The sequence below is a fragment of the Streptomyces sp. a15 genome, assembly GCF_059026085.1.
Genome location: NZ_JBWLKM010000026.1, coordinates 1 through 57,015, shown reverse-complemented (window position 1 = coordinate 57,015; position 57,015 = coordinate 1). Strand labels below are relative to the sequence as shown.

Sequence of the window (57,015 nt, the reverse complement as noted above, 5' to 3'; positions counted from 1 at the left end):
CAGCCGGGGGCGCCCCAGGCCAGGGCGAAGAGCTTGATGTTGGGGTTACGGGCCTTGGCCTGCTCCATCAACCACCACTCGTAGCCGGCGTTGCAGTCCATGTCGTCCTTCGAGTGCTCGAAGCTGGCCTCGGAGCCGTCGGTTGAGTTGGTGTCGCCGCCGATCTCGACCTTGAGGATCTGCAGGGACGCGCCGTAGCCGGGCTTGAACAGGTAGTCCAGGATCTGGTTGCGCTGGCTGGACGGTAGTCGACCAGGAGGCGGGTGTTGCCGCCGCCGCCGCTGATCGCGCCCACGCCGTCGAAGGTGCGTCCACCGCTGGTGCCGTCCACGGTGATGGCCGTGTCGGTGGCGGCATACGCGGGCGACACTGCTCGGCCGGTCAGCAGGGCCAGTCCCATGAGCAGGGCGGCCAGGGCCGCCAACCGTCTGATGTGCCTGTCAGGCAGCCCTATGACGTCGTGCACGGGAGATCCTCCTCGGAGGGGGGTGTGGGGGTTGTGAGGCTTGCACCGGGGACTCGGTCCGGGTGCCTCGCGCGGGATTGCAGAGGTGGGGCGCCCCCGGTGATAGGTGCCCCGCTTCGGCGGGAAATCGTATTCCGCATTGGCGCGCAGTGTGCCCGTCTGTGATCGAAGGCGTCAAGACGTCGGTAACATGCAAGAAATGCATCTTTGGCGTGCGACGTTCCGGTGGCCCGAGGGCCCTGGGTGTGTTGGCCGGAGTGACCCGGCGGCGCGGTCGGGCTCGAGGGCGCTTCAGGCGACGCGGATCGCCGTGCTGTCGCGCACCACGACCTGCCCGCGCATCATCAAATGCTCTGCTCCCGCACGATCCGCGAGCGCGAGGCGGACCGCCTCGGCACCTGCCTGCGCCAGCGGCAACGACACTGTCGTCAGCCGCGGTGTCACGTCGATCGCGAGCTCGATGTCGTCGAAACCGGTCACCGAGACCTCGTCCGGCACCGCCACCCCGGCAGCCCGGAAGGCGGACATCGCACCGATGGCGATGGTGTCGTTGGCGGCGAGGACCGCGTGGGGCGGCTCCAGCCCCTCGGCGACCAGCCGCCGCGCCGCGTCGAACCCTCCTTGGCGGCTCACCGTGCAGTGCGAGATCCGGATGTGCCGCTCCTCGACGCCGCCGTCACGGAGACCGGTTATGAAGCCCGCGGTACGGGCCGAGACGTTCCCCTGCCCGCGCGCGCCGGCGAGGATCGTCACGTGCCGGTGCCCCGCCCCGGCGACGTAGCTGGCCAATTCCTTCGCAGGGCCGTGATTGTCGAAGCTGATGGAGTCGAACGGCATGTCGGTGTCACCGACGATCACTACCCGGCCGCCCTCGCGTTCGTAGCCGAGCAACTCGTCGAGCAGGCGCCCGCCGAGGGCGTTCGTGTCGAGGCGGCTCGAGGTCAGAATGAGCGCACGCGGCCGCAGAGCACGTTGCAGCCGGACGGTTTCGAGCTGCCTCTCGGCGGTGCCGTGGGTCGACGAGACGGTCACGAACGCCCCGGCGTCGCGTGCTCGCCGTTCCATCGCCGCGGCGACCAGTCCCATCGAGGGGGTTGTGAGGTCGTCGCCGACGACCGCGATCGAGTCGTTCGCGCGCCGCATCGCCCGGGCCGAGGCGTCCGCGGTGTAGCGCAACGCGGCCGCGGCGGAGACGACCCGCTGCCGGTATTCCTCCGCGACCGTCCGGTCACTGCCGCCCAGCACTCGCGACGCGGTCGAAACCGACACACCGGCGGCCGCCGCCACGTCACGCAGGGTGACGGTCGGCCTGGCTGAATGGGGCATCGCGCCGTCCCTCCCGCACCACGAAAACGAGCCGCCGTCGACGCTACCCGAGGATATCCCGGCCAGGCCGGGGAGGTGTGGACGAAAGTGCCGGTGACCGACTCGGGATACGCTCGCCCGGCTCGAAGGTGGTCGCGTCGGCCCGGTTGGATTCCGCAAGGCATGTGCGGCGCAGTAAGCGCACCGGCCTACGGAGTGACCCTCGGTAGTGATTCCGCGACTTCCAGGCGCTGGGCGGCTCGGTGCACAATGTGCGGCATGGAAGATGGAGCGGCAGCGCCTGTACGGCGTCGCGGGGAGGCCGTATCCGAGGGGCGCCAGGTGACCCTGCATGATGTGGCGCGGACAGCGGGCGTCTCACAGGCGACGGCGTCGCGGGTGCTCAACGGCAGCGTCCGCAACGTCCGGCAGGAGAACGTCGACCGTGTGCTCACCGCGGCCGCGGACCTGGACTACGCCCCGCACCTGTCCGCCCAGGCGATCGCGCGGGGTTCGACGAACATCGCCGCGCTGGTCGTCAGCGGTGTCGACGACCCGTACTTCTCCTCCATCGCGGCAGGTGTGACGCAGGCAGCCGAGGCCGCCGGACTCATCGTGACCATGGCGGTCGCGGATCGCTCCCCGGAGCGGGAACTCCAGATCGTCGGGACGCTGCGCGGCATGCGCCCCCGCGTCATCATCATGACCGGCAGCCGTATCGACGGCACCGATACCCGCGACGCTCTCGTCGAGGAGCTCCAGGCCTACCGGGAAGCGGGCGGCAGCGTGGTCCTGATCAGCCAGCACGACCTGCCGTTCCACACCGTCAGCATCGACAACTACGGTGGAGCGCGGCAGCTTGCCCGCGCGCTGGTAGGGCTCGGCTACCGGCGGCTCGCGGTGGTCCGGGCGGGGACCGGCCTCAGGACGTCCCGTGACCGGTGCAGCGGTTTCGTGGAGGGCCTGCGCGAGTTCGGCATCGACGTCGACGAGCGGCTGGTGGTCGAAGCCGAGTTCAGCCGCCGAGGGGGATGTGCGGCGGCGCGGGAACTCGTCCAGCGGGGACTGGACGGCACGGAACTCGTCTTCGCGGTCAGCGACGTCATGGCGATCGGTGTGATGACCGCATTCCGCGACGCCGGGCTTGTCCCTGGCCGGGACATCGCCGTCGCCGGCTTCGACGACATCGGCCCGGCGGTGGACGTCGTCCCGGAGCTGACGTCCGTGAACGTTCCTCTGCAGCAGGTCGGGCTCCGTGCGATGGAGCTCGCGCTCTCCGACGATGACGCCCCGCGGATCGTACCGGTCGCCACGAACGTCGTTCTGCGGGCAAGCACACCCCCTCGATGACCGTCCCGGCTGATCGCGTGGTGAGCGTCGACTGTCCGCCCTGAGCTGCTCCGCGGCCCGGCCGACGCCCTCGTGGCGGGCGACGCTCTTCCGGCCTGCCGAGCGCGCCGTAGCCGATGAGTGCGGTGCCGTCCTCGGGAGAAGCTCCGCTCAGATCAGGGCAAGACGCCGAGCCGAGCCGGGCGGCGGACCATGACCAGGCCCGGAGCGGGCTCACGGCGATAGCCGGGAGCGAGCCGCCAACGGGGCCAGTGGTGCGGACGCAGTGGGCGCCGTAGGACTCCATCAGCTTGGCCTGGCGGGCCAGTTCGGCGGTTCGGCCAGTGGGACATCATCAGGAAGCCCGCCACATCCATGCCCAGCCCGCGGGCCGCGGCGATGTGCTGGGCGGAGATGCCGGCCTCGGGCCAGTGGGTGGCCACGCGCACGGAGCGGATGCCCGGCGAGTGAGCGCGTTGCAGGTCGTGCAGGGTGCCGACGCAGGGCAGCAGCGGGTGGTCGAGAGCCGGATCGCTACTTCGGTCGCCTCCGCCTGAGCCATCGCTCGCATGTGCCACGCAGGCTCGATGGCTGGGCCGGGAGCTGTGTCGAAGCGTAGTTACTCATGCTCAAGAATCTACAGAGGAACTACTTGATACTGAGTATCAATAAGGTCTAGAGTCTCGTATTGCAAGTTCGTTTCGAACGGGAGTGTCCTTATGAGCAAGATCTGGTTCGTCACCGGTTCCTCGCGTGGCTTCGGTCGTCAGTTCGTCCAGGCGGCCCTGGAGCGTGGTGACAAGGTCGCGGCCACCGCCCGCAACACCGACTCCCTGGCGGATCTGGTGGCCGCCCACGGTGAGGCGGTCCTGCCGCTGAAGCTGGACGTCACCGACAAGGCCGCCGCATTCGAGGCCGTCAAGCAGGCGCACGAGCACTTCGGCCGCCTGGACGTGATCGTCAACAACGCCGGACACGGCCTGTTCGGCGCGGTCGAGGAGCTGACGGAACAGCACGTCCGCGGTCAGATGGAGACCAACTTCTACGGCGCCCTGTGGGTCACCCAGGCCGCCCTGCCCCTCCTGCGGGCCCAGGGCAGCGGCCACATCGTGCAGATCTCCACGGTCGGCGGCGTCGTCTCCTTCCCCAACCTGGGCGGTTACAACGCCTCCAAGTGGGCCCTGGAGGGCCTGACCGAGGCCCTCGCCCAGGAGGTCGCGGGATTCGGCATCAACGTCACCCTCGTCGAGCCCGGCGGCTTCGAAACCGACTGGGCCGGCTCCTCCGCCACGTTTGCCGAACAGTTGCCCGCCTACGACGACCTGCGCGCCGCCGTCGCCGCCGCCTGGGGCGACGTCAAGTCCGGCGACCCCGCCGCAACCGGCCCGGCCCTGCTGGAGATCGTCGACGCGGACAATCCTCCGCTGCGTGTCTTTTTCGGTACGGCCCCCCTCCACCTCGTCCCCCAGGTCTACGCCGAGCGGCTGAAGACCTGGGAGGAGTGGGCGGCGGTCTCCGCCGAGGCCGAGGGCGCCGCGGCCTGAAGCCGCCGCGCGGCAGCGAGACGCCGCGGGCCGATCCGTGACGAGGTGGATGGTTCGGGCGGCAGCCCGCATACATGAAGGCGGGCTCGGTGGTCAGGAGCCACTCGCGGCTCCCGAAGTGTCCCGGGCGGCCCGCGGCGCACTGTAGGCCCTTCCCGGCGAGGTGACGGGAAGGGCCGGGCGGGTGCGGGGCGGTCATCCTCCCCTTCTGTCACCGGTGGCCGTCCAGTCGCCTGACCACCGACCGGAACCCCAGTCGGGCCCGACCCCATCCGCGTCCAGAGTCATCCGTTCGACAGGGGACAGAGAGTCATGCCGGGCCCGGAGGGCAGCGGCGCCCTTGTGGGACCGCAGAAAGCATGACGGGGGTGCGTGCGTACGAGGAGGGTCAACTTTTCGGGGCAGGTGCCGGAGTCGCAGCCGACCTCGGCGCGGCCGGTCCGCCCGGGAGCGCCCAGCGGGCCTGCGGTCACCGTCACGTTCCCTGCGCGCGGCCCAGCGTTTCGTCGTATGCGCTGCCGTCCCTGAGGACGGACTGGGTGCGGCCGGGCAGGTCCTCCGGGTCAAGTGGACCCTCACCTCGCATCCGCTGACGAGCTCCGTGGGAGTGACTTGAGCGGCCGGCGTGGACAGTGTGGCCGCCGGGAGCCCATGTTTCTGATGCTCAGTATCAGATTGAGCCGCTGTTGTATTCTTTACTCATGACCGACTCCGCCCGCACCTCCGCCCAGTCCGCAACCAAACCGCCCGGCCTGCGGGAGCGTATGCGCGCGACGGTCCGGAAGGAAGTCGTCGAGGTCGCGCTCCGGCTCTTCATCGAGCAGGGATTCGACGGGACGACCGTCGACCAGATCGCCGGTGAGGTCGGGCTGTCGCGTGCCAGCCTGTTCCGGTACTTCGGCACCAAAGAAGACATGGTCCTGCAGGGCTTGGAGGAGACCGGCGGTCAGATCGCGGAGGCGCTCGCCGCCCGCCCTGACACCGAGGGTCCCTGGGAGGCGCTGCGCAGGGCGTTCGACGTCCTCACGCAGGCGAACGAGCAGGCGCCCGAGCAGACGCTCAGCTATCTGCGCATGCTCCAGGAGACTCCGTCATTGCGCGCCCGGCACTTCGAGAAGCAGCTGAGCTGGCAGGCGATGCTGGAGCCGGAGATCGCCCGGCGGCTGGGTGTCAGCGCCGACCAGCCGGAGGAGGTCGGGCCGAACGCGCTTTCCGGGGCCGCGCTCGCCTGTCTGGATGCGGCCGCGACGGGCTGGGTGGCCTGTGGGGGCGCCGTTCCCTTGGCCGTACTGCTCGACCGTGCGATGGGCACGCTGACGGAATAGTTTCACCAAGGTCTCCTGCCTCCTGGAACCACGGGGGTAGGCAACGGGGTTTGTCCCTGGCGGAGTTGGCCGGGCAGGCGAGGCTGGCGAAGCAGGCGCTCTCGAATCTGGAGCAGGGCGCGGGCAAATCCCATGGCGGTGTGATGCATGAGGACGATGACGCGGCGGGCGCCGTGGACGAGGTCCATGGCACCGCCCATGCCCTTGATCATCTTCCCGGGGATGACCCAGTTGGCCGGGTGCCTGTGTCGCATCGGTGGCGGTCACAGTCGCACCCGCCCGGGCCGGCGCCTCGACCGTGCCCTGCCCGCGCGGCCCCGCTGACGACGACCTTGTCGGCCGGCCTGCTCTCCGCCGCGCGGTTCACGGGCGCGTTCGCGGGCGCGTACGGGCGCGAGGGACGGCCACCGGTTCGGCACCGGGTACCACGGTGTTGGAGACGGTGCCGATGCCCTCGACGGTGAGGGTGACGGTGTCGCCGGGCTTCAGCGGTGGCGGATCCTGGCGGCCGCGCACGCCCCAGAGCTCCGCGAGGCAGCCGCCGTTGCCGCAGGTGCCGGAGCCGAGTACGTCGCCGGGACGGACCCAGGTGCCGCGGGAGGCGTAGGCGGTCATCTCCTCGAAGGTCCAGCTCATGTTGGACAGCAGGTCCTTGCCGACGACCTCGCCGTTGATCTCGGCGGTCAGCGCCAGGCGCAGGAAGCCGTCGCTGTCGCGGTAGGGCTCCAGCTCGTCCGCGGTGACGAGGTAGGGGCCGAGGGTGGTGGCGGTGTCCTTGCCCTTGCATGGGCCGAGGCTGACCTGCATCTCGCGGGACTGGAGGTCGCGGGCGGACCAGTCGTTGTAGATGGTGTAGCCGATGATGTGGTCGCGGGCCTGCTCCGGGGTGAGGTCGCGGCCCTCGCGTCCGATGACCGCGGCGACTTCGAGTTCGAAGTCCAGCGCCCGGCTTCCTGGCGGCACGGGGATGTCGTCGTGAGCGCCGATGACCGCGTAGGGGTTGGTGAAGTAGAAGGTGGGCGCGTCGTACCAGGCGTCCGGGGCGCCCGAGACTCCGTCGATGCTTCGCCGTACACCTTCGACGTGCTCCTCGAACGTGACGAAGTCGCGTACGGACGGCGGTTGGAGCGGCGGCAGCAGTCGCACCTGGGAGACGTGCGGCCCGCGCGGCACGTCCAGACTTGCGTTGCCCGCCTGGCGCAGTGCCTCGGGACCGGCCTGGATCAGGTCGAGAAGCGTCCCCGTGCCGGGGCAGGGGTAGAGGACGCCGTCATCCTCGATGGTGGCGAGACGGCTGCGGCCGTGCTGTTCGTACGTGGCGAAACGCATGGCATTCCTAGGGAGCTGGGAGGGTTGACACAGGCCCGGGGGCCCGGCGGCATGGCAGGCGGGGGAGTGCGCCGGGCCCCCGGTGTCATGGGGTCAGACCGGCGGAGCGACGAAGACGCCGCGGTCGACGTCGTTGAGCATTTCCTTGGCGACCATCTCGTTCATCGGGTTGGACGTGCCCCACTGGTCGGCGTTCTCGGGCTTCGTCAGGTCGTAGATGTGCGGGTGCCAGGTGTCCTCGTCCAGCTTTTCGAGCTCGGTGGTGTACTCCACGGTGTTGCCGTGCGGGTCGAGGAAGTACGTGAAGGTGTTGTCGCCCGCCATGTGCCGCCCGGGGCCCCAGATCTTGCGGGCGCCGGAGCGCATCACGCGGCCGGACCCGCGCATGTACTCGTCGATGCCGCGCATCTCGAAGGAGAGGTGCTGCAGGGAGGCGTGCGGACCGCTGGCGATGGCCATGGAGTGGTGCTGGTTGCTGATCCGCATGAAGTGCATGACGTCGCCCATGTGCGGCAAGGTCATCGTGTCGGACAGCCGGAAGTCGAGGTGCTGCTCGTACCAGGCGCGGGTGGCGTTGATGTCGGGGGAGTTCAGGACGACGTGCGAGAGACGGACCGGGATGGACTCCTTCTCCTCGACACGACGGTGCCGGCGCGCCTCGACGTCGGCCGAGACCTCGATGGTGCGGCCGTCGATGTCGAAGAAGCGGAAGCCGTAGCCGCCGCCGGGGGTGTCGACCTTGCCCGGCTGGGAGATCAACTGCACCCCACCTGCGAGGAGTTGCTCGGCAAGCGTGTCCACGTCGGCGGGGTTCGCCGCGCCGTAGGAGATGAGGTCGAGGCGCTTCTCCTCGGCCTTGCGGAGCCGGACGATGTACTGCTCGGGGGAGCCCTCGGCGGCCAGGAAGGAGATGCCGGAGTCTTCGGCGACCTTGGTCAGGCCCCAGACACCGGCGTAGAAGTCGAGCTGCTTGTCGTAGTCCGGCACGGCCAGGTCGACGTGCCGCAGGTGGGTGAGCAGACGTGTGCTCATGGTGGGGGTTCTCCTCTGTGAGGTTCAGACGGTTCGGACAAGGCGGAGCAGCGCTGCCGCGTTGCCGCCGCGTACGGCGTGGAAGTGAGGGGCGGGCAGGTCCGTGACGTCGCGCAGAGCGCCGAGCGGGTCGTCGGTGCCCATGTCGAAGGGGAAGTCGGAGCCGAGCAGCACCCGGTCGGGGCCGGCTGCCCGGATCAGCTCGCGCAGGACGTCCGGGTCGTGGACGAGGGAGTCGAAGTACAGCTGCTTGAGGTAGCTGCTGGGCGGGTGCGCGCAGCCGCGGGTGTCGGTGCGGGCGAGCCAGGCGTGGTCGGAGCGGCCGATGTGGGTGGGCAGATAGCCGCCGCCGTGGGCGGCGACGATGCGCAGCCCCGGGTGCCGGTCCAGGACTCCGGAGAAGATCAGATGGGACAGGGCGACGGCGTTCTCGGTGGGCTGGCCGACGGTGTTGGACAGGTACCACCGGTTGAGGCGCTCGTCGAGCGTGCAGCCGAAGGGATGCAGGAAGAGAATCGCGCCGCTTTCCTCGGCCCGTGTCCAGAACGGCTCGTACGCGGGGTCCGACAGTTCGCGTCCCGGCGCGTGGCTCGAGATCTCGACACCGCGCAGGCTCAGGCCGAGGGCGTGGTCGAGGGCTTCGACGGCGAGGTCCGGGTGCTGCAGCGGGACGAGGCCGAGGCCGTGCAGCCGCTGCGGGGCCTGGGCGACGTGCGCGGCGGTGCCTTCGTTGGCCAGTTCCCATACCGTGCGGGCCAGGTCCTTGTCGGCCCAGTAGTGGTAGTGCGACGGAGACGGCGAGACCAGCTGGACGTCGATCCCGGAGGCGTCCATCGCGGCGAGCCGGGCCTTGACGTCGGTCAGCCTCGGGAAGCGGTCGCGGAACATCGGGCCGCTGACGGCGATGGCCTCGGGGCCGTTGCGGCGGGCGTCGAGATCGCGGGCCGCGGCCAGACCGGGGTGTCCGGCGACGGCTTCCTCGACCTGAGGGAGCAGGACGTGCGCGTGGACGTCGATCGTGGGTGCGCTGTTCTGGTGACTCACAGGGTTCACGGGGTCTCCTGCAGGGCGGACATCGTGCGGCTCATCAGGCCGGGTGCGTCGGCGTCACGGGCGCCGTCCATCTGCCACTGACCGAGTTGCACGGATGCCTCGACCACCATGCGGACACGGCCGATCCGGCGTTCGTAGAAGCCGGTCAGGAGGGCGTCCAGGGAACTCCAGTCCTGCTCCGCGGTGAGCATCTCGGCCAGTACGGAGGCGTCCTCCAGCGACATGGCCGCGCCCTGGGCGAGCGTGGGAGGACAGACGTGGGCCGCGTCACCGATCAGGACGACCCGCCCGCGGTGCCAGGAGCCCTCGACGAGCAGCCGCTCGAACCAGGTGTAGTTGACCTTGGCGGGGTCGGTGATGCTCGCGGCGATCTCCGGCCACGCACCCCCGTAGGGCGCGGCCAGCCGCCGCATCTCGTCCGCGTACGAGGCCGGGTCGATGGAGGCGCGGTCGCGGTTGGCCTCGACGAGGTAGGCGTAGATGGTGTTCTTGCTGGTGGGGCAGTAGCCGGCGATGTAGCACGGTCCGCCGTAGGACAGGTCCTTGCGCTTCACGCTCTCGGGGCGGGGCGCGGGGACGCGCCAGATGGCCATGCCGGTCGGTTCGGGCTTGTCGCTGATGCCGATCATGGCGCGCGTGCGGGAGCCGACGCCGTCGGCGGCGATGACAAGGTCGTAGCGGCTCTCGGTGCCGTCGCTGAACCGGGCGGTGACGCCGGACGCGTCCTGGACCAGTTCCTCGGTGGTGGTGCCGAGGCGTATCGCCGCGCCGCTCTCGCGAACGGCCTCACACAGAATCTCCTGGAGCCGGGGCCGCTGCATGCCGAAGATCGAGGGCAGGTCGTCCCCGCCGCTGCGGAAGTCCTGCTGGACGTGGAACACGGTCCCGTCGGGCGAGGCCATGCCGACGGCGTCGACGGCGTAACCGCTCTCCCTGACCTCGTCCCATACGCCGACTTCGCGCAGCACGCGCAGCGCGTTGCCCTGGAGGGTGATGCCGGAGCCGAGCACGTTCCAGTCGGGCTTGGCCTCGATCAGTTCCACAGCGATGCCCGCCCGCCGCAGCAGCACGGTCACGGCGTTGCCGGACGCGCCGCCGCCTATGACTAGGACGGTGCGGGGCCGAGGGTCGTTCATGGGTTCTCCCTGAGAATGTGCCGCGCGACTTCGAACGGCGAGGGGGGTGTTGCCGGCCGGGTGGGCGAGGGGGGCGTAGCCGTCCGGGCGCGGTGCGCCCGGCAGCCCAGGGCGTTACTTGACGGCGATGGGATTCACCGGTGAGCCGACGGACCCGGTGATGGGCAGTGGCGCGGCGGTGAGCCAGAACGCGTACCGGCCGTCGGCGGCGCAATGTGCGGCGAGGGCGTCGAGGTCCCACATCTCACCGATGAGCAGACCGATGTGGGGGATGGCGACCTGGTGCAGCGGCTGGAAGGCGTGGTCGAACTCGTTGGGCCGCACCTCGAAGCCCCAGGTGTCGGTGGCGATCCCGGCGATCTCGCTGCGGTGCAGCCAGCCGGCCGTACTGAAGCTCAGTCCCGGCGCCGGTCCGCCCGCGTAGTCGCCCCAGCCTTCGTGACGGGCGCGGGCCAGCCGCCCGGTGCGCACGAGGACCAGGTCGCCACGACCGACGGTCACGCCGTGCGCCTCGGCGGTTGCGGTCAGGTGCTCCTCGGTGATGGCGAAGCCGTCGGGCAGTTCGCCGTCCTGGCCGATGACCAGGCCCACGTCGAGGAGGACGCCTCGCCCGGCGACGTGCGGTGCCATGTGCTCGATGCCGGTGACCAGGTCGCCTTCGGAGGTGACGACCTTCTCCGCCGGGCGGCCGTTCCACGCCATGCCGTGATCGAAGATGTGCCCGAGCCCGTCCCATTGGGTGGAGCACTGCAGGGGCATGGCGATCACATCGTCGGCGCCACCGAAACCGTGCGGAAAACCCTGACCGCCCAGAGCGGCGTCGGTGCCGGTGGCGAGCATCGTGTGCACCGGGTTCGTACGCCGCCGCCAGCCTTTCTGCGGGCCGTCCATGTCGAAGGCCTGTGACAAGGAGAAGCTGACGCCGTCGCGGATCAGGGCTGCGCCCTCGCGGCGCTTGGCCTCGTCGAGGAAGTTGAGCGTGCCGAGCACGTCGTCCTCGCCCCAGCGGCCCCAGTTCGAGTACGCCTTCGCGGCCTCGGCGATCGCCGCCTCGGGATCCGTACGATCGATACGGTCGGCGCTCACCGGGCCTCCTCCGCGACACAGCGGGTGCGCTGGGCGCCGAGGCCGGTGACCGAGCCGTCCATCACGTCGCCGTCGCGCAGCAGCCGGCCCCAGTGGATGCCGTTGCCGGCCGGGCTGCCGGTGAGGACCAGGTCGCCGGGGAGCAGTCGGGCGGTCTGGGAGATGTACGAGACCAGCCGTGCGACGCCGAAGATCATGTCCTTGGTGGACTCATCCTGCATGGTCTCGCCGTTGAGTTTCAGGGTGACCTGCAGGTCGGACGGGTCGGCGATGGAGTCGGCCGGGACGATCCACGGGCCGAGCGGGGTGAAGCCGGGGGCGTTCTTGCTGCGCAGCCAGTCGGTGCCGATCGGGGGCATGTCCCGGCGGAAGACGCTCGCGCGGTCGGTCAGGTCGTTGGCGATGGTGTAACCCGCGACGTGATCCAGCGCCTCCTCCACGGTGACCCGGTACGCGGGGCGGGAGATCACCGCGGCCACCTCCAGCTCCCAGTCGGGCTTCTCGGCCCAAGCGGGCAGTACCACGTCGTCGTAGGGACCGCTGATCGTGGTCGGCAGGCCGATGAAGACGTACGGGAGGTCCTCGGCGGCCCGCTTGTCCATGACCGCCGCGACCTCGGCGCGGGCCTCCTCGACGGTGCCCGGGGCGTCCGGGGCGCGGTGTGCGACCGCCAGGTCGATCACGTGTTGCCGGTAGTTGGCGCCGGACTGGAAGATCTGCCGGGGCTCGACGGGCGCGTGCACCGTCATCTCCGCCAGCGGCCGCCAGTCGCGCGTCGGGTCCCCGGCGAGGGTGTGCAGCCGCGGCAGCTCCTCGTCCCAGCGCTCCAGGAGCGCGAGCGTGGTCAACGCGGGTTCGTCCAGTGCCGTGCGCAGATCGAGCGCTCGGCCGTCCGACGTCACGAGGCTCGGGAACCTGGTCTCGCCCGGTGCCGAAAGGGTGCCGATGGCGAACGGTCCGGAGAAGGGGGTGAAGGGTGCCGACGTGGCTGCGGATGTCACGGAGATTTCCTCCCGATTGCGGTGCCACTAATCTGGCCCAGTAGATTGCAATCAGGGAAATCGATTTCCTGTATATGAGAATCCAGCTGGTGAATACCGATGGTGCCGGCTCCGGAATTGGGATGCTTCGTGAACTTGGCCAGCCTGGACCTCAACCTCGTCGTTGCCCTGCGCGCCCTCCTGCAGGAGCGCAACGTCACCAGGGCCGGCCAGCGCATCGGGCTCAGTCAACCCGCGATGAGCGCGGCCCTGGCCCGGCTGCGCCGCCACTTCGACGACGACCTGCTCGCCCGGGTGGGCGGAGCGTACGAACTGACCGCCCTCGGGCAGGCTCTCCTCGACCGAACCACCACCGCATGCGACCTGCTGGAGCGCGTCTTCGCCAGTCAGGCCGAATTCAACCCCTCCCGCGAGGAACACGAGTTCACGCTGATCGCCTCGGACTATGCGGTTGCCGTATTCGGCACCGAACTCGCCCGCACCATCCAAGCCGAGGCACCTGGCATCCGGCTCAGGTTCAAACAGGTACCGAACGAATTCATCGACAGCACCGGGTCGCTGCTCAGCACCGTGGACGGGCTACTGCTGCCCCACGGAATCATCCGCGGTTTCCCCACGGTCGAGCTCTACCAGGACAGCTGGGTCTTCCTCGTCGCGGACGACAACCCCGAGGTCGGCGAGCAGCTCACCCTCGACGACCTGGCCCGACTGCCGTGGGTGACGTACCAACGAGCCTACGATGCCCCCGCCGCCCGCCAGATCGCCATGCTCGGCATCGAGCCGCGCGTGGCGGTCTCCGTCGACAGTTTCCAGCTGATGCCACTCCTGGTCGCGGGCACCCGCCGGGTAGCCCTCCTTCAGAGGCGTCTCGCCGACGAGCTGGACGGACTCGCACCCGTCCGCATCATGGAACCGCCCTATGATGCCGTGCCGCTCCAGCAGGCCTTGTGGTGGCATCCGGTCCACATGCACGACGCGGCGCACATGTGGCTGCGGGAGACGACGGCCCGGGTCGCCGAGATGATGGAGGCCGGTCGGCCTACGATTTCCCGTCCGCCGGAATGAGGGTGGGGCTTTGCCCTGCATGGGCAAAAGACACCGCCGAGCCGCGGCCGACGCCGAATGGCGGCCGCCGCGTGGAGCCGGTTTGAGTAGTTGCTGCTGCTCTGGCTGGAAAGGTTCGCCGACCGGTCCCGTACCAGCGGTGACGATCGCTGCTTGAGCTGCGTGTATCGGGTCGCGTCCTCGGCATGGGCGTGCAGGTAGTCCCTGAAGATCCGCTGGGTGGGCCGTTAGGCGGGGGCGATGTCCAGGGCCTGGGGTTCGGGCATGCGGGCGTAGCGTTAGACGGTGTTCAGGGCCAGGTCCAGGCGGCGGGACCAGTCGAGGAGGCCGACGCCCTGGCTGAGGAGGTCGTGGATCTTTTCCAGCGTTCGCGGGTGCTGTGCTCGCGTACTCCACCGGGACGGGGCGGGTTGACGGTGCCCCAGTAGCCGGTGTGCGCGCGGACCTCGAGTTGGACTTTGTCGCAGAGGGCTCTCCAGAGGTGCCGTCGGCCGCTGACCCGCACCGTGTCGGGCAGGGCACGGCGGATGGCCTCGGCGTAGGTGGCCGAGCCGTCGTGCACACGACCTCGGCACCAGGATGTGCGCAGCCAGGACTGCAGGATGGCCCTCGCAGGGTCGGGCAGTACTGCGACGCGTCGGCCGGTTTCGGCATCCGTGACGATCATGGCGTAGCGGTGCCGGCGGCACAGGGCGAATTCGTCCACACCGATCACCCGTGGGACCGCCTGCTGCGGCAGCGGCAGGCGTCGCAGATGGCGCAGCGCGGAACTGCGGGAGACGGGCACGGCCAGCAGACCAGTGAGGCGTGCGGCCGCCCGGCCGGATAACTCCTGCCCCACCTGGGATATCTGCCAGGCAAGCCGCACCGTGCGGCGCTGATGGCGCTCCAGCAGTCCGGGAATCTGCGCGCGGAAGATCTGCCTCCGGCAGCCCAGGACCGGACAGACCAGCCGCCGTGCCCGCAGGTGGACGAGGACCCGGGCGGCCGCCGACCGGCACGTCCGTCACCGTCCGACAGTGATGGCTGTGCACCTTCCCCGTCGGCGTCCGGCACACCGGACACGGCACCGCCGCATCCCGCGTGCGAGCCGTGACCACCACCGTCCACCACTTCCTCGACGACCAACACTGACAGCCCGGAAAACACCGTGCTGACAAGGGAGTTGACATCCGTCACGAGATCATGGTCAAGGACGGCTACCCGGTGTCACCACCGATACGGGCCAGAGCCGAACGTCTTACGGCCCCTCTGGTCACGGACAACGGGAGGAGTGACGGTCCATGGCTTCGTGGACCTGCCACCGAGCCCACAGGCGGCGGGCACTTCCGGTCCGTCCGTATCCGGCCTGGTCTCGACAACGCACACGTGGTCGAGGCCAGGCCGGCCGGTCAGCGCAGGAGTCTGCGGATGATGGTGGTGGCGGCGCTGATGTCGGTGGGCTGCCCGGTGAGGAGCTCGCGGTAATAGAAGGACTCGGCGACCCGGACGACGGCGTAGGCGAGGGTCGGGGCGTCGATGTCGTCGGGTTCGCCGATCTCGGACTGGATGAGCCGGCTGACGGTCTCGACTATGCGGTCCTGGATGACGCCGTCACGCGAGGTCATCACCCGTAGTGCGGTGTCGGGGTGGTCGGCGACGAACCGACGCATGGCCGGCAGTTGTGCGCTGGTGGTCAGCATGGAGTGAACGAGGTCGGCGACCTTATCGGCGCCTTGCCCGCGGCTCCGGGGGTAGATCTGGGCGAACTCGGTTGTGGCGATCGCCCAGATCGCCTCGCCGATCAGGCGGTCGCGGTCGCCGTAACGCCGATACAGGGTGGCGCGGCCGATGCCGGCCTCGGCAGCCAGCGCCCGTGCGTCGATCCAGCCGTCCCGCAGGAACATCGCGACCGCAGCGCGCAGCACCGGCTCGTCCGGGGGCAGCGGAGCCGGAACCTCTTGCATTTGAGACATCACCGTCCTAGTGTCTCACTCGATCTGGCGAGACACGTGTGCATCAGTGTCTCACTTTTTGGAGGGAGTTGCCATGGCCACAGTGAGGCGGACAATGCCGTTCGCGATCTACGTCGTGATGTTCGCGGCCCTTGCACTTCAGAGCGACCTCACGGGGTTCATGGTCTGCAACCTGCTTGTGCAACTGGCCGTCTTCGTCGTGGGTGCGTGTCTGCCGGCCCACCGCACCGGGTTCATGTCCTACGTGGATGTGGCCTGGCCGTGGGGCCTGGCCCTGATCGGGGTGCAGGTCCTGGTGTTCGGTGGCCTGGATTCGCCTGCGGCTGTCGCCACTGCGGCGATCTACCTGCTGATGGGCATGCGTATGGGCGCCTGGGCGCTGCGGTTCATGGTGTTCAAGCGGTTGCCCGGCGAGTTGCCGCGGTACCAGTACCAGCGGCGCCGCTGGGAGCGGGACGGGTTCCGCAACGAGAAGGTGTCGCTCCAGGTCGAGATCATGGTCCAGTGCGGCGCCAACATCGCTGTGCTCGCGGTCCCGGCCGCGCTCGCCACCGTGCGCCCGGCCCGCCTCGATGTCGTGAGTGTCGCGGCGATCGCGCTGTGGGCGGTGTTCTGGGTCTTCGAATCGGTGGCGGACCTGCAGAAGGCCCGTTTCGCCGACCGCACCCGACGAGACGGTGTGCGCCGCACCTGCGACATCGGGCTGTGGCGCTACAGCCGTCACCCCAACTACTTCGGTCAGTGGATGCAGTGGAGCAGTCTCATCCTGTTGTCGCTGCCCGTGCTGATCGACCGCTGGCCACACCATCACATCGTCTTCGGCCTGCTCACGGCCCTCGCCCTGGCCTGGATCTCCTGGACCACATACCACATGCTCGTGCACTACACCGGTGCCGTTCCCGCCGAGTATTTCAGCCGGCAACGACGCCCCGACTACATCCGCTATCAGCGCGTCACCAACCGGTTCTTTCCCGGGCTCCGACGGACCACTCATCAGTGAGCCCATCCGAGTGCCCCTTCGGTGGCGAGCAGGGCGGCGGGCACGGGTGCCGTGTGCCGGGCGTGCCGGCGTCCTCGCGGTCTCGAACGGTGAGCCACCGGCCCTCGAGCCAGACCTCTCGATGGCAGCAGCCAACGGCTCAACAACCGCCTCCAGACCATCGAACGGGACACCGGCGCGGCCTGATCGGCACGGCCCGGAAAACACCCTGCCGGCATGGGAGTTGACGTTCATCACAAGATCACCGGCCAAGGGTGGCTACCCGGTGTCACCACCGACTACAAGGCCAGAGCCGTTCGTTTTACAGTCCCGCACGCGAAGATCACCGATGTGGTGAGGTGAGGACGCCGCGCGACAGAGCGACGGTGACGGCTGCGGTGCGGTCGCTGACACCCAGCTTGACGAACGTTCGCAGCAGGTGCGTCTTCACCGTCGCTTCGCCGATGTACAGCTGCCGACCGATCTCGCCGTTGGACAGACCTCGCGCGACGAGGCCGAGTACCTGAACCTCGCGTGGGGTCAGCTGCTCCCCGGCCGGCGCCTGAAGGTGAGTCACCAGCCGGGCGGCCACCGGCGGGGCGAGGACGGTTTCACCGCGGGCCGCCGCCCGGATCGCGTCGGTCAGGGTACCGATCGGGGTGTCCTTGAGCAGGTAACCGGTGGCGCCGGCCTCGATCGCCGGCAGGATGTCGGCGTCACCTTCGTAGGTGGTCAGCACGAGCACGCGAATGCCGGGGTGCTCCTGACGGATGCGCGCCGTTGCGGTGGCGCCATCGGTACCCGGCATCCGCAGGTCCATCAGGACGACATCCGGGCGCTTCGTGGAGGCAAGGACGATTGCCTCGTCGCCGGAGCCGGCCTCGCCGACGACCCGCAGGTCGTCGTAGGCCTCGAGCATGCCGCGGAGGCCGAAGCGTACGACGGGATGGTCATCGACAATCAGGATGTGGACAGTCATCGAGCCGGTTCCGCCCGCTCAGTTGTCGGGTGTGGAGCTGAGATCAAGCACAGGCTGCAGGCTACGCGCCGCCTGCTCGGCCGGGGGCGGCGGCAGCTCGACCCGCACCGTGGTGCCCTGGCCGGGAGCCGATCGCACCGTGCAGGTTCCGCCGAAGCTGGAGGCGCGGGTGCGCATGCCGAGCAGGCCGTATCCACCCCGGACGGTGGCCGGGTCGAAGCCCTGGCCGTCATCGGTCACGACGAGCGCCATGAGGCCGGAATCGTGGCGTAGCTCGATCCGCACCGTCGTGGCGGCGGCGTGCCTGCCGATGTTGGCCAGGGCCTCCTGCGCGGTGCGCAGCAGGGCGATGTCGGTGCCAGTAGATGTGCCGGACCGCTCGCCGACGATCGAGACCTCGACGCGCGTACCCGTGTCGCGAGTATGCCGGGCAGCGAGCCGGTCCAGCGCATCCGCGAGCCCGCGGCCGGTCAGGTCGACCGGGGCCGATGCGGCGATCAGCGAGCGTGCCTCCGCAAGGTTCTCGCGGGCGGTCTTCTCCAGGATGTCGAGCTGGCCGTCGGCGGCCGTCGGATCACGGAGCAGGGTCGTCCGTGAGACCTGGGCGAGCATGAGGATGCTGGTGAAGCCCTGCGCCAGGGTGTCGTGGATCTCGGCGGCCAGGCGTTCACGTTCGGCATGGACGCCTGCCTCGTGGCCCGCGCGTTCCAGTGCAGCCCGCGTCCGGGTCAGTTCCTCGATCAGCGCGGCCCGCCTGCGGTTCTGCTCGCGGATGCCGGTCAGATAGGCGCCCACGAGGATCGTCACGGTCATGGGTACCAGAACAGTCACGCCGACCATCGCCAGCGTGTAGCGGCTGACTCCGGCCCGCGCCACCATGGCCCAGGCGAGTTCGGCGTAGAGGATCAACAACAGCGGTAGGCGCACCCGCCACCTCGCGACCATCACGAACAGCTGTGGGCAGAGCGCGAACAGCAGTGCGCCAGCGATCGGGGCGATGGCGAGCAGGAGCGGGAACGCGACCGCCAGGACGGCGAAATAGGCCGCACCCCACCGCTCGTCGCGGTTCTCCATGGCACGCGGAGCGACCAGGGCGTAGCAGGCGACGATGACCGCGAGCGTACCGAGGGCCAGCAGGCGTTGTCCGAGCGCCACGGAGACGTCGGCCGCTATGGCGACGGCAAGAGGCATCGCGACGGCGCCGACGAGGACATGCCATCCGACGCGGTAGCGGTGTCCGAAGTCGACGGTGCTGCGCACTGCCACGCCCTGCCCACCTTCGCCCGCCGAGATCTGGCCGCCAGTTTACGGGCGCCCACGTCCACAGTGCCCGACTCGGTGCCGAGGAGCGTCCACGCACCGGTGGGGCCGTGCGTACGTCGATCGGTTGACGACGGGGTCCAACCAAGCATTGTCGCCGCCGCGCCTCAGAGCCGTCACGCTGTTGTCGAGAACTTCGGCTCCCCACCTGGAGGTACCCCATGAAGAAGAACTGGTTCGTCCTCGGCCTCGGCGCACTGCTGGCCTTTATCGGCGTGGGCTGGACCTTGCAGGGACTCGACGTCATGAAGGGCTCGGCGATGAGCGGCGTGACGCTGTGGGCGGTCGTGGGGCCGATCGTGGCGATCGTCGGTCTGGTCGTGCTGGGTGTCGGCTTCGCCCGGCTACGCCGGGTGAGCCGATAAGCGCCGATCAGATGTCCGGTATCGACATGGAGACTCAGAAGACAGATCGGCCGACACCGGGAAGACCGCCCAAGCAGTGGTATGGCGAGCTGGCCGGCGTCGCGGCCACCGCACTCGCCCTGGGCCTCGGTGAGCTGGTGGCAGCCGCGACGGGCGGGCCCTCAGCGCCCCTCGTGGCGGTGGGTGGCGTCGCCGTGGACGCCGCGCCGACTCCGGTCAAGGAGTTCGCCGTCGCGGTGTTCTACACCTACGACAAGCTGGCGCTGCAGGCGGGAATCGTGCTGGTGTTGGCGGTGTTCGCCGCGTTCATCGGTGTACTGGCCATGCGCCGGCTCTGGTACGGGCTGGTCGGCGTCGCTGTGTTCGGGATGATCGGCGTACTCGCGTCAGCCACCCGTGCCAGCGCCACGTGGGCCTACCCGCTGCCGTCGGTGGTCGGTGCACTGGCCGCTGCCGGCCTACTGGTGCTGCTGCGGCGCACCCTGCCGCGCCGTGCTGCGGTGTCGGCGCAGGACCTGGGGGACAACACCGGCCCGGACACGGACGCGGCGGCGCAGGGAACCCACACCCCCGTGCAGGGTGCCCGTTCGCCGTCGTCGGATAGCGACATCTCGGTGGTGGACTGCGCGGGACAGCCGCCGGGCCGGCGACGGTTTCTCGCGCTGGCGGTCGGGGCGATCGGCGCGGCCGCGGTGGCCGTACCGGGCGGACGCCGGCTCTGGGCACAGCGGGTGGCCGCGGCCCGGGCCGCGGTGGTTCTTCCGTCCCCGTCGAGCCCGGCACCGCCACTGCCCGCCACGGTCTCCGTCCGTGTGCCCGGAGTGGAGCCGTTCGTGACCAAGGCCGCGGACTTCTACCGGATCGACACCGCTTTGACGGTGCCACAGATGGAACCGAAGGACTGGCGGCTGAGGATTCATGGCCGGGTGAAACGGCCGCTGACGTTGACGTACGAGCAATTGCTGGCACGGCCGATGGTGGAGCGCTACATCACGCTGGCCTGTGTGTCCAACGAGGTCGGTGGCGAGTTGGTCGGTAACGCGCGGTGGTTGGGGGTACCGATCAAGGATCTGCTGGATGAAGTCGAGCCGGATGACAGGGCGGATCAGGTGGTGAGCCGTTCCGTGGACGGCTACACGGCCGGTACACCGACGGCAGCGTTGCGTGACGGGCGGGACGCGTTGCTGGCGGTCGGGATGAACGGGGAGCCACTGCCGGTGGAGCACGGGTTTCCGGTCCGGATGGTGGTGCCCGGGCTGTACGGATACGTATCGGCGACGAAGTGGCTGACGGAGCTGGAGCTGAGTCGTTTCTCGGACTTCAGTGCCTACTGGGTACGGCGGGGTTACGCGGCGCAGGCTCCGGTGAAGACACAGTCGCGGATCGACACACCGGCCGCGGGCAGGCGGCTGGCGCCGGGGCCGGTGATGGTGGCCGGGGTGGCGTGGGCGCAGCATCGTGGGGTGTCCGCGGTGGAGGTCCGCGTGGATGACGGACCATGGCAGCAGGCAACCCTCGCGACAGTGCCGTCGGTGGACACATGGCGGCAGTGGAGCTGGCCGTGGCAGGCCACGCCCGGCAAACATCGGCTGCAAGCACGGGCCACCGACCACACCGGCCAGGTGCAGCCGGGACAGGGGCACAAGCCGCTTCCCGACGGGGCGACCGGCTGGCACACGATCAAGGTCACGGTCACCTGAGCAATTCCGTGGGGGGCGTTCGTTCCGGCAGGCAGGGATTCCTTCCTGAGCAACCCGCAGGGCGTGCCGCGACGATCGCGTCCCCTGTCGGACACCGTTGGCGAATTCGGCGGTGTCTATGTGGGGCGCAGGCGATTGAAGCGGGAGGTGCGAGTGCTGGCGAGTGGCGTCTCCGTCAGCCAGGCGTCGGCTCGGATGAGGTTAAGAGCGGCGGCGGTGAGGACGTGTTGAAGGCGGGTCTCTTCAGGCCGATGTAGCGGCTTCTGTGCAGGCCGCAGCGGCGTAGCCCCTGGGCGATGGTGCCTTCGACGTCGGCACGGGTGGAGTAGTGCCACTGCCACTGGTCGGTTTCCTGCCTCCCCGTCAGCAAGCTGACGGGGACTCATGAATGATCGAGGTTGGAAGGTGCCGGCTCTGTGGCTCTCGTAAGCGTGATGGCCTGCTCGCTTCAACGCCACTGGTACATCAGGAGGCTCTTGTGGGACGTATGGGGACCTGCACGGGCATTCTTCATTGTTGCGGTGACCGCAGTTGTCGGTGCCGAGAAGGCCAACTGGTTGGGAAACGCTTGGTGTCAGGACACGTCCGACGCCAGAGCAGTAACGGTTGCCCCATTCTGTAGTGCGCCCGTCGGCGGGGCGATGTGTGAGAACGCGGTTCTGAACACGGTGACCGTGACCTCCTCCACAGCGAGGGGTGGGTGGGCGTAGGTGTCCCAGGTCTCGGAGAATTTGGCGTGCCGGGAGAGTGCTTGCACGGTCTTCGGGTCGTGCTTGCGGGAGCCGCCGAGAGTGAACCGCCCCGGGTTCGGTAGAGACCTCAGGTGGCCTATCTCACCGTGGAGGCGCCGGTGGTTGTACCAGTCGACCCACTCGGCGGTGGCCAACTCGACCTGGGAGAGCGACTTCCAGGGACGCTGGGGTTTGATCAACTCGGTTTTGTACAGACCGATCGTCGACTCCATCAGGGCGTTGTCGTACGCGTCCCCGACTGATCCAATACTCGCCGCGATGCCGGCCACGTCGAGGTGTTCGGCGAGGCGGAACGACGTATATTGCGACCCGGCATCGGAGTGGTGGATCAGCTGCCCGGAGTGTGCCGGCGGTCCTCGCGGTCGCGCTGCCACAGGGCCATCTCCAGTGCATCCAGGACGAGTTGGGTCTCCTTGGATGTGGAGGCGGACCAGCCGACGATGCGCCGGGAGAAGGTGTCCACGACGAAGGCGACGTAGACGACACCGCTCCAGGCGGCGACATGCGTGAAGTCGGCAACCCAGCAGCGGTTCGGGGCACGGGCGACGAAGTCGCGGTCGAGAAGGTCCGGGGCCCGCCCGGCGGCCGGATCGGTGATCGTCGTGATCACCTTCTTGCCGCGGACGGCGCCGGTGATGCCGAGTTCGCGCATCAGACGCTCGATGGTGCAGCGGGCCACCGTATGCCCCTGCCGGTTCATCTCGCGCCAGATCTTCCGGGCCCCGTAGACACGGTAGTTGGACGTATAGACCTCCTGGATCCGTTCTTTGAGTTCCTCATCGCGCACGGAACGGGCGGAGGGAGTTTCAAGGCGCTTCTTGTGGGCGTAATACGTGGAAGGGGCGATCTTGCAGTCGTGCTTGGTGAGCGTCCTGCAGATCGGCTCGACGCCGCCGAAGCGGTCCCGGTGCTCGTCGATGAACGCTACGAGCGTGTGTGTGGCCGGTCGAGCTCGGCCGCGAGGAAACTCGCCGCGGCCTTCAGGATCTCGTTGGCCCGCTTGAGTTCGGCGTTCTCCTTCTTCAACGCCTTGAGCTGGGCGGACTCCTCCGTCGCCGTCCCCGGACGCTGGCCCGCGTCGACCGCGTGCTGCTTCACCCGCCGTGCTCCTTCTCGTACCGCAGGAGTGATTCGCGGACGATCCAAGGCATGGGAGTTTCGCGGAACTCTCCCGGCTTGCGGTGCTTGAGGCGTGACGGCTCCCGAGTTTTTCCCTCGATCTGCTCGGTGATCCGGTAAACGTCGTCCGCGACCATCCGCTCCAGATTGACGGCGTAGGCCTCTCCGTTCCGGTGGTCGCAGCCGGACATCAGGTCGATGACGACGCGCAGCCCATCGCTGCCGACTGCTTTGAGGGCGTGGATCTCGTCCAGCGTCGGAATGGTGATCTTCCGAGGGATGTACTCGGGCGGTATGACCCCGTCGAAGGGGTCCTCGGTGATGCCACCCCGACGGCGTGCATCGAGAAGGATCTTCTTGAGGGTGTCGAAGGCGTTCTGCTGCGCGGCCAGGCCGACCGAACGTTCCTCCATCGACATGATGAAGTCTTCGACGACTGTCGACGTGAACGTGTTCATCCGGCGGGATTCCAGAGCCGGAAGAACCTGGCTGCTGAGGACTTGATTGACTGAGCGCACGCTGCCAGGTGCGTAGTGTCGCTGCCGGATGAGCCAAGTGGAGGCGTACGTCCCGAAGCGTTGTTTGCCGAGCTCGCGTTTGAGGTCAGTCTGCTGACGCGGGGTGTTGCTCTTCTCGTTGTAGAGCTTGGTCAGCCGCTCGATCGCGGACTGCTGCGTCGAGTACCCCGTTTCCTCGCGCTGGCGACCTGTTGCGTCGCGGTAGCGAATGGCGTAAGGGTGGGGGCATCGGTTCTGGCGGGAACAGGCGCAGAGCTTGAAGCAACTGCCCATCCCACGAATGAGTTGGGTCGCCAACGTGCACGTCTCCTGACTCATGCTGGGAGTTTGCTGACCAACGAGCCCTCAGCATGGTCGTGACCTGCGGCCGCACCAAATTACGAGACGTTGATGAGCATCCTCATGGGAACCTCCTGGTGACACGGGAACTGAGCCTCTGACCTCTGTTGGAAGTATCGGTGCTGAGGCAGCGCGGGTCACGTTTGCGGGAGGCGCGCGTCAGTGGACCGACGAGTACGCGGCTGTCGGCTTCGCTTATGGAAGCGTGGCCACGAACTTCCCGAGCCGGGCGATCCCCTCGCGGAGGTCGTCGGCCGAGGCCGCGTAGGACAGCCGCACGTGTGTCTGTGCGGTGTGCACGCCGAAGTCCCTGCCCGGGGTGAGGGCGACGTGCGCCTCCTGGAGCGCTCGTTCGCAGAACTGCCAGGAGGTGAGCCCGGTGTGGCCGACGTCGAAGTAGACATAGAACGCGCCGTCGGGCGGGACGGGGACCGGCAGTCCGATCCTTGCCAGGCCGTCGAGGACGAGCGCGCGCCGCTCGGAGAACTCGACGCGGCGTTCCTCGCAGACCGCGAGGGACTCGGGGGTGAAGCAGGACAGCGCCGCGTGCTGCGCGGGAGTGGACGCGCAGAGGAAGTAGTTCTGGGCCAGGCGCTCCATCGCCGGCACGAGAGCCTCGGGGACGACGCACCAGCCGAGTCGCCACCCGGTCATGCCGAAGTACTTCGAGAAGCTGTTGATGACGATGGCATCGGGGTCGTACGAGAGCGCACTGCGCGGCGGCTCGCCCTGGGCGTCATGGTCGCTGAGGTCGAGGTAGATCTCGTCGACGATGCGCCACGCGTCGCGCTCGCGGGCGAACGCGCAGATCGCCGCCAGTTCGTCGGCCGGGACGGAGGTACCCGTCGGGTTGGACGGGGTGGCGATCATGACGCCGCGGGTCCGGTCCGTCCAACTCGACCGGACCGACGAGGCGTTCAGCTGGAAGCGGGTCTCGGCGGTGGTGGGAACGAGCGAGACGTCCGCGCCGAAACTCTCGACGATCTGCCGGTTGCAGGGGTACGACGGATCCGCGATGAGCACTTCGTCGCCGGTGTCGACGAGGGCCGCCGTGGCCAGCACCAGGGCAGCGGAGGCGCCCGCGGTCACGACGACCCGGGCGGGGTCGACCTCGACACCGTGCCGGTCCCGGTAGAACCGCGCGATCGCCTGCCGCAGGGCGGGCAGCCCGAGTGCGGCGGTGTAGGCCATCGGGCGGCCGTCCATGGCCTCGCGCATCGCGTTCAGTACGGCGGGGGGCGCGCCGAAGTCCGGTTCGCCGAGGCTGAGTTTGACGACGTGGTGGCCCTGGGCCTCCAGTGCCGCGGCATGCTTGCCGAACTCCATGGCGTAGAACGGGGCGACGGCCTGGGCGCGTTGCGAGATCCTCATACGATGCCTTGGTTCATGTCGTCTTCCTGGTCGCCGGTCAGCAACGCTGGTGGCGGCACAGTTTAGGCGCTGAGCTGGGCGCGAGGGCGCCTGGGGCGGGCGCCGCCGACTCGTCCTCGCCGTCCTGATGATCGGGCGGGTCTTCAACCGGCCGGTTGTCAGTGGGTGGGTCTACTGTGCATGGACACCGAAGCCCATGTTGAGTCGGGGAGCCCATGACCACACTCGAGAACCGTCCGAATACGGCGCTCCTGGTCGTCGACGTGCAGAAGGGCGTCGTCGAGACGGCCCACGAGCGCGATGCGGTCGTCGCGAACGTCGGCAGTGTGGTCGAGAAGGCGCGGCGGGACCGGGTCCCTGTCGTCTGGGTCCAGCATTCCGACGAGCAGCTGGTGAAGGGGAGCGACGACTGGCGGATCGTTCCCGAGCTGACTCCGGGCATCGCCGAGCCGCTCGTCGAGAAGAACTACGCCGACTCGTTCGAGGACACCATGCTGGAGACCGTGCTGTCGGGTCTTGGAGTCGGGCGACTCATCGTCGTCGGCGCGGCGACTGATGTGTGCATCCGCTCGACGCTCCACGGCGCGCTCGTCAGGGGGTACGACGCGATCCTGGTCAGCGACGCCCACACGACGGACGACCAGACGGCATGGGGAGCGCCGCCGCCCGACCAGGTCATCGCGCACACCAACCTGTACTGGACCTACCAGACCGCGCCGGGACGGACGGCCGGTACGGTCGGGACCAAGGACGTCGACTTCGGCAGTACGGCCTGAGCGGTACGGCCTGAAGCGTCCGATCCGGGTGGCGGCAGCAGGCGCGGGTGGTGATGATTCAGCCAAGAGAGCAGAGAGCCACAAGAGAGCCAGAGAAGAGAGCCAACACAACACCGCCTGTCACGGCAGCACCCAGCACCCCTCCGGTCCGAGACGGACCGTGCCCCAGGAGATGACGATGGCGAAGATCCTTTTCGTGATGACCGGCGCCGACCAGTGGACCCTGGCCGACGGCAGCACCCACCCCACGGGCTTCTGGGCCGAGGAGGCCGTCGCCCCGTACGAGGCCTTCAAGGCCGCCGGACACGAGGTCACCGTGGCCACTCCCGACGGCGTGGTCCCGCCCGTCGACCAGGGCAGCCTCAGCTCCGACGCCAACGGCGGTCCGGAGCAGGCCGCAAGGATCCGCGCTGTCGTGGAGACGGCCCCCGAGTTCCAGGCCCCCGTCGCGCTGACCGAGGTACGGCTCGACGACTACGCCGCGGTGTACGTCCCCGGCGGCCATGGCCCCATGGAGGACCTGGCCGTGAACCCCGACGCCGGCAGCATCCTCACGCGGGCGCTGGGCAGCGGCATGCCGGTCGGCGTGGTCTGCCACGGCCCGGCCGCGCTGCTCGCCGCGGTCAAGGAGGACGGCACCAACGCCTACGCCGGCTACCGCATCACCGCGTTCACCAACACCGAGGAGCAGCTCGCGGGCAACGCCGAGCGCGCCAAGTGGCTGCTCCAGGACCGCCTGACGCAGGCAGGCCTCAAGGTCGAGGTCGGCGAGCCGTGGACGCCGCACGTCGAGGTCGACCGCACTGTCGTCACCGGCCAGAACCCGGCCTCCTCCGGCCCGCTCGCCGCCGAGCTGCTCAAGAAGCTTGCCTGAAATCCCGCTCGCGAGGCGGGGCAGCGGCTCCCGCCGCGCCCCGCCTCGTTGAACTGACCCCGCGAGCTCCGGGTAAGCCGTCGACCCAGTCGATGGTGCGTTCCGCCGCGTCAAAGGGCCCGGGCACGCGCCCGGGCCCTTCTCCCTCTCAACCGCACCGCGCACGGGTGCCCGCGCGCCGGTGCCGGAAACCGTCAGGTCCGATCACCCTTCGGCTTGCCCCGCTGGTCCGGTGTGCCGTGCGGCGGCGGGCTGAAGGGCTCCGGCGAGGTCGCGGGCGACACACGGGAGCCGCCGGCGTGCGCGACCTGTTCGGGGCGCAGGGCACCCGGGTCGCCGGACGTCGGCTCGGCGCCCGCCTCCAGTTGCTCCAGGCGGGCCGTCAGCACTTCGGTCACCGGGACGCGGTCGGCGTGCGTCCGCTCGTATGCCAGCAACTCCTCGACGTCCTGTGCGCTCAGCGACCGTACGCGGCTCTCCAGGCCGCCGATCGGCAGCTGGTCGTAGTCGGGCAGCGGCAGGCTGTCGCGGCCGGAGTCGGCCATGGGTCTCACTTCCCTCTGTGCGATGTTGTGCGATGGCCTCCACGAGTCTGTGAGAGGCCCTGGGAACGCGGTGCTACGACCGGCCGGGCGCCGTCCGGTGTCAGCGCCCGCCCGCCCCGCCACTCCCGAAGGAACCGCTGCTGCCCTCGTCCCAGCGGGGCCGGTCCGTCGACGAGCTGGTGCGGGTTCCGGCGTTGCCGTGCTTGGGGAGCTGGTGCGGGGTGAGACGGTGGTCGCTCCGCGGCACCTCGTCGGGCTCCCGGCTCTCCCGGACCTCGCGGACCGGACCGTCCTCCGGCAGCCTCGGCTGCTCCTCCGGCGTCGGCGTCGGGGGCTCCCGGCGCTTGACGCGGACACCGAGAGCGAAGGCGCCGATCAGCACCGCCACGACCACCACGCCCGCCACGATCAGGCCGATGCCGAGAGCGCCCCGGCCTGCGGCGATGTCCATCCATGAGGTATTCATGGCACGCGAGTACCCCTGGCACCGTGAGCGAACCGGGCGCCCCACAGGGCAGAGGGGCGGGCCCCGGAAACCGGCCGGAACCCCTTGGAAACACCGGGTTTGGGCCGGTCGGGGGCGGCTACCCGCTCGGTGTGACATCGACGACATCCCAGCAGGAGCTCTTCCGGTTCCTGGAGGACAGGTTCGCCTGCGCCCAGGCATGCACGGAGTGTGCGCGGGCGTGTGCCCTGCGCGCCAGCCTCGTGGATCCGGACGGTACCGAGGAACAGGAACTCGTACGACGCAAGGGCATCATGTGCGCGGAGGTCTGCGACGCGACCTGCCGGGTGCTCTCCGAACAGAACTGCCTGGACGAGGAGAGCATCCGCGTCCAGCTGGAGTGGTGCCGGTCCGTGTGCCTGGAGTGCGCACACGTCTTCGACCGGTACGCGGGCGCCGAGGACAGCGCGAAGGCGTGCCGGGAGTGCGCGCAGGCCTGCACGGACTTCATCGCCACCCTGGTCTGAGGGTCTTCTGCCCAAGGGTCCGGCGGCCGGGCGTCCGGGGGCCGCCCGCGCATGCCCATTCCCAATTTCTGGAACACGTTCTACCGTGTGCGCCGTCAGGACCGGTCCGGGAGCCTGGAGGCGCCGTGCATCTCGATCACACGCCCGAGCAGCAGCGACTGCGCACCGAACTGCGCGCCTACTTCGCCGAGTTGGTGCCGGACAACGCGCACGCCCGCTTCACCGACCGGGCCGCCCAGAAGCGCTTCTACCGAACCACCATCCGCCGGCTCGGTGGCGACGGCTGGCTCGGCGTGGGCTGGCCGAAGGAGTACGGCGGCCGCGGTCTGACCGCGATGGAGCAGTTCATCTTCTTCGACGAGGCCGCCCAGGCCGGCGTCCCGCTGCCACTCATGGCCCTGAACACCGTTGGCCCCACGATCATGCGGTACGGCACGGAGGAGCAGAAGGCGTACTTCCTTCCGAAGATCCTCTCCGGCGAGATCGACTTCGCGATCGGCTACAGCGAGCCCGACGCCGGCACCGACCTGGCCTCCCTGAAGACCCGTGCCGTCCGGGAGGATGGGGGCACCTCCCGCTCGAGCGAAGCCGAGAGTGGGGGAGAGTACGTCGTCAACGGCCACAAGATCTGGACCACCAACGGCGACACCGCCGACTGGGTCTGGCTCGCGGTCCGCACCGACCCCGACGCCCCGCCGCACAAGGGCATCACCATGCTCCTCATGCCGACCACCGACCCCGGCTACTCCTGCACCGTGATCAACACCCTGGCCTCGCACGACACCACGGCCAGCTACTACGAGAACGTCCGCGTGCCCGTCTCCCACCGGGTCGGTGAGGAGAACCAGGGCTGGCGCCTGATCACCAACCAGCTCAACCACGAACGCGTCACCCTCGCCGCGCACGGCACCATGGCGATCCGCGCCCTGCACGACGTCCAGCGCTGGGCCATGGAGACCAAGCTGGCCGACGGCCGCCGCGTCGTCGACCTGCCCTGGGTACGCCGCCTCCTCGCCCGCACCCACACCAGGCTCGACGCCCTCAAGCTCCTCAACTGGCGGATGGTGGGCGCCGTCGAGGACGGCACCCTCACCCCACAGGACGCCTCCGCGGTCAAGGTGTACGGCTCCGAGGCCCGCCGGGACGCGTATGCCTGGCTCATGGAGATCGTCGGTGCCGCCGGAGCACTGAAGGAGGGCTCGGCGGGCGCCGTGCTCCACGGCGAGTTGGAACGCGGCTACCGCTCGGCGGTCATCTTCACCTTCGGCGGCGGCAACAACGAGATCCAGCGGGAGATCATCTCGTGGATCGGGCTGGGGATGCCGAGGGTACGGCGTTAGCCTGTCGGCATGGCGGATCCCCAGGCAGGTGACCCGGGCCTGTTCGGTCCCGACTCGGTGACCTGGCAGGTCCACAGTGATCCGATGATGTGGATCGCCGGTGTCCGCGCCCTCTACCTCCAGGCCCTGCACCCGCGCGCGGTCCGGGGCGTCATGCAGAACTCCGACTTCGGGAACGACGCCTGGGGCCGGCTGTTCCGCACCGCCAGTTTCGTCGGCACGACGACGTACGGCACCACCGAGGCCGCCGAGAGGGCCGGCGCCCGCGTCCGGAAGATCCACAGCAGACTGGGAGCGACCGACCCCGACACCGGCGAACGGTACGCCGTCGACGAACCCGCCCTGCTGCTGTGGGTGCACTGCGCCGAGATCGACTCGTATCTGCACGTCGCACGCCGCTCCGGCTTCCCGCTCACCGACACGCAGGCCGACCGCTACATAGCCGAACACCGGGTCAGCGCCCGCCTGGTGGGCCTCGACCCGGACGCCGTACCGGCCAGCCAGGCACAGATGAACGCCTACTTCGAGAAGGTGCGGCCCGAACTCGCCGCCGCAGAAGAGGCACGCGCGGTGGACGACTTCCTCCTCCGCCCTCCGGCGCACCCCCTTCTCATCCCGGCGCGCGAGGTGCTGTGGCGGCGCGTGGCGCATCTGGCGTACGCCGCCCTGCCGCCGTACGCCCACGAGCTGTACGGCAGACCGGCCCCGGAACCCTCCACCGTCACCCGCCGGTTGCGTGCCACGGGCACCCTGCTGCGCTGCATCCCCGCACGTCTGCGCTGGCAACTCCCGCCCAAACACATCCTGAGGGCCATGGCCCGCCTCGGCCCGGGCTCCCGCCCGGCACCGTACAAACTCTGACGAAGGCTCGCCATACTGGACAGGCCAGGGGAGGGCGGGACGCGGTGACGACGGGGGCGGTCGCAGGAGATGGGGGACAGCAGGATTGTCCAGGGCCGGTACCGGCTGCTCGATCTGATCGGGCGCGGTGGCATGGGCGAGGTCTGGCGGGCGCGGGACGAGTCGCTGGGGCGGCATGTCGCCGTGAAGTGCCTCAAACCGCTGGGCGCGCAGCACGACCAGGCCTTCACCCGGGTCCTGAGAGAGCGGTTCCGGCGTGAGGCCCGGGTGGCCGCCGCCCTCCAGCACCGCGGCGTGACCGTCGTCCACGACTTCGGCGAGTACGACGGCGTCCTCTACCTGGTGATGGAACTCCTGGAGGGCCGCAACCTCAGCCAGCTGCTGGAGGACAACAAGCAGCACCCGCTGCCCGTGGCGGACGTCGTGGACATCGCGGACCAGGTCGCCGCCGCCCTCGCGTACACGCACCGGCAGGGCATCGTGCACCGCGACCTGAAACCCGCGAACATCATGCGGCTCACCGACGGCACGGTGAAGATCTGCGACTTCGGCATCGCCCGCCTCGGCGCGGACATCGGCTTCACCTCCCGGCTGACCGGCACCGGCATCGCGATGGGCACCCCGCACTACATGTCGCCGGAACAGATCGGCGGCTCCGAGGTCGACCAGCGCAGCGACCTGTACTCGCTGGGCTGTGTGCTGTACGAGATCGCCACCGGGGCGCCGCCCTTCGACCTCGACGACGCCTGGGCCATCCTCATCGGCCACCGCGACACACCGCCCCGCCCGCCGCGCAGCCACCGCTCCGAGCTGCCCGCCTACCTGGAGCAGGTCATCCTCGACCTGCTGGCCAAGGAGCCGGAGCAACGCCCGCACGACGCCAGGGAGTTGGGTCGCCGGATCACCGCGGGCCGGTCCACCCCGACGTACGTCCCGACCGTCGTCACCCCGCAGCCGGACCTGCGCCCGCCCGAGCCCGTACCGCCCCGCGAGGTGCGCCTGCCGTCCTGGACCCGCGGCATGACCACCGGCCACAAGGCCACCGGCGCCGGCCTCGGCACCACGCCCCCGGACGCCGGAGCGGGCCTGACCGGCGAGTGGATCCCGCGCTCCCTCACGGGCCGGGCCGAGGAGCCCGTGCCGGCCGAGGTGCCCACCCCGTCCGCGGAGGCGGTCACCGCACTGGCCGGACGGCACAACGCCGGGCTCAGTCTGGGGCGGCTGGGCCGCTGGGCCGAGGCCGGAGAGGTGCACCGCGCGGTCGCCGCCGAACGCGAGCACCTCCTCGGTGCCGACCACCCCGACACCCTCGCCAGCCGCTACGAGGTCGCCTTCACCCTCAGCCGCACCGGCCGCGCCGCCGACGCCCTGCGCGAGTACAAGCACGTCACCCGGGCCAGAAGCATCGCGCTCGGCCCGGACCACCCCGACACTCTCGCCGCCCGCCAGGAAATGGCCTATGTCCTTGGCCAGTTGGGCCGCCACTTCGACGCCCACCAGGTCTACAACTCCGTCCTCGCCGCCCGCGAGCGCACCATGGGTGCCGACCACCCCGACACGCTGCGCTGCCGCCACAACCTCGCCTTCAACCTCAGCAGGCTCGGCCGCCTGGAGGACTCGTACCGCATGGCCTGCGAGGTGGCGGCCGCCCGCGCCCGCGTGCTCGGCCCCCACCACCCCGACACCCTGGTCACCCGCTACGAGGTCGCCTACGCGCTGGGCCAGTTGGGCCGCTGGCCGGAGGCCCTGCAGACCTACCGCGAGGTCGCCGAGGCCCGCGCCCAGGCCCTCGGTCCCGACCACGCCGACACCCTCGCCGCGCGCTACGAGATCGGCATCAGCCTCGGCCGCCTCGGCCGCAGCACGGAGGCGCTCCAGCTCTACCGCGACCTCATCGACGACCGCACCCGCGTGCACGGCCCCGCCCACCCCGAGACCCTCCGCGCCCGCCACGGCCTCGGCGTCAACCTCGGCCGCCTCGGCCGCTGGGAGGAGGCCCTCGCCGAGTCCCGCGACGTGTGCGCGATCCGCGAGCGCGTCCTCGGCCCCGACCACCCGGACACCCTGGTCAGCCGCCGCGAGGTCGCCGTCGGCCTCGGCTGGCTGGGCCGCTGGGCGGACGCGCTCACCGAGTACCGCCGGGTGGCCGCCGCCCGCGAGCGCGTCCTCGGCGCCGACCACCCCGACACCCTCGCCAGCCGCAACGACGAGGCGCACTGCCTCGAACAGCTCGGGCGGGGCGCGGAGGCCGTCGAGCTGTACCGGAGGGTGGCGCTGCTGCGGCAGCAGCGGGCCACGGGCAGTCGCTGAACCCGGCGCGGTCCATCGCTGGCCGACGTAGATCACCCCGTGTTACCAAGAACCATGCCTGCACACGAGGGACACCGCACGTACGACGCCGTCATCGTCGGCGGCGGCCACAACGGCCTCGTCGCCGCCGCCTACCTGGCCCGGGCCGGACGCTCCGTGCTGGTACTGGAACGGCTCGACCACACGGGCGGCGCAGCCGTCTCCACCCGCCCGTTCGCCGGCGTGGACGCGCGGCTGTCGCGCTACTCCTACCTGGTCAGCCTGCTGCCGAAGAAGATCGTGCGCGACCTCGGCCTGGACTTCCGCGTCCGCACCCGCACCGTCTCCTCGTACACCCCCGTCGAACGGGACGGCCGGCCGACCGGACTCCTGGTCGGCGGCGGCGAGCGCCGCACCCGGGAGGCGTTCGCGCGGCTCACCGGCGGCGAGCGCGAGTACGAGGCCTGGCAGCGCTTCTACGGCATGACCGCCCGAGTGGCCCAGCGGGTCTTCCCGACCCTCACCGAGCCGCTGCCCACCCGCGACGAGCTGCGCGACCGCATCGACGACGAGGACGCCTGGCGGACCCTCTTCGAGGAGCCGATCGGGGCGGCCATCGAGGACCGCTTCAGCGACGACCTGGTCCGGGGCGTGGTCCTCACCGACGCCCTCATCGGGACCTTCGCCGACGCCCACGACCCCGCCCTTCCGCAGAACCGCTGCTTCCTCTACCACGTGATCGGCGGCGGCACGGGCGCCTGGGACGTGCCCGTCGGCGGCATGGGCGCCCTCACCGACGCCCTCGCCGGCGCGGCGCGGGACGCGGGCGCCGTCCTCGCCACCGGGCACGAGGCCGTGCGGATCGACACGGACGGACGTACCGCCGAGATCAGCTACCGGACCGCCGACGGGGAGGGCGTCGCCACCGCCCGGCACGTCCTCGTCAACGCCTCCCCGCAGGAGCTGGCGGCACTCACCGGCGACGAGCCGCCCGCCCCCGCCGAGGGCGCCCAGCTCAAGGTGAACATGCTCCTCACCCGGCTGCCCAGGCTCCGCGACGACTCCGTCGACCCGCACGAGGCGTTCGCCGGCACCTTCCACATCGCCGAGGGCTACGAGCAACTCGCCACCGCCCACACCCAGGCCGCCGCCGGTGAACTGCCCGCCGCCCCGCCCTCCGAGATCTACTGCCACTCCCTCACCGACCCGACGATCCTCGGCCCGGACCTCGTCGAACAGGGCTACCAGACGCTGACGTTGTTCGGCCTGCACACCCCGGCCCGGCTCTTCGACCGGGACAACGACGCCGTACGCGAGGAGCTCCTGAAGTCGACGCTCGCGCAACTGGACGCCCACCTCGCCGAGCCCCTCGCGGACTGCCTGGCCACCGACGCCGACGGACGGCCCTGTATCGAGGCGAAGACGCCGCTGGACCTGGAGCGAGACCTCAGGCTCCCCGGCGGCAACATCTTCCACCGCGAACTGACCTGGCCCTACGCCCGGGAGGACACCGGCCGCTGGGGCGTGGAGACCCGGCACGCGAACGTGCTGCTGTGCGGGGCGGGCGCGGTGCGCGGGGGAGGGGTGAGCGGGGTGCCGGGGCACAACGCCGCCATGGCCGTGCTGGAGGAACTCGACGGCTGATGCTCAGGAGCGCATACCCCCGTCGACCCGCAGGACCGTGCCGGTGACGTAGGAGGCGCGGTCGCTCAGCAGCCATGCCGCGGCCTCGGCGATCTCCTCCGGGGCGGCGGACCGGCCCAGCGGCGTCTGGGCGTTGAGCTGGTCGACGATGCCGGGGGAGTTCGCCTCCCACGCGTCGATCATCTCGGTCAGCGTGGTGCCCGGCGCGATGGCGTTGACGCGGATGCCTTCCGGGCCGTACGTGACGGCCGCCGACGCGGTCAGGCTGTTCAGCGCCCTCTTCGCCGCGCCGTACGCGGGCAGCGCGGGGTTGCCCATCAGGCTGCCGACGCTGGACGTGTTGACGATCGCCCCCGTCCCGGCGGTGGCCCGGATCGCGGCGATCTCGGCATTCATGGCCAGCCAGGGGCCCTTGAGGTTGACCGCGTAGACGTGGTCGAAGTCGCTCTCCGGGAGCTGGTCCATCGGGCCGGGCTGCTGGATCGTCGCCGCGTTGTTGAAGGCGACGTCGAGCCTGCCGTACAGCTGCACGGTCCGGTCGACGGCGGCGCGGACGCTCGCCGGGTCGGCCAGGTCGCACCGCACGTACTCCGCGGTGCCGCCGGCCGCCCGGATCTCCTCGGTGACCGCCTTGAGCTGGGTCTCGGTGCGGGCCGCGAGGAGCACGCGGGCGCCCTCCCGGGCGAACAGCCGCGCCGCCGCGGCTCCGATGCCGCGCCCCGCCCCGGTGATGAAGGCGACCTTGTCGGCCAGCAGGCCGACGGTCGCGGTGGTGGAGGTGGAGGTGATCGATGTGTCGGTCATGCCGATGAGCCTGCGCCCGGCCGCACCTCGTATCCAGGCACCGGCGGTACCTGGATACGAGGTGCGGCATCCCCGCACACTGGGAGCGTGGACCGACGAGAACTGGCCGACTTCCTGCGCGGCAGGCGCGAGCGCATCAGCCCCTCCGACGTGGGGCTGCCCGCCGGGCCGCGCCGCCGCACCCCCGGACTGCGCAGAGAGGAGGTCGCGCAGCTGGCGTACATCTCCACCGAGTACTACACCCGCCTGGAGCAGGCTCGCGGCCCCCATCCGTCCCGCGAGGTGCTCGCCCAGCTCGCCCGCGCCCTGCGCCTGTCGGACGCCGAGCGCGACCACCTCCACCACCTCGCCGGGACTCCGCCGGGGCCGCCGCCCGGTCCGTCCCGCGAGGTGCGGCAGAGCATCGTCGACCTGTTGCACCGGCTGCCGCAGGCCGCGGCGATCGTGGTGTCGGCGACCTACGAGGTCATCGCCTGGAACGACCTCGCGGCCGCGCTCATGGAGGACTTCTCCGCCGTGCCGCGCCACGAGCGAAACCTGGTCCGGCGGACCTTCCTCGAGCCGTATCGCAGCGGCCGACGGCTGTACAGCGTCTCGGACGCCGACGAGTTCGCCCGGACCGCGGCCCAGCACCTTCGGGCTGCCGCCGCCCGCTACCCCGACGACCCGGAAGTGCAGGCACTGATCGACGAACTCCTCGCCGGGAGCGAGGAGTTCGCACGCCTGTGGGCCACCCATGAGGTGGCCGCGCGCCCCACCCTCTGCAAGACCTTCGACCACCCCGTCGTCGGCCCCCTCGCCGTCAACTGCGACGTCCTGGACATCACCGACCGCGACCAGCGGGTCGTCATCTACACCGCCACCCCGGGCACACCGTCCGAGGAGGCGCTACGGCTGCTGTCGGTCATCGGCACGCAGCGCCTGGACGTTCCCGGCTGAGCCGTCAGTCCGCGGACGCGGTCCAGCCCTTCGCCTCGATCCGCGCCGCGTCCGCCGGACGTGCCTCGTCGAAGAGGACACCGTCGGCCGTCTCGACCCGCGGCCCGTCGACGTAGACGCCGCGGCCGACGTACAGCCGGTCGGTGGCGTACCGCCAGCGCAGGCTCACCTGCCGGGCCGCCGGGAGGTCCGCCGCGAGCCGGTGCCAGACGCGCCCCGACCAGCCGGTGACGGTCCCTGCCGGGTGCGCCCGCGGTGCGTCCCCGTGGCGGGTGGTCGTGAAGGGGACCGGCTGCCAGGTCGTGCCGCCGTCCGTCGTGGCCTCCAGGACGAGCACATCGGCCGTGGGCTCGGTGTCCCACCACAGCGCGCATTGCAGCCGTGCGGTGCCCGAGCTCGTGTCGAGCGCGGGCAGTGCGAGGGTGGCGGTGGTGGAACTCGCCGTTCCGGAGAACCAGGCGGTACGTCCGTACGCGGGGCGGACCGGCACGGCGCGTGCCATGTTGTTCGCCGCGGCGACCCGGGGAGCGGAACCGGACCGCCAACTCCGCACCGGGTGAACGGAGTTGCCGAGCACCACGAGGAAGGAGTCGGTCGTCGGGTCGAGTACCAGCGAGGTGCCGGTGAAGCCGGTGTGCCCGGCCGTGCGCGGGGTGGCCATCGCGCCCATGTACCAGTGCTGGTAGAGCTCGAAGCCGAGGCCGTGCTCGTCGCCGGGGAAGGCGGTGTTGAAGTCGGTGAACATCAGCTCCACCGACTCCGGCCGCAGGATGCGGGTCCGGCCGTAGGAGCCGCCGTTGAGCAGCGTGCGGCCCAGGACGGCCAGGTCCCACGCGTGCGAGAAGACGCCCGCGTGGCCCGCGACGCCGCCGAGGCTGAAGGCGTTCTCGTCGTGCACCTCGCCCCACACGAGTCCCCGGGCCAGCCCCGACCAGGGCGCCCGCGCGTCCTCCGTGGCGGCGATCCGTGGCTTCCAGGAGGCGGGCGGGTTGTAGCGGGTGTGGTGCAGGCCGAGCGGGGCGGTGACCTCGTCGTGGAGCAGTGTGTCCAGCGGGCGGCCCGTGATCCGCTCCAGCACCAGCTGCAGCGAGATCAGGTTCAGGTCCGAGTAGAGGTAGGTGGAGCCGGGCGGGTTGAGCGGCGCCTCCTTCCAGATGAGCTGGAGCTTCTCGTCGTAGGTTGGCGCGCTGTACAGCGGGATCCAGGCGCGGAACCCCGAGGTGTGGGTGAGCAGCTGACGGATCGTGATGTCCTGCTTGCCCGCCCCGCCGAACTCCGGGAGGTACCCGGCGACCTTCCCCTCCAGCGCCAGCGCGCCCCGCTCGATCTGCTGCACGGCGAGGATCGACGTGAACAGCTTCGACACCGAGGCGAGGTCGAAGACGGTGTCCTCGGCCATGGGAATCTGCTGGTCGGCCGGGAATTCGACGCCGGTGTCGGTCTTCTCGTCGTACGCCCGGTAGCGCACCGCCATGCCGATGGGCTGATGCAGCGCCACGGTGGAGCCGCGCCCGGCGAGCAGCACGGCGCCCGCGTACCAGGGGTGCTTGGGGGAGGGGGCGAGGAACGCCTCGGCGTCGGTGACGAGTTGACGCAGGTGGGCGGGGAGCAGACCGGCTCTCTCGGGGGAGCCGCGGCGCAGCGTGGGGTGCGCGGTCCGCGGGGCGGCGGACGCCGGGCCCGCGGGGAAGGGGGCGATGGCCAGCGCGCCGCCCAGGGCCAGGGCGCGTCTGCCCAGTTGACGGCGGTTCAGCCCCGGCCTGGGCCCGTCCGTCGCTCTGCCCGCCCCGTTGCCCGCCGCGTCTTCCGTCATGGGTGTACCTCCCGCTGCCTGAAAGTATCTTTCCGGGATCACCTTGCGCTGTGAAACTTTCGTGTCAGGTGTGCGGTGTGTCAACGGGGCATGCGGGCGTAGGCGCGGGCTGCTGCGGAGTCCAGAAATCTGACGGAGCATCAGAAAGGCTCTTCCGTCGTCGGGGCGACTGCGGCATCCTGCGCCCATGCAGACGGAGCTGAGCAAGACACTGGGAGTCGAGCACGCCGTCTTCGGCTTCACGCCGTTCCCCGCCGTCGCCGCGGCCATCAGCCGGGCCGGCGGCTTCGGAGTGCTCGGCGCGGTCCGCTACACGGCCCCCGACGACCTCAAACGCGACCTGGACTGGATCGAGGCGAACGTCGACGGCATGCCCTACGGGCTGGATGTCGTCATGCCCGCCAAGAAGGTCGAGGGCGTCACGGAGGCGGACGTGGAGGCGATGATCCCCGAGGGACATCGCCAGTACGTCAAGGACACCCTCGCCAAGTACGGAGTCCCCGAACTCGCCGAGGGCGAGGCCTCCGGCTGGCGCATCACCGGTTGGATGGAGCAGGTCGCCCGCAACCAGCTGGACGTCGCCTTCGACTATCCGATCAAGTTGCTGGCCAACGCGCTCGGTTCGCCGCCCGCCGACGTCATCGAGCGCGCCCACGACCAGGACGTCCTCGTCGCCGCCCTCGCGGGCAGCGCCCGGCACGCCCGCAAGCACGCGGACGCGGGCATCGACATCGTCGTGGCGCAGGGCTACGAGGCGGGCGGCCACACCGGCGAGATCGCCTCGATGGTGCTCACGCCCGAAGTCGTCGACGCCGTCGGCCCGTTGCCCGTCCTCGCGGCCGGCGGTATCGGCAGTGGCCGGCAGGTGGCCGCGGCGTTCGCCCTCGGCGCCCAAGGCGTGTGGCTCGGCTCCCTGTGGCTGACCACCACCGAAGCCGACCTGCACTCAAGCGCCCTGACCCAGAAGCTCCTCGCGGCCGAATCCGGCGACACCGTCCGCTCGCGCGCGCTGACCGGGAAACCCGCACGACAGCTGCGTACCGAATGGACCGACGCCTGGGACGACCCGAACGGACCCGGCACGCTCCCCATGCCCCTGCAGGGACTGCTGGTCGCCGAGGCGGTCTCGCGGATCCAGAAGTACGAGGTGGAGCCGCTGCTCGGGACGCCCGTCGGGCAGATCGTCGGCCGGATGAACAGCGAACGGAGCGTCCAGGAGGTCTTCGACGACCTCACGCGCGGCTTCGAGGAGGCCGTCGACCGCGTCAACCGGATCGCTGGAAGGAGCCAGGAGTGACTCAGCCCCCGATCGGATTCTGGGCCCAGGCCACCGCCGACCCCGAGCGCGGGGTCCTCGTCGCGCCCGACGGCGAGGAGTGGACCGCCGGTCGGCTGCACGCCGAGGCCAACCGGCTGGTGCACGGGCTGCGCGCCGCCGGGCTCGAACGCGGTGACGCCTTCGCCGTCGTCCTGCCCAACGGCGTGGAGTTCTTCACCGCGTACCTCGCCGCCTCGCAGGCCGGCTTCTACCTCGTCCCCGTCAACCACCACTTCGTCGGCCCCGAGATCGCCTGGATCGTCTCCGACTCCGGCGCCAAGGTGCTCCTCACCCACGAACGGTTCGCCGGCCCCGCCCGCCATGCCGCCGACGAGGCCGGCCTCCCCGCCACCCACCGATACGCCGTCGGCACGGTCGAGGGTTTCCGGCCGTACGCCGAACTCCTCGACGGACAACCGGAGTCGCCGCCCGCCGACCGCACCCTCGGCTGGGTCATGAACTACACCTCGGGCACCACCGGCCGTCCGCGCGGCATCCGGCGCCCCCTGCCCGGCAAAGCCCCCGAGGAGGCGTACCTCGGAGGCTTCCTCGGCATCTTCGGCATCCGGCCGTTCGACGACAACGTGCACCTCGTCTGCTCGCCGCTCTACCACACGGCCGTACTCCAGTTCGCCGGCGCGTCGCTGCACATCGGCCACCGCCTGGTCCTGATGGACAAGTGGACGCCCGAGGAGATGCTCCGCCTCATCGACACCCACAAGTGCACGCACACCCACATGGTCCCGACCCAGTTCCACCGGCTGCTGGCCCTCCCGGACGACATCAAGGCGCGCTACGACGTCTCGTCCATGCGGCACGCCATCCACGGCGCCGCCCCCTGCCCTGACCACGTCAAACGAGCCATGATCGACTGGTGGGGCCACTGTGTGGAGGAGTACTACGCGGCCAGCGAGGGCGGCGGTGCCTTCGCGACCACCGAGGACTGGCTGAAGAAGCCCGGCACCGTCGGCAAGGCCTGGCCCATCAGCGAGCTCGCGGTCTTCGACGACGACGGCAACCGGCTGCCGCCCGGCGAACTCGGCACGGTGTACCTGAAGATGAACACCGGCGGCTTCTCATACCACAAGGACGACGCCAAGACGCGCAAGAACCGCATCGGCGACTTCTTCACCGTCGGCGACCTCGGACTCCTCGACGAGGACGGCTACCTCTTCCTCCGCGACCGCAAGATCGACCTGATCATCTCGGGCGGCGTCAACATCTACCCGGCCGAGATCGAGTCCGCCCTGCTCGCCCACCCCGCCGTCGCCGACGCCGCCGCCTTCGGCATCCCGCACGAAGACTGGGGCGAGGAGGTCAAGGCCGTCGTCGAACCCGCCCCCGGCTTCGAGCCGGGCCCCGCCCTCGCCGCCGCGCTCCTCGACCACTGCGCCGGGCAACTCGCCGGGTACAAGCGGCCCAAGAGCGTCGACTTCATCACGGAGATGCCCCGGGACCCCAACGGCAAGCTGTACAAGCGCCGGTTGCGGGAGCCGTACTGGGAGGGCCGTACCCGCCCCGTGTGACCTGCCGGACCTTCCTGAGCCGAGCTGCAGTGCCGACGGACCCCTCGTCGGCGGCCGGCCGTCATGAACGGCGTGCGCGGGGCGGACCGCGCACGCCGCCCGCACTCCCGACCCGCGTTCCCGTTACGCCGAGTGGCGCGACGGGGACGCGGCGGAGTTGACTGGGACCCCGCACCGACGGCGACCACCGCACCGAACGACTGGGAAGGACACGGAAATTGGATACCCCGGAGCCGGCGACCGAGCAGTTCGAGACCTACCGTCCCCTGCTGCTCGGGCTCGCCTACCGGCTGCTCGGCACCATGGGGGACGCCGAGGACATCGTCCACCACGCCCACCTGCGATGGACCGGCACCGAGCCCGCCCAGACCCACGCCCCCCGGGCCTTCCTCGTCACCGTCGTCGCGCGGCTCGCCCTCGACCGGCTCAAGTCGGCCCAGGTGACCCGCGAGACGTACACCGGGCCCTGGCTGCCCGAACCGGTGGCCACCGACGCCCTGGGCCCGCTGGACACGTCCGGGCTGCGGAGCACGGTCGCCTATGCCACCGTCCACTTGATGGAGCGTCTGTCACCCCAGGAACGCGCGGTTTTCGTGCTGCACGAGGCCCTCGAACTTCCGTACGGCGAGATCGCCCGCATCCTCGACGCCACCGAGACGAACTGCCGCCGACTGCATCTGCGCACCGGCCGTCGGCTCGCCGCCGGACGCGACCGGTTCGCGCTCTGTGAGGAGGACCACGCCAAGCTGCTGGCGCGGTTCCTGGAGGCCGCGCAGAGCCGCGACGTGTCCCGGCTGACCGGGCTGCTGACCGAGGACGTCGTCGCCTGGAACGACGGCGGCGGCAAGGTCCGGGCGGCCCTGTGGCCGATCGAGGGCGGCCAGCAGGTCATCCCCTTCGCCGCGGACCTGGTTGCCCGCTACCCCTACGGCACACCGCGCCGCGTGGACGTCAACGGCCGCCCCGCCCTCTCGATCACCGTCGACGGCATCGCCCAGCTCGTCACCATCGACGTGCGTGACGACCGCATCGACGGCATCTACGTGGTCCTCAACCCGGACAAGCTCGGCCACGTCCCCGCCTGACGGGACCTGTGGTCCCGCCCCGGGCGGGACGGGACCACACGATCAGCGCTCGCCGGAGAACGACCGGGTCTGGCCGCTGAAGTGCGGCGAGTTCGACAGCGGTTCCCCGGTGCTTGACCTCCTTCTTCCGCGGACCGAGGATCATGTGTCATGACGCCCGGACACGGCAGCACGGTTGACGGGGTGCTGCGACGCAGCGCCCGACGCACCCCGGCACGGGTGGCGGTGGAGTACGGTGACCGCTCCTGGACGTACGAGGAACTCGACGAGGCCGTGTCCCGCGCGGCGAGCCTCCTGCTCGACCAGGGCCTCGACCCCGGCGACCGGGTCGGCGCCTACGGCCACAACTCCGACGCCTATCTGATCGGCTTCCTCGCCTGCGCCCGCGCGGGCCTCGTGCACGTGCCGGTCAACCAGAACCTCACCGGCGACGACCTGGCGTACCTGGTCGGCCAGTCCGGCAGCAGCCTGGTCCTCACCGACCCCGACCTGGCCGCACAACTTCCCGGCGAGGTCCCTACGTTGCCCCTGCGCGACGCCGAGGACTCCCTGCTGGCACGGCTGGCCACGACACCCGCGTACGACGGTCCCGAACCGCGCAGCGAGGACCTGGTGCAGCTGCTGTACACCTCCGGGACGACGGCGCTGCCCAAGGGCGCGATGATGACGCACCGCGCCCTGGTGCACGAGTACCTGAGCGCGATCACCGCCCTCGACCTCAGCGCGGGCGACCGGCCGGTGCACTCGCTGCCGCTGTACCACTCGGCGCAGATGCACGTGTTCCTGCTGCCCTACCTCGCGGTGGGAGCCACCAACATCATCCTGGACGCGCCGGACGGCGACCGCCTCTTCGAACTGATCGAGACCGGCCGCGCGGACAGCCTGTTCGCCCCGCCCACGGTGTGGATCGGCCTGACGAACCGTGCGGACTTCCCGACCCGTGACCTCAGCGGTCTGCGCAAGGCGTACTACGGCGCGTCGATCATGCCGGTGCCCGTGTTGGAGCGGCTGCGCGAACGCCTCCCGAAACTCGCCTTCTACAACTGCTTCGGGCAGAGCGAGATCGGCCCCCTGGCCACCGTCCTCGCTCCCGACGAGCACAAGGGCCGCATGGACTCCTGCGGCCGTCCCGTCCTCTTCGTGGACGCCCGCGTGGTCGACGAGGACGGCAAGGACGTGCCCGACGGCACGCCCGGCGAAATCGTCTACCGCTCCCCGCAGTTGTGCGAGGGCTACTGGGACAAGCCCGAGGAGACGGCCGAGGCCTTCCGCGACGGCTGGTTCCGCTCCGGCGACCTCGCGGTGCGTGACGCCCACGGCTACTTCACGATCGTCGACCGGGTGAAGGACGTCATCAACTCCGGTGGCGTGGTGATCGCTTCACGCCAGGTCGAGGACGCGCTCTACACCCACGACGCCGTCGCCGAGGCCGCCGTCATCGGCCTGCCCGACGAGCGGTGGATCGAGGCCGTCACGGCGGTCGTCGTCCCGCGCGGCGAGGTCACGGAGGAGGACCTCATCGCCCACGCCCGCGAGAAGCTCCCCCACTTCAAGGCACCGAAGCGGGTGGTGTTCGTGGACGAGCTGCCGCGCAACGCGAGCGGGAAGATCCTCAAGCGGGAGCTGCGGGACCGGTTCGCGGGCCACTGACCTCGACACCCCCTAGCCCGTCCGCAGGTCCACGATCCGCCGGATCTTGCCCACGGACCGCTCCAGCGACTCCGGATCCACGATCTCGACGGCGATCGAGACACCGGTGCCGCCCTTCACGGCCGCCGTGATGGCCCGCGCGGCCGTGTCCCGGTCCTCGGGCGTGGCGTCGGGCCGGGCCTCCGCCCGCACGGTGAGGGCGTCGAGGCGGCCCTCGCGGGTGAGCCGGAGCTGGAAGTGGGGGGCGACACCCGGTGTGCGGAGCACGATCTCCTCGATCTGGGTGGGGAAGAGGTTCACCCCGCGCAGGATCACCATGTCGTCGCTGCGGCCGGTGACCTTCTCCATCCGCCGGAACACCCGGGCCGTACCCGGCAGCAGCCGCGTCAGGTCCCGCGTCCGGTACCGCACGACCGGCATCGCCTCCTTGGTGAGCGAGGTGAAGACCAGCTCGCCCCGCTCGCCGTCCGGCAGCACCTCACCGGTGATCGGGTCGACGACCTCGGGGAAGAAGTGGTCCTCCCACACGTGCAGTCCGTCCTTGGTCTCCACGCACTCCTGCGAGACCCCCGGGCCCATCACCTCCGACAGCCCGTATATGTCCACCGCGTCGATCGCGAACCGCTCCTCGATCTCCTGCCGCATCCGCTCGGTCCAGGGCTCGGCCCCGAAGACACCCACCCGCAGCGAGGTGCCGCGCGGGTCGACGCCCTGCCGCTCGAACTCGTCGAGGATCGTCAGCATGTACGACGGCGTGACCATGATGATCTCGGGCCCGAGGTCCTGGATCAGCTGGACCTGGCGGGCCGTCATACCGCCGGACGCGGGGATGACCGTACAGCCGAGCCGTTCGGCCCCGTAGTGCGCGCCCAGCCCTCCGGTGAACAGCCCGTATCCGTACGCCACATGCACCTTGTCCCCGGCCCGTGCGCCTGCCGCGCGCAGGGAACGGGCCACCATGTCGGCCCACAGGGAGAGGTCGCCCTCGGTGTAACCGACGACGGTCGGGCGGCCGGTGGTGCCGCTGGAGGCGTGGATGCGCCGGATCCGGTCCTGGGGTACGGCGAACATCCCGTACGGATAGTTCTCGCGCAGGTCCGCCTTGGTCGTGAACGGAAAGCGGGCCAGGTCGGCGAGGGAGCGGCAGTCCTCCGGACGAACCCCGGCCTTGTCGAAGGACTGGCGATAGAACGGCACGTTGTCGTAGGCGTGCCGCAGCGATCTCCGCAACCGCTCCAACTGCAGTGCCCGCAACGCCGCTTCGTCGAGCCGCTCTCCCGAGTCGAACCGGTCCGTCGAGCCGGACACATCCGTCGCGTCCACCATCGGCACCTCACCCTCACCAAGCGTGACAATCCAGGCGACCGATCATTCGGTCGAGGTGTTCGGGATCAGTAATCCAGGACACCCGGGCCGAGGCAAGGGGGCGGTTCGGGTTTTCTCGGCGTGGCGCGGCGGAGAATGGGGCCGTGGATCTGAGACCGGAGTTGCTGCGCGATCGCCTGCGTTCAACGCGGACACCGGGCACGAGTACGGGCCGTACGACTTCCTCGCCCACTTCGGATCACGAAGCACGCACGACTTCGCGGTGGAGGCGGGGCGTCCGGTGTGTCCGCGGGTGCCGGACATCACGCGGGACGAACTCGTGGAGATCGTCCGCAGAGTTATGGAGTCGGAGTCGGAGTCGGAGGCGGTGTCGGAGCCGGAACAGGACTATTTCCTGCGGCTGTTCGAGACGAACGTGGCGCACCCGGCGGCGGCCGACCTGATCTTCCATCCGCCCGCCGACCTCGAGGGCGCCTCGGCACAACGCATAGTCGACGCGGCTCTGGCCTACCGGCCCTTCGCCCTCTGAGGAACTCCGTTGCGGGTGCGGCGGGCGGTCGCCATGATCGGTGCCATGCCGACCTTCACCGCGCCCGACGGGACCGAACTCGCCTACCACGTCCGGGGCGAGGGCACCCCGCTCGTCGTGCTGCCCGGAGGGCCGATGCGTGCCTCCGGCTATCTCGGGGATCTGGGGGGACTCGCCGTGCATCGGCGGCTGGTGCTGCTCGACCTGCGCGGAACCGGTGGCTCCGCGGTGCCGGCGGATCCGGCGACCTACCGGTGCGACCGGCTCGTGGACGATGTGGAGGCGTTGCGGGCCCATATGGGGCTCGCGCACATGGACGTGCTCGGGCACTCGGCGGGCGGGAGTCTGGCCATGCTGTACGCGGCCCGGTACCCGGCGCGGGTGGGGCGGCTGGTGCTGGTCACGGCGACACCCTGGGCGTTGGGCATGCCGGCGACGGGCGAGGACCGGCTGGCCGCGGCGCGGCTGCGGGCGGATGAGCCGTGGTTCGAGGAGGCGTTCCCCGCCTTCGAGGCCTGGGTGGCAGGAAAGGGTGACTTCGACCCGGCGTTCCTGCCCTTCTTCTACGGGCGCTGGGACGAGGCGGCGAAGGCCCACGACGCCCGCGCGGACGAGCAGTGCAACGACGAGGCCGCCGACCGGTACGGCTCCGAGGGCGCCTACGACCCGCCGACGACCCGGACCGCCCTCGCGAGCCTGGACTCGCCCGTCCTCGTCCTCGCCGGCGAGCTCGACGGCGGCCCGCGGCCCGAACTCGCCCGCCGATCCGCCGAGGTGTTCCCGAACGCCGAGTTCGCGGTCCAGCCCGGCGCGGGGCACTACCCCTGGCTGGACGACCCGGAGTGGTTCGTACGGCGTGCCGTCGCGTTCCTGGACGGAGACGAGGTCTCTCTGCCCTCGGCAGAGTAACCGTGTGACCCGGTGCCCCTCTGGCTACGTTGCCCGGCATGGACACCCTCAAGGCGAACGGCATCACCCTCGCGTACCGCACCTGGGGCGCCGAGGACGCGCCGCCCGTCCTCCTGCTCCACTCCCGCGGAGCCGACGGCGCCGACTGGACGCCGGTCGCCGAGCGACTCGCCACGGGACCGCGCCCGCGCCGGGTCTACGCCCCCGACCTGCGCGGCCACGGGCACAGCGACTGGCCGGGCACGCAACCGGGTGCCGGGCAGGAGGCGTACGCGTACGAGGCCATGCGCGACGACGTCCTCGCCTTCCTCACCGGCCTCGGCATCGGCCGCGTCGACGTCGTCGGGCACTCACTGGGAGGTGCCGTCGCCTGCCTGCTCGCAGCAGCATGCGCCCGAGGTGGTACGCCGCCTCGTCCTGGAGGACGTACCGCGCCGCTGCCCCTCGATCCACCCCGAGCGCCCACCGAACGACCCGACGGAGCCCTGCCGTTCGACTGGGCCATGGTGCGGGCCACCGACGCACAGCGCAACGCCCCTGATCCTGTGTGGTGGGACCACATGGGGCGGATCACCATGCCGACGCTGCTCATCGCAGGCGGGCCGACCAGCCTGATACCGCAGGACCAGGTCACCGCGCTCGCCGAACCCCTTGCCGACGCCCGCCTGGTGACGATCGACGCCGGGCATCTGGTGCACGAGAGCCGGCCGGCGGAGTTCCTCGCCGTCGTGGAGGCGTTCCTGGCGGCGTGAACCTCACTTGGCGTACGCCGTCATGAAGCGGTCGCGGAACTTGTCCATGCCCCACTGCGGAGCGTTCTCGGCGGGCTTGAGGCCCTCCGTCCAGCCCCAGTCGGAGATCCTGTCGAGCACCTTCTGGTCGCGGGCGACGATCGTGATCGGCACGTCCTTGCTGGTGTCGCCCGCGGTGACGGTCGGGACGGGCTGGTGGTCGCCGAGGAAGACGAGGACGGTGTCGTCGTCGCCGTAGCGCTCGACCCACTCGGTCAGGCTGTCGACGGAGTACTGGATGGACTTGCGGTACTCGGTGCGCACGCGCTTCTGGTCCTTCCACACCTGCGTGGGGTTCGTGCCCTCCTTCTTGATCTGGTGGAAGACCGAACCGTCACCGAGGTCCTCCCAGTCGATCATGCGCGCGTTGGGGGACCAGGGGTTGTGGCTGGAGGCGAGAATGATCTCGGCCATGATCGGGTCACGGTTCTTCTTGCCGTGCTCCAGGCGTTCGAAGGCCTCCAGGCTGAACTGGTCGGGCACGGGCGTCCAGCTGAAGTACGGGCCCTGGTAGCCGAGGTGCTCGGAGTCGTAGATGTGGTCGAGGCCGAAGAACTTGCCCTCGGGCCAGGCCTTCCGCACACCCGGGACGATGCCGACCGTGCGCCAGTCACCGGTCTTCTGGAAGTAGCTGGTGAGGGTCGCCCGGTCGCCCGTGGTCAGACTCCCGTACCGCTGCTGGTTCTTGACCCACAGGCCGGACAGGAACGTCGAGTGGGCGAGCCAGCTGCCGGCCCCCGTCACCGGCGACCTGAGCCAGGCGCTGCGCGACGCGAACCCGGCCGCCTCCAACCTGCTCGTGCCCTCCTTGAGGGTCGCGTCCATCTCCGGTGCCATCTCCGGGTCGTCGATCGCGACCCGGCCGTAGCTCTCGACGAAGGTGAACAGGACGTCCTTGCCGCGCAGTCCGGTCAGCAGCTGGTCGGGCGGTGTGTCGGCGAAGGCGTCGACGGCGGCCTGCTTCTTGAAGACCTGGGCGTCCCCGAGGCCGTCGCGCACCTGCTGCACACGGTTGGCGAGGTATTCGGTGTTGCCCTTGGTGGCGACCGCGAGACCGCCGAACTGCACGCCCAGAGTGAAGCAGGTGATCCACGCGGTGGCGAGGACGAGGACCGTGGGGACGGCCACGGGTCGGTTTCGGGCCATCACGTTCGTCAGCCGCACCACGGCGAGCGTGCTCAGCACGAGCACGGCAACAATCAGGACGATCACCCCGGTCACCGCGAGCACCTGACCTGAGCGGCCGAACGACTCCCTGAGGAAGTCCGTCGCACCCTCCAGCAGAATCCAGTCGAAGACCAGGTCGAACGGCCGGGCCAGGAACTGGCGGAAGCCGATGTCGAGGAACTTCAGGACGGTGAACAGTCCGAGGAACACCCCCGAGACGACGCTCGCGATCCGCCGTGGCTTCGGAGGCAGCATGAGCAGCACGCCTGCCAGCAGGATCGCTTCGGCGGGGATGCGGAGGAACCACTGGAGCGAGATCCGGTCGAGCCGGGCGGGCATGAGCAGCGAGCCGAGCACCAGCACACCGGCCAGCACAGTTGTTCCCACGCTCACGCCGCGTGCCGTACGGGGGTAGCGACGGCGCCAGCCGAACCAGCCTGGTGACGGTGAGTCCGCCGTTTCGACGGCGCCGGTTTGCTCGACGACGTCCTCTCCCGTCTGCTTTCCCGTCTCCTGTGCCGTCTCCTGGGGCGCTCTCGTCTCCTCTGCCGCCGCGGCGGTGTCACCGTCCGCCTCCGCCCCGCCCTCGGTGTCCGGCAGTTGGCGAGAGCGAGTGAAGAGCGACACCCGATGGTCCTTCCGTGCGGTCGTGCAATGGCATGGCAAACATGGCCCTGGGGCCGAGCCTGCCATCACCAGTACGTCCGCACGTCACCTTCGGTTCAATCGCACGGGTCCGAGATTCACCCGTCCGCGGCCACTGCCACCTCCCGCGCCCACCGGTAGTCCGCCTTGCCGCTGGGCGAGCGCCGCACGGCCTCCGTGATCACCAGTTGACGCGGGACCTTGTACCCGGCGAGCCGGGACCGGCAGTGCGCCTGGACGTCCTCCAGGGACGGCCGGACCGCCCCCTCGCGCAACTGCACCACGGCCGCCACATGGTGGCCCCACTTCACGTCCGGCACCCCGGCGACCAGCGCGTCGTACACGTCCGGATGGGATTTGAGCGCCTGCTCGACCTCCTCCGGATACACCTTCTCGCCGCCCGTGTTGATGCACTGCGAGCCCCGGCCGAGGACGGTGACCACGCCCTCCTCGTCGACGGTGGCCATGTCGCCGAGCAGCACCCACCGCTCGCCGTCCTTCTCGAAGAAGGTCTCGGCGGTCTTGTGCGGGTCGCTGTAGTAGCCGAGCGGCACATGGCCGCACTGCGCGACCCGGCCCACCTCGCCGACCGCGACCGGCTCGTACGTCGCAGGATCGACCACCTGGGTACGGGAGTTGACGCGGACGCGGAAGCCGCGCTCGGGGCCGGAGTCCTCCGTAGCCGTACCGTTGAAGCCGGACTCGGAGGAGCCGAAGTTGTTGAGCAGCATCACATTCGGGACGAGCGCCTGGAACTGCCGGCGGACCGTGTCCGACATGATCGCCCCCGACGACGACACGCTGAACATCGACGACATGTCGGTGCCCTTCAGCGGACCTTCCAGCGCGTCGATCAGGGGCCGCAGCATCGCGTCGCCCACCAGCGACATGCTGGTGACCTTCTCCGTCTCGATCGTCCGCAGCACCTCCTCGGGCACGAACTTGCGGTGCAGCACGACCCGCTGACCGAAGTTGAACCCGATGAACGCGGTGAGCGTGGAGGTGCCGTGCATCAGCGGGGGAGCCGGGAAGAAGGTGATCCCCGCACCACCGGCCGCGACCCGCTCGGCGAGTTCCTCCGGCTTCTTCACCGGTTCGCCGGTCGGCGCGCCGCCGCCGAGCCCCGAGAAGAACAGGTCCTCCTGGCGCCACATCACGCCCTTGGGCATCCCCGTGGTTCCACCGGTGTAGATGATGAACTGGTCGTCGCCCGACCGGGAGGGGAACCCGCGCTCCGGGGAGCCGGAGGCTTCCGCCGCCGCGAAATCCACGGCGGCCACCTCGGCCGCCCCCGGCGCCGGCGTCCCGACCCGCACCAGATGCCGCAGCGCGTCCGTGTGCGGCAGCGCCGCCGCCACCCGGTCCGTGAACTCCGCGTCGAAAACCAGGGCCACCAGATCGGCGTCCCGGTAGAGATAGACCAACTCGTCCTCTACGTAACGGTAGTTGACGTTGACCGGCACGATCCGCGCCTTCAGGCACCCCAGCACGGTCTGGAGGTACTCGACGCCGTTGTAGAGGTGCAGCCCGACATGCTCGCCGGGACGTACCCCGCTGTCGAGGAGATGGTGGCCGACGCGGTTGGCGGCGGCGTCCAGTTCCGCGTAGGTCAGCCGGCGCTCCGCTCCCGTACCGGGGTGGTCGATGTACACGAGCGCCTCGCGGTCCGCGACCACGTCGACGACCGACTCGAACAGGTCGGCAAGGTTGTACTCCACCGCTCCTCCTGACCTCGGACGGGCCCTGGTGCTTCGACGGTTCGCCGCCATCTGAGCAAAGGGGGCCGCAACTGTGAAGGGTCCGCGTCGAAGAAATCTGACTGAGTGTCAGAAAACCCTTGAAGTGCCCAGGCGCCTCCTGCAACCTGTTCTCGTTCTTTCAGAGGGGAGATGGGCAATGGGTGGGACGGAACACCTCACCGTGCGGCGCGAAGGCGCCACACTGGTGCTCACGCTCAACAGGCCCGACGCCAGGAACGCGCTCTCGCTGTCCATGCTCGTCGGCCTGTACGACGGCTGGCTCGAGGCCGACGAGGCCGACGAGGTCCGCTCGATCGTGCTCACCGGCGCGGGCGGCGCGTTCTGCGCCGGCATGGACCTCAAGGCCCTCGCCGGCCGGGGAATGGAGGGCGAGCAGCACCGGGACCGGCTCAAGGCCGACCCGGACCTGCACTGGAAGGCGATGCTGCGCCACCACCGCCCCCGCAAACCGGTGATCGCCGCCGTCGAGGGGTACTGCGTCGCCGGAGGCACCGAGATCCTCCAGGGCACCGACATCCGGGTCGCGGGCGAGTCGGCGACCTTCGGGCTCTTCGAGGTCAAACACGGACTGTTCCCGATCGGCGGCTCCACCGTCCGGCTGCAACGGCAGATCCCGCGCACCCACGCCCTGGAGATGCTCCTCACCGGCCGCCCCTACACCGCCCGCGAGGCCGCGGGCATCGGTCTGATCGGCCACGTCGTCCCCGACGGCACGGCACTCGACAAGGCCCTCGAGATCGCCGAACGCATCAACGCCTGCGGCCCGCTCGCCGTCGAGGCCGTCAAGGCATCCGTGTACGAGACCGCCGAGATGACCGAGGCCGACGGACTCGCCGCCGAACTCGAGCGCGGCTGGCCGATCTTCGACACCGCCGACGCCAAGGAGGGCGCCCGCGCCTTCGCGGAGAAACGACCGCCCGAGTACAAGCGCGCCTGACCACTCGTACCAGCGCGTCCGACCTCCCGCAGAAGGAGACATCCGGGATGCCCGAAGTCCTCAAAGCGCCGCTCGTCGTCGAGTTCCCCTTCACCCGCTCCCTCGGCCCCGTCCAGAGCGCCTTCCTCACCGGCCTGCGCGAACGCGTCGTGCTCGGGGTGAAGACCGGCGACGGCCGGACGCTCGTCCCACCCGTCGAGTACGACCCCGTCACCGCCGAGGAGATCCGCGACCTCGGCAGCTTTGTCGAGGTAGCCCCCACCGGCACGGTCACCACCTGGGCCTGGAACCACGCCCCCCGCCGCGGCCAGCCCCTGTCCACCCCCTTCGCCTGGGTCCTGGTCCGCCTCGACGGCGCCGACACCGCCCTGCTGCACACCCTCGACGCCCCCGGCCCCGACGCCGTGCACACCGGCATGCGCGTCCGCATCCGCTGGGCCGACGAACGCGCGGGAGCCATCACCGACATCGCCTGCTTCGAGCCGTACGACGGCGACCCGGCCGACCCGACGGGCCACACCGGCGAGTTCGAGAACCCGGTCACCGGCATCGTCGCCCCGGCCCGCCTCGACTACACCTACACGCCCGGCCGCGCCCAGTCCGCCTACATCCACGCACTCGGCGACCGGCGCATCGTCGGCGAGCGGTGCCCGTCCTGCCGAAAGGTGTACGTCCCGCCGAGGGGTGCGTGCCCCACATGTGGTCTCGCGACATCGGAACAGGTGGAAGTGGGTCCCCGAGGCACGGTCACCACCTTCTGCATCGTCAACATCAAGGCGAAGAACCTCGACATCGAGGTGCCGTACGTCTACGCGCACATCGCCCTCGACGGCGCCGACCTCGCCCTGCACGGCCGCATCGGAGGCATCCCCTACGACCGGGTGCGCATGGGCCTGCGCGTCGAACCCGTGTGGACGGAAGGATCCCGCCACCCCGACCACTACCGGCCCACCGGCGAACCCGACGCGGACTACGAGACGTACAAGGAGCTGTTGTAGATGCAGCCACTCAGGGATGTCGCCGTCGTCGCCTTCGCGCACACCGGCCACCTGCGCACCGCCGACGAGCTCTCCGAGGTGGAGATGCTCATGCCCGTCCTGCACGAGGTGCTCGACCGCACCGGCCTGAAGACCGCGGACATCGATTTCACCTGCTCCGGTTCCTGCGACTACCTCGCGGGCCGCGCCTTCTCCTTCACCCTCGCCCTCGACGGGGTCGGCGCCTGGCCGCCGATCTCCGAGTCCCATGTCGAGATGGACGGCGCGTGGGCGCTGTACGAGGCGTGGACCAAGCTCCTGACCGGCGATGCCGACACCGCCCTGGTGTACTCCTACGGCAAGTCGTCACCCGGCTCCGTCCGCGACGTCCTGACCCGACAGCTCGACCCGTACTACGTGGCACCCCTGTGGCCCGACTCCGTCGCCCTGGCCGCCCTCCAGGCGCAGGCACTCATCGACACGGGTGCGACGGACGAGCCCGCCCTGGCCGCCGTGGCGGCCCGTAGCCGCAGCTCGGAGACGGACACCGCGGCCCAGGGGGACTACGTCGTACGGCCCCTGCGCACCGGCGACTGCCCGCCCGTCGGCGACGGCGCCGCCGCGGTCGTCCTCGCGGCCGGGGACCGGGCCCGGGACCTGTGCGCGCGGCCCGCCTGGATCCGGGGCATCGACCACCGCATCGAGGCACACGGCCTCGGCGTCCGCGACCTCACCGACTCACCGTCCGCCCGACTGGCCGCAGAAAAGGCGGGTGCCTTCGAACGGCCCGTCGACACCGCCGAGTTGCACGCACCGTTCAGCTCGCAGGAGGTCGTCCTGCGCAAGGCTCTCCGGCTGGACGACGACGTGCGGGTGAATCCCTCCGGAGGCGCCCTCGCCGCCAACCCGGTCATGGCCGCCGGCCTCATCCGCATCGGCGAGGCCGCCGCCCGCATCCACCGCGGCGCGTCCGACCGGGCCCTCGCCCACGCCACCTCCGGACCCTGCCTCCAACAGAACCTGGTCGCCGTACTCGAAGGGGATCCACGATGAGCAAGGAGCCCGTGGCCGTCGTAGGCATCGGCCAGACCAAGCACGTGGCGGCACGCCGGGACGTGTCCATCGCGGGGCTCGTGCGGGAGGCCGCCCGAAGGGCCCTGGACGACGCCGAGCTGGACTGGGCGGACATCGACGCCGTCGTCATCGGCAAGGCGCCCGACTTCTTCGAGGGCGTGATGATGCCGGAGCTGTACCTGGCCGACGCGCTGGGTGCGGTGGGCAAGCCGATGCTGCGGGTGCACACGGCGGGCTCGGTCGGCGGGTCGACCGCGCTGGTCGCCGCCAATCTGGTGGCGGCAAGGGTCCACGGCACCGTGCTCACCCTCGCCTTCGAAAAGCAGTCCGAGTCCAACGCCATGTGGGGACTGTCCCTGCCCATCCCCTTCCAGCAGCCGCTGCTGGCCGGGGCGGGCGGGTTCTTCGCCCCGCACGTGCGCGCCTACATGCGACGCAGCGGCGCCCCCGACACCGTCGGCTCCCTGGTCGCGTACAAGAACCGGCGCAACGCGCTGAAGAACCCGTACGCGCACCTGCACGAGCATGACATCACCCTGGAGAAGGTCCAGGCCTCGCCCATGCTCTGGGACCCGATCCGCTACTCGGAGACCTGCCCCTCCTCCGACGGAGCCTGCGCGATGGTCCTCACCGACCGCGCGGGAGCCGCCCGCTCGCCCCGGCCGCCCGCCTGGATGCACGGCGGCGCGATGCGCAGCGAACCCACCCTGTTCGCGGGCAAGGACGCCGTGTCGCCGCAGGCCGGCAAGGACTGCGCGGCCGACGTGTACCGGCAGGCCGGGATCGCAGACCCGCGCCGGGAGATCGACGCCGTCGAGATGTACGTGCCGTTCTCCTGGTACGAGCCCATGTGGCTGGAGAACCTCGGCTTCGCCGACGAGGGCGAGGGCTGGAAGCTCACCGAGTCCGGGGTGACCGAACTGGACGGGGACCTGCCCGTCGACATGTCCGGCGGCGTTCTGTCGACGAATCCGATCGGCGCCTCCGGCATGATCCGTTTCGCGGAGGCCGCCCTCCAGGTGCGCGGTCAGGCCGGGGAACACCAGGTGGAGGGGGCCCGCCGGGTGCTCGGGCACGCCTACGGCGGCGGATCCCAGTTCTTCTCCATGTGGCTCGTGGGGTCCGAGCCTCCCGCCTCCTGAAAGGTCCCCCTCACGTGGCCTGTTGGCACCCGGGGCCGATCGCTAGGCTGGCCGCGGACGACGCAATCGGGAGGAGCACGGACGTGGCCGAGACCACCATCCAGCAGCAGCCGCTCATGGGCTGGGACAAGCCCGAGCTGGACCTCAGCAACGCCGACTGGCACTCCAGCAGCCGTGGCCTGGGGGATGTCCAGATCGCCTTTGTCGAGGGATTCATCGCGATGCGCAACAGCGGCCGGCCCGAAAGCCCCTCCCTGATCTTCACACCCGCGGAGTGGGGCGCGTTCGTGTCGGGAGCGAGGGAAGGGGAGTTCGACCTCACGTGACCTGCGTGAGCTGACGGGCCGATCCGGCGGTGTTCCGACCGTTTTTCCGGACACGCGACCTTGAGCGCTCTCCCGGGGCCGATGCTGAGCAAGGCTGACCCCAGGAAGCGAAGGTCGTCTCCGGAGGTGAGGAACGCATGAGCACTCTGCCGGTGGTCGCGGCGGTCGACGGTTCGGACGACAGCCTGCGCGCTCTGGACTGGGCCCTCGACGCCGCCCGTCGGCGCGCGGCGCCGCTGCGGGTGGCCCATGTGCGGCAGTACGCCGCCTGGACCCAGCCAGGAGCCCCGGTCGTCGCGGCGCCGGCGCCGGCGGACGACCAGGTGCTCGCGGACGTGCGCGCCCTTCTGGAGAACCGGGCCGACCTGCCCGACACGGAGTACGTCGGTCTGGACGGGGCCATCGGCGTCCTGCTGCCCGAACTCGGTTCCACCGCCCAGCTGATGGTGCTCGGCTCCCGGGGCCGCGGCGGCTTCACCAGCCTGCTGCTCGGTTCCACCAGCATGGCCGCCGCCCGCGACGCCGAGTGCCCCGTGGTGGTGGTGCCCCGGCCCGGCCGCGAGGTCCACGGCGACGCGCCGGCCGGGCCCGGTCCCCGTGTGGTCGTCGGCCTCCAGGTGGACAGCCCCGACGAGGCCACGCTCGCCTTCGCCTTCACCGAGGCCGCCCTGCGCGGCGCGCGCCTCCAGGTCGTCGCCGCCTACCCGTGGCCCATCCAGAGCTGGGCGGCCCCCGGCGAACTCCTCCCGGTGATGATCGACCAGGACGCCGTCGAGAGTGAGACCCGGGCCCTCGCCGAGGGCTTCCTCGCCCCGCACAGTGCCCGGCACCCCGATGTCCGGGCCGAGCCGTACATCGCGCCGGGCGACGCGGCCGGTCACCTCGTCGCCGCCTCGAAGGACGCCGACCTGGTCGTCGTCGGCCGCCACCGACGCCGCCTGCTGGCACCCGCCCGCATGATGGGCTCCGTCACCCAGGCCGTCCTGCTGCACGCGGCGAGCCCGGTCGCGGTGGTGCCGCCGGCCCCGCCGGAGGACTGAGACACCCCCATTTAATGGATTTCGCCGTGCCTATCATTAGCTCCATGCAGGCCACGATCAGCAGCGATGCCCGCCTCGTCCTCGACCTCGCCCTGACCATCCGGCACGACGGCCACGGCAAAGTCGCCGACGACCTGTCCGACCCCGCCGGTCTCACCGCCTGGGTCCGGGCCCGCCCCGACGCCCTGCCGGAGGCAGCCGGGTTCGTCGCCGACGAGGCCGCTCTCGCCGCCGTCCGTGATCTGCGCGCCGCCGTCCGCGCCCTCTTCGCCCGGGCGGTACGGCCCGCCGAACCGAGCCCCGCCGACGCGGCCCGCCTCCTGCCCCTCGCCGAGGCCGTGCGGCGGCTCAACGCGGCGGCCGCTCGTACGCCCACCGTCCCCGTGCTGCACTGGGCCGACGACGCCGAACCCGTCGTACGGCATGAGGCCGTACGAGGCGGAGGCGAGCTCACCGCGGTGCTCGCGCACGCCGCGATCGCCTTTCTCGACGGTCCCGAGCGGCAGCGGCTGCGGGCCTGCCACGCGCCGCGCTGTGTGCGGTACTTCCTCAAGGAGCACCCGCGCCAGGAGTGGTGCAAGCCGTCCTGCGGCAACCGTGCCCGCGTCGCCCGTCACCACGAACGGCATCGCAAGAGTGCCTAGTGCCCCGGCAGGCAACGCTCGCCCCGTCGCGACGCCCGGCACGCACTCTCGCCGCACCGGCCGAAAGCCCAAGTACATCCAGGCCATCGACGGGGCCTTCCGGCCGGCACGCCGAGAGCACGCACCGGACGCCGCTCCTTGACGGGCAAACGTTGCCTGCCGCGGCACTAGGGGGTGTTTCGAAAGTCCCGCACAGCACCCACGGCGCCCGGCACGCACCCTCGCCGCACCGGCCAAAGACCCA

The 57,015-nt window shown here is 70.3% G+C and carries 50 protein-coding genes and 3 pseudogenes (1 of these 53 only partly in view); 29 read left to right on the top strand and 24 right to left on the bottom strand.

Features of this window, described 5'->3' with window-relative positions; genetic code table 11:
- Together AC5P09_RS25620 and AC5P09_RS25615 are read right to left on the bottom strand one after the other, a co-directional pair.
- A protein-coding gene (locus AC5P09_RS25620) for an RICIN domain-containing protein (RefSeq protein ID WP_493876150.1) crosses the window boundary here: on the bottom strand, positions 1-185 show its start. Its footprint begins 2,014 nt before the window's first position; the window shows 185 of its 2,199 coding nt (coding positions 1-185); its start codon is at positions 183-185; its stop codon lies beyond the left edge, outside the window.
- Between the two features lie 572 nt (positions 186-757).
- Positions 758-1,792: a LacI family DNA-binding transcriptional regulator gene (locus AC5P09_RS25615; protein WP_493876117.1), complete on the bottom strand. Its 1,035-nt coding sequence runs from the start codon at positions 1,790-1,792 to the stop codon at positions 758-760.
- Positions 1,793-2,113: 321 nt separating this feature from the next.
- On the opposite strand from AC5P09_RS25615, the gene AC5P09_RS25610 reads away from it, so the two are divergent.
- Positions 2,114-3,121, top strand: a complete 1,008-nt coding sequence (locus AC5P09_RS25610) for a LacI family DNA-binding transcriptional regulator (protein ID WP_493876116.1) — start codon at positions 2,114-2,116, stop codon at positions 3,119-3,121.
- A gap of 238 nt (positions 3,122-3,359) precedes the next feature.
- On the opposite strand, the pseudogene AC5P09_RS25605 reads toward AC5P09_RS25610, so the two are convergent.
- Positions 3,360-3,612 (bottom strand): annotated as a pseudogene (locus tag AC5P09_RS25605) (4-hydroxy-2-oxovalerate aldolase); the annotation flags it as partial.
- Positions 3,613-3,819: 207 nt separating this feature from the next.
- Here AC5P09_RS25605 and AC5P09_RS25600 point away from each other — a divergent pair.
- Positions 3,820-4,644, top strand: coding sequence for an SDR family oxidoreductase (locus AC5P09_RS25600; protein WP_493876115.1), 825 nt, complete (start codon positions 3,820-3,822; stop codon positions 4,642-4,644).
- Between the two features lie 701 nt (positions 4,645-5,345).
- The gene (locus tag AC5P09_RS25595; RefSeq protein WP_334591581.1) at positions 5,346-5,969 is read left to right on the top strand and encodes a TetR/AcrR family transcriptional regulator; all 624 of its coding nucleotides are present in this window, start codon (positions 5,346-5,348) and stop codon (positions 5,967-5,969) included.
- A gap of 134 nt (positions 5,970-6,103) precedes the next feature.
- Here AC5P09_RS25595 and AC5P09_RS25590 read toward each other — a convergent pair.
- The 7 genes and pseudogenes from AC5P09_RS25590 to AC5P09_RS25560 form a co-directional block, all read right to left on the bottom strand.
- Positions 6,104-6,205: pseudogene (locus AC5P09_RS25590) on the bottom strand (CoA-transferase); the annotation flags it as partial.
- A gap of 127 nt (positions 6,206-6,332) precedes the next feature.
- The gene (locus AC5P09_RS25585) at positions 6,333-7,298 is read right to left on the bottom strand and encodes a fumarylacetoacetate hydrolase family protein (RefSeq protein WP_493876114.1); all 966 of its coding nucleotides are present in this window, start codon (positions 7,296-7,298) and stop codon (positions 6,333-6,335) included.
- 93 nt (positions 7,299-7,391) lie between these two features.
- Positions 7,392-8,330, bottom strand: a complete 939-nt coding sequence (locus AC5P09_RS25580) for a VOC family protein (RefSeq protein ID WP_493876113.1) — start codon at positions 8,328-8,330, stop codon at positions 7,392-7,394.
- A gap of 24 nt (positions 8,331-8,354) precedes the next feature.
- A complete protein-coding gene (locus tag AC5P09_RS25575) occupies positions 8,355-9,383 on the bottom strand; it encodes an amidohydrolase family protein (RefSeq protein WP_493876112.1) in 1,029 nt (342 codons plus the stop codon).
- Complete coding sequence (locus tag AC5P09_RS25570) at positions 9,380-10,519, bottom strand: FAD-dependent oxidoreductase (protein ID WP_493876111.1); 1,140 nt, start codon at positions 10,517-10,519, stop codon at positions 9,380-9,382. Before AC5P09_RS25570 ends, AC5P09_RS25575 begins: the two co-directional genes overlap by 4 nt.
- Before the next feature lie 114 nt (positions 10,520-10,633).
- Positions 10,634-11,590 carry a cyclase family protein gene (locus AC5P09_RS25565; protein WP_493876149.1) on the bottom strand — a complete coding sequence of 319 codons (957 nt, stop codon included), beginning with the start codon at positions 11,588-11,590 and terminating at the stop codon, positions 10,634-10,636.
- Positions 11,591-11,601: 11 nt separating this feature from the next.
- Positions 11,602-12,606: a fumarylacetoacetate hydrolase family protein gene (locus tag AC5P09_RS25560; protein ID WP_493876110.1), complete on the bottom strand. Its 1,005-nt coding sequence runs from the start codon at positions 12,604-12,606 to the stop codon at positions 11,602-11,604.
- A 129-nt stretch (positions 12,607-12,735) separates the two neighbouring features.
- On the opposite strand from AC5P09_RS25560, the gene AC5P09_RS25555 reads away from it, so the two are divergent.
- Entirely contained in the window at positions 12,736-13,671 is a 936-nt protein-coding gene (locus tag AC5P09_RS25555; RefSeq protein ID WP_493876109.1) for a LysR family transcriptional regulator, read from the top strand.
- 289 nt (positions 13,672-13,960) lie between these two features.
- On the opposite strand, the gene AC5P09_RS25550 is transcribed toward AC5P09_RS25555, so the two are convergent.
- Both AC5P09_RS25550 and AC5P09_RS25545 read right to left on the bottom strand, forming a co-directional pair.
- Complete coding sequence (locus AC5P09_RS25550; RefSeq protein WP_493876108.1) at positions 13,961-14,512, bottom strand: transposase; 552 nt, start codon at positions 14,510-14,512, stop codon at positions 13,961-13,963.
- A 550-nt stretch (positions 14,513-15,062) separates the two neighbouring features.
- Positions 15,063-15,617 carry a TetR/AcrR family transcriptional regulator gene (locus AC5P09_RS25545; protein WP_493876107.1) on the bottom strand — a complete coding sequence of 185 codons (555 nt, stop codon included), beginning with the start codon at positions 15,615-15,617 and terminating at the stop codon, positions 15,063-15,065.
- 82 nt (positions 15,618-15,699) lie between these two features.
- On the opposite strand from AC5P09_RS25545, the gene AC5P09_RS25540 reads away from it, so the two are divergent.
- Complete coding sequence (locus AC5P09_RS25540) at positions 15,700-16,626, top strand: DUF1295 domain-containing protein (protein WP_493876106.1); 927 nt, start codon at positions 15,700-15,702, stop codon at positions 16,624-16,626.
- Positions 16,627-16,948: 322 nt separating this feature from the next.
- Here AC5P09_RS25540 and AC5P09_RS25535 read toward each other — a convergent pair whose 3' ends face one another.
- Entirely contained in the window at positions 16,949-17,584 is a 636-nt protein-coding gene (locus AC5P09_RS25535) for a response regulator (protein WP_493876105.1), read from the bottom strand.
- 18 nt (positions 17,585-17,602) lie between these two features.
- Entirely contained in the window at positions 17,603-18,850 is a 1,248-nt protein-coding gene (locus tag AC5P09_RS25530) for a sensor histidine kinase (RefSeq protein WP_493876104.1), read from the bottom strand.
- 215 nt (positions 18,851-19,065) lie between these two features.
- Between AC5P09_RS25530 and AC5P09_RS25525 the strand changes: the two genes are divergently transcribed.
- Both AC5P09_RS25525 and AC5P09_RS25520 read left to right on the top strand, forming a co-directional pair.
- Positions 19,066-19,269 (top strand): hypothetical protein, encoded by a 204-nt coding sequence (locus AC5P09_RS25525; RefSeq protein ID WP_266719400.1) that lies wholly within the window; start codon positions 19,066-19,068, stop codon positions 19,267-19,269.
- 26 nt (positions 19,270-19,295) lie between these two features.
- Complete coding sequence (locus AC5P09_RS25520) at positions 19,296-20,969, top strand: molybdopterin-dependent oxidoreductase (protein ID WP_493876103.1); 1,674 nt, start codon at positions 19,296-19,298, stop codon at positions 20,967-20,969.
- A gap of 175 nt (positions 20,970-21,144) precedes the next feature.
- Here AC5P09_RS25520 and AC5P09_RS25515 read toward each other — a convergent pair whose 3' ends face one another.
- The 3 genes and pseudogenes from AC5P09_RS25515 to AC5P09_RS25505 all read right to left on the bottom strand — a co-directional run bounded on the left by AC5P09_RS25515 (position 21,145) and on the right by AC5P09_RS25505 (position 25,068).
- Positions 21,145-21,339, bottom strand: a complete 195-nt coding sequence (locus tag AC5P09_RS25515; protein WP_493876102.1) for a transposase — start codon at positions 21,337-21,339, stop codon at positions 21,145-21,147.
- A gap of 486 nt (positions 21,340-21,825) precedes the next feature.
- Positions 21,826-23,023, bottom strand: a pseudogene (locus tag AC5P09_RS25510) (IS3 family transposase); the annotation flags it as partial.
- A gap of 869 nt (positions 23,024-23,892) precedes the next feature.
- Positions 23,893-25,068, bottom strand: a complete 1,176-nt coding sequence (locus AC5P09_RS25505; RefSeq protein WP_493876101.1) for a pyridoxal phosphate-dependent aminotransferase — start codon at positions 25,066-25,068, stop codon at positions 23,893-23,895.
- 215 nt (positions 25,069-25,283) lie between these two features.
- Between AC5P09_RS25505 and AC5P09_RS25500 the strand changes: the two genes are divergently transcribed.
- Together AC5P09_RS25500 and AC5P09_RS25495 are read left to right on the top strand one after the other, a co-directional pair.
- Entirely contained in the window at positions 25,284-25,844 is a 561-nt protein-coding gene (locus tag AC5P09_RS25500) for an isochorismatase family protein (protein WP_493876100.1), read from the top strand.
- Between the two features lie 178 nt (positions 25,845-26,022).
- Positions 26,023-26,718 (top strand): type 1 glutamine amidotransferase domain-containing protein, encoded by a 696-nt coding sequence (locus AC5P09_RS25495; protein WP_493876099.1) that lies wholly within the window; start codon positions 26,023-26,025, stop codon positions 26,716-26,718.
- Positions 26,719-26,912: 194 nt separating this feature from the next.
- Here the strand turns inward: AC5P09_RS25495 and AC5P09_RS25490 are convergent, their stop codons facing one another.
- Positions 26,913-27,263, bottom strand: a complete 351-nt coding sequence (locus AC5P09_RS25490; protein ID WP_307672747.1) for a DUF8129 domain-containing protein — start codon at positions 27,261-27,263, stop codon at positions 26,913-26,915.
- Positions 27,264-27,363: 100 nt separating this feature from the next.
- Complete coding sequence (locus AC5P09_RS25485; protein WP_493876098.1) at positions 27,364-27,729, bottom strand: DUF6479 family protein; 366 nt, start codon at positions 27,727-27,729, stop codon at positions 27,364-27,366.
- Between the two features lie 131 nt (positions 27,730-27,860).
- On the opposite strand from AC5P09_RS25485, the gene AC5P09_RS25480 reads away from it, so the two are divergent.
- The 5 genes from AC5P09_RS25480 (at position 27,861) to AC5P09_RS25460 (ending at position 34,369) form a co-directional block, all read left to right on the top strand.
- The gene (locus AC5P09_RS25480) at positions 27,861-28,235 is read left to right on the top strand and encodes a four-helix bundle copper-binding protein (protein WP_266445293.1); all 375 of its coding nucleotides are present in this window, start codon (positions 27,861-27,863) and stop codon (positions 28,233-28,235) included.
- Positions 28,236-28,360: 125 nt separating this feature from the next.
- On the top strand, positions 28,361-29,575 hold the full coding sequence (locus tag AC5P09_RS25475) for an acyl-CoA dehydrogenase family protein (RefSeq protein ID WP_493876097.1): 1,215 nt from the start codon (positions 28,361-28,363) through the stop codon (positions 29,573-29,575).
- Positions 29,576-29,584: 9 nt separating this feature from the next.
- Positions 29,585-30,436: an oxygenase MpaB family protein gene (locus tag AC5P09_RS25470; RefSeq protein WP_493876096.1), complete on the top strand. Its 852-nt coding sequence runs from the start codon at positions 29,585-29,587 to the stop codon at positions 30,434-30,436.
- Positions 30,437-30,505: 69 nt separating this feature from the next.
- Complete coding sequence (locus AC5P09_RS25465; RefSeq protein WP_493876095.1) at positions 30,506-32,746, top strand: serine/threonine-protein kinase; 2,241 nt, start codon at positions 30,506-30,508, stop codon at positions 32,744-32,746.
- A 54-nt stretch (positions 32,747-32,800) separates the two neighbouring features.
- Positions 32,801-34,369 carry a phytoene desaturase family protein gene (locus tag AC5P09_RS25460; RefSeq protein WP_493876094.1) on the top strand — a complete coding sequence of 523 codons (1,569 nt, stop codon included), beginning with the start codon at positions 32,801-32,803 and terminating at the stop codon, positions 34,367-34,369.
- Positions 34,370-34,372: 3 nt separating this feature from the next.
- Here the strand turns inward: AC5P09_RS25460 and AC5P09_RS25455 are convergent, their stop codons facing one another.
- Complete coding sequence (locus AC5P09_RS25455; RefSeq protein ID WP_493876093.1) at positions 34,373-35,173, bottom strand: SDR family NAD(P)-dependent oxidoreductase; 801 nt, start codon at positions 35,171-35,173, stop codon at positions 34,373-34,375.
- Between the two features lie 87 nt (positions 35,174-35,260).
- Between AC5P09_RS25455 and AC5P09_RS25450 the strand changes: the two genes are divergently transcribed.
- Entirely contained in the window at positions 35,261-36,112 is an 852-nt protein-coding gene (locus tag AC5P09_RS25450) for a helix-turn-helix transcriptional regulator (RefSeq protein ID WP_266445659.1), read from the top strand.
- Positions 36,113-36,116: 4 nt separating this feature from the next.
- Here the strand turns inward: AC5P09_RS25450 and AC5P09_RS25445 are convergent, their stop codons facing one another.
- The gene (locus tag AC5P09_RS25445) at positions 36,117-37,925 is read right to left on the bottom strand and encodes a serine hydrolase domain-containing protein (protein ID WP_493876092.1); all 1,809 of its coding nucleotides are present in this window, start codon (positions 37,923-37,925) and stop codon (positions 36,117-36,119) included.
- A 187-nt stretch (positions 37,926-38,112) separates the two neighbouring features.
- Between AC5P09_RS25445 and AC5P09_RS25440 the strand changes: the two genes are divergently transcribed.
- The 4 genes from AC5P09_RS25440 (at position 38,113) to AC5P09_RS25425 (ending at position 43,504) form a co-directional block, all read left to right on the top strand.
- Complete coding sequence (locus AC5P09_RS25440) at positions 38,113-39,222, top strand: NAD(P)H-dependent flavin oxidoreductase (RefSeq protein ID WP_493876091.1); 1,110 nt, start codon at positions 38,113-38,115, stop codon at positions 39,220-39,222.
- Positions 39,219-40,769, top strand: a complete 1,551-nt coding sequence (locus AC5P09_RS25435) for an acyl-CoA synthetase (protein WP_493876090.1) — start codon at positions 39,219-39,221, stop codon at positions 40,767-40,769. Before AC5P09_RS25440 ends, AC5P09_RS25435 begins: the two co-directional genes overlap by 4 nt.
- 218 nt (positions 40,770-40,987) lie before the next feature.
- On the top strand, positions 40,988-41,854 hold the full coding sequence (sigJ, locus tag AC5P09_RS25430) for an RNA polymerase sigma factor SigJ (protein ID WP_493876089.1): 867 nt from the start codon (positions 40,988-40,990) through the stop codon (positions 41,852-41,854).
- Positions 41,855-42,004: 150 nt separating this feature from the next.
- A complete protein-coding gene (locus AC5P09_RS25425) occupies positions 42,005-43,504 on the top strand; it encodes an acyl-CoA synthetase (RefSeq protein ID WP_493876088.1) in 1,500 nt (499 codons plus the stop codon).
- Between the two features lie 12 nt (positions 43,505-43,516).
- Here the strand turns inward: AC5P09_RS25425 and paaK are convergent, their stop codons facing one another.
- Positions 43,517-44,830, bottom strand: coding sequence for a phenylacetate--CoA ligase PaaK (gene paaK, locus AC5P09_RS25420; RefSeq protein ID WP_493876087.1), 1,314 nt, complete (start codon positions 44,828-44,830; stop codon positions 43,517-43,519).
- Positions 44,831-45,122: 292 nt separating this feature from the next.
- Here paaK and AC5P09_RS25415 point away from each other — a divergent pair, with 292 nt between their 5' ends.
- Genes AC5P09_RS25415 through AC5P09_RS25405 form a run of 3 tightly spaced genes read left to right on the top strand, consistent with a single transcriptional unit; the run spans position 45,123 to position 47,020 of the window.
- Positions 45,123-45,359 (top strand): bacteriocin immunity protein, encoded by a 237-nt coding sequence (locus tag AC5P09_RS25415; protein WP_493876086.1) that lies wholly within the window; start codon positions 45,123-45,125, stop codon positions 45,357-45,359.
- 45 nt (positions 45,360-45,404) lie between these two features.
- The gene (locus tag AC5P09_RS25410) at positions 45,405-46,268 is read left to right on the top strand and encodes an alpha/beta fold hydrolase (RefSeq protein WP_493876085.1); all 864 of its coding nucleotides are present in this window, start codon (positions 45,405-45,407) and stop codon (positions 46,266-46,268) included.
- 38 nt (positions 46,269-46,306) lie between these two features.
- Positions 46,307-47,020 carry an alpha/beta fold hydrolase gene (locus AC5P09_RS25405; RefSeq protein ID WP_493876084.1) on the top strand — a complete coding sequence of 238 codons (714 nt, stop codon included), beginning with the start codon at positions 46,307-46,309 and terminating at the stop codon, positions 47,018-47,020.
- A gap of 3 nt (positions 47,021-47,023) precedes the next feature.
- On the opposite strand, the gene AC5P09_RS25400 is transcribed toward AC5P09_RS25405, so the two are convergent.
- Both AC5P09_RS25400 and AC5P09_RS25395 read right to left on the bottom strand, forming a co-directional pair.
- Entirely contained in the window at positions 47,024-48,853 is a 1,830-nt protein-coding gene (locus tag AC5P09_RS25400) for an alkaline phosphatase family protein (protein WP_493876083.1), read from the bottom strand.
- Positions 48,854-48,969: 116 nt separating this feature from the next.
- Positions 48,970-50,589: an acyl-CoA synthetase gene (locus AC5P09_RS25395; RefSeq protein ID WP_493876082.1), complete on the bottom strand. Its 1,620-nt coding sequence runs from the start codon at positions 50,587-50,589 to the stop codon at positions 48,970-48,972.
- Between the two features lie 178 nt (positions 50,590-50,767).
- Between AC5P09_RS25395 and AC5P09_RS25390 the strand changes: the two genes are divergently transcribed.
- From AC5P09_RS25390 to AC5P09_RS25360, 7 genes are all read left to right on the top strand, one after another.
- The gene (locus tag AC5P09_RS25390; protein WP_493876081.1) at positions 50,768-51,568 is read left to right on the top strand and encodes a crotonase/enoyl-CoA hydratase family protein; all 801 of its coding nucleotides are present in this window, start codon (positions 50,768-50,770) and stop codon (positions 51,566-51,568) included.
- A 47-nt stretch (positions 51,569-51,615) separates the two neighbouring features.
- On the top strand, positions 51,616-52,566 hold the full coding sequence (locus tag AC5P09_RS25385) for a Zn-ribbon domain-containing OB-fold protein (RefSeq protein WP_493876080.1): 951 nt from the start codon (positions 51,616-51,618) through the stop codon (positions 52,564-52,566).
- Complete coding sequence (locus tag AC5P09_RS25380) at positions 52,567-53,598, top strand: thiolase family protein (protein ID WP_493876079.1); 1,032 nt, start codon at positions 52,567-52,569, stop codon at positions 53,596-53,598.
- Positions 53,595-54,761 (top strand): thiolase family protein, encoded by a 1,167-nt coding sequence (locus AC5P09_RS25375; protein ID WP_493876078.1) that lies wholly within the window; start codon positions 53,595-53,597, stop codon positions 54,759-54,761. Before AC5P09_RS25380 ends, AC5P09_RS25375 begins: the two co-directional genes overlap by 4 nt.
- An 83-nt stretch (positions 54,762-54,844) precedes the next feature.
- Positions 54,845-55,087, top strand: a complete 243-nt coding sequence (locus AC5P09_RS25370) for a DUF397 domain-containing protein (RefSeq protein WP_053749912.1) — start codon at positions 54,845-54,847, stop codon at positions 55,085-55,087.
- Positions 55,088-55,224: 137 nt separating this feature from the next.
- Positions 55,225-56,127, top strand: coding sequence for a universal stress protein (locus tag AC5P09_RS25365; RefSeq protein WP_493876077.1), 903 nt, complete (start codon positions 55,225-55,227; stop codon positions 56,125-56,127).
- Positions 56,128-56,171: 44 nt separating this feature from the next.
- The gene (locus tag AC5P09_RS25360; RefSeq protein ID WP_493876076.1) at positions 56,172-56,771 is read left to right on the top strand and encodes a CGNR zinc finger domain-containing protein; all 600 of its coding nucleotides are present in this window, start codon (positions 56,172-56,174) and stop codon (positions 56,769-56,771) included.
- Positions 56,772-57,015 lie beyond the last annotated feature (244 nt).

Excerpts from the sequence above, each read along its gene's own strand:
- AC5P09_RS25615 (WP_493876117.1), bottom strand. The coding sequence starts at position 1,792 with ATGCCCCATTCAGCCAGGCCGACCGTCACCCTGCGTGACGTGGCGGCG.
- AC5P09_RS25600 (WP_493876115.1), top strand. The coding sequence starts at position 3,820 with ATGAGCAAGATCTGGTTCGTCACCGGTTCCTCGCGTGGCTTCGGTCGT.
- AC5P09_RS25595 (WP_334591581.1), top strand. The coding sequence starts at position 5,346 with ATGACCGACTCCGCCCGCACCTCCGCCCAGTCCGCAACCAAACCGCCC.
- AC5P09_RS25585 (WP_493876114.1), bottom strand. The coding sequence starts at position 7,298 with ATGCGTTTCGCCACGTACGAACAGCACGGCCGCAGCCGTCTCGCCACC.
- AC5P09_RS25580 (WP_493876113.1), bottom strand. The coding sequence starts at position 8,330 with ATGAGCACACGTCTGCTCACCCACCTGCGGCACGTCGACCTGGCCGTG.
- AC5P09_RS25570 (WP_493876111.1), bottom strand. The coding sequence starts at position 10,519 with ATGAACGACCCTCGGCCCCGCACCGTCCTAGTCATAGGCGGCGGCGCG.
- AC5P09_RS25545 (WP_493876107.1), bottom strand. The coding sequence starts at position 15,617 with ATGCAAGAGGTTCCGGCTCCGCTGCCCCCGGACGAGCCGGTGCTGCGC.
- AC5P09_RS25540 (WP_493876106.1), top strand. The coding sequence starts at position 15,700 with ATGGCCACAGTGAGGCGGACAATGCCGTTCGCGATCTACGTCGTGATG.
- AC5P09_RS25535 (WP_493876105.1), bottom strand. The coding sequence starts at position 17,584 with ATGACTGTCCACATCCTGATTGTCGATGACCATCCCGTCGTACGCTTC.
- AC5P09_RS25525 (WP_266719400.1), top strand. The coding sequence starts at position 19,066 with ATGAAGAAGAACTGGTTCGTCCTCGGCCTCGGCGCACTGCTGGCCTTT.
- AC5P09_RS25520 (WP_493876103.1), top strand. The coding sequence starts at position 19,296 with ATGGAGACTCAGAAGACAGATCGGCCGACACCGGGAAGACCGCCCAAG.
- AC5P09_RS25505 (WP_493876101.1), bottom strand. The coding sequence starts at position 25,068 with ATGAGGATCTCGCAACGCGCCCAGGCCGTCGCCCCGTTCTACGCCATG.
- AC5P09_RS25500 (WP_493876100.1), top strand. The coding sequence starts at position 25,284 with ATGACCACACTCGAGAACCGTCCGAATACGGCGCTCCTGGTCGTCGAC.
- AC5P09_RS25495 (WP_493876099.1), top strand. The coding sequence starts at position 26,023 with ATGGCGAAGATCCTTTTCGTGATGACCGGCGCCGACCAGTGGACCCTG.
- AC5P09_RS25490 (WP_307672747.1), bottom strand. The coding sequence starts at position 27,263 with ATGGCCGACTCCGGCCGCGACAGCCTGCCGCTGCCCGACTACGACCAG.
- AC5P09_RS25485 (WP_493876098.1), bottom strand. The coding sequence starts at position 27,729 with ATGAATACCTCATGGATGGACATCGCCGCAGGCCGGGGCGCTCTCGGC.
- AC5P09_RS25470 (WP_493876096.1), top strand. The coding sequence starts at position 29,585 with ATGGCGGATCCCCAGGCAGGTGACCCGGGCCTGTTCGGTCCCGACTCG.
- AC5P09_RS25465 (WP_493876095.1), top strand. The coding sequence starts at position 30,506 with ATGGGGGACAGCAGGATTGTCCAGGGCCGGTACCGGCTGCTCGATCTG.
- AC5P09_RS25460 (WP_493876094.1), top strand. The coding sequence starts at position 32,801 with ATGCCTGCACACGAGGGACACCGCACGTACGACGCCGTCATCGTCGGC.
- AC5P09_RS25455 (WP_493876093.1), bottom strand. The coding sequence starts at position 35,173 with ATGACCGACACATCGATCACCTCCACCTCCACCACCGCGACCGTCGGC.
- AC5P09_RS25445 (WP_493876092.1), bottom strand. The coding sequence starts at position 37,925 with ATGACGGAAGACGCGGCGGGCAACGGGGCGGGCAGAGCGACGGACGGG.
- AC5P09_RS25440 (WP_493876091.1), top strand. The coding sequence starts at position 38,113 with ATGCAGACGGAGCTGAGCAAGACACTGGGAGTCGAGCACGCCGTCTTC.
- AC5P09_RS25425 (WP_493876088.1), top strand. The coding sequence starts at position 42,005 with ATGACGCCCGGACACGGCAGCACGGTTGACGGGGTGCTGCGACGCAGC.
- paaK (WP_493876087.1), bottom strand. The coding sequence starts at position 44,830 with ATGGTGGACGCGACGGATGTGTCCGGCTCGACGGACCGGTTCGACTCG.
- AC5P09_RS25410 (WP_493876085.1), top strand. The coding sequence starts at position 45,405 with ATGCCGACCTTCACCGCGCCCGACGGGACCGAACTCGCCTACCACGTC.
- AC5P09_RS25405 (WP_493876084.1), top strand. The coding sequence starts at position 46,307 with ATGGACACCCTCAAGGCGAACGGCATCACCCTCGCGTACCGCACCTGG.
- AC5P09_RS25390 (WP_493876081.1), top strand. The coding sequence starts at position 50,768 with ATGGGTGGGACGGAACACCTCACCGTGCGGCGCGAAGGCGCCACACTG.
- AC5P09_RS25385 (WP_493876080.1), top strand. The coding sequence starts at position 51,616 with ATGCCCGAAGTCCTCAAAGCGCCGCTCGTCGTCGAGTTCCCCTTCACC.
- AC5P09_RS25380 (WP_493876079.1), top strand. The coding sequence starts at position 52,567 with ATGCAGCCACTCAGGGATGTCGCCGTCGTCGCCTTCGCGCACACCGGC.
- AC5P09_RS25375 (WP_493876078.1), top strand. The coding sequence starts at position 53,595 with ATGAGCAAGGAGCCCGTGGCCGTCGTAGGCATCGGCCAGACCAAGCAC.
- AC5P09_RS25365 (WP_493876077.1), top strand. The coding sequence starts at position 55,225 with ATGAGCACTCTGCCGGTGGTCGCGGCGGTCGACGGTTCGGACGACAGC.
- AC5P09_RS25360 (WP_493876076.1), top strand. The coding sequence starts at position 56,172 with ATGCAGGCCACGATCAGCAGCGATGCCCGCCTCGTCCTCGACCTCGCC.